Below are 57,671 nucleotides of genomic sequence, written 5' to 3'. Positions count from 1 at the left end.
AAGTTAGATCGCATTAAGCAAGAGATTGATACTCTGCCTATCGAAGCAAGGCAGGAATTGATGAGCTATTTGGAACAATCTGTAGATTCTGACATTCTTACGGCTTAAGCCGCACGAAGCCTTGAATTTATTGGCTTAAGCACTTTTTGTTAGCCAAAATTGACTGGCTAACTAGCCAGTGACATTAAGCCTATTAGGTTAAAACACAGCGGCTAATCTTCCATATTTCTTTAACCCACTAACCACAAAAATTGGTTAGTGGGTTAAAGAGAATAAACAAATCAGGCTGCAATACGAACGGAAACAGGCAAGCGGTATAGAGTAGTGTTTGACCTGCCAGCCTTAGACTCAATCGCCCCTTCCTCTTGTGCCAGTCGTTTAAGTTCTTTACCCACGATTCTATTTTTATCTACGTGCACATTGATGTGTTTACACACCTCCGAAGCCGTCACCCACTCCCAAACGTACTTTTCAGGGTCATCGATTAGGAAGCGCTCAACGATGGCTTCATAGTAAGAACTTTTGGCATTGTGCCCGTTGTTGACCTTTGCGGCTAACTCAAGCTCAGTATCCGTCAAGTGCCAAGATTCACCAGACTTGTATAGTTCATAGGCTTGAAGCCAAAATTGCTTGAGTTCTGCTGGATGACGGTGGCTTAGCCTACCGTTGTCATATCGCCAACCAAGGGTACGGTTTACCAGTTCCATGTCGATAGGCGCGGCCAGCTCGATAACGGCATATCGACTTGAGCCAGTTTCATCACGTAGAAAGCCAGTCACGTTAACAGTCGCAATAAACGACGTTTGACGAGGTTTCTTAATATCCTTCGCGCCATAAGGGGGTCGGACAGTATCCACCTCCTTAGTAATAAACGCCTTGAGGCTTCCTTGGCTGTTTCGAGAGGTACGCTCTAACTCACCGAGCTCAACAATCAGGCTGTTAATACAGCTAATAACTGAATCTTTAGAGTCAGGGTTGATCTCTTGCCCTTCCAAGAACGCCCCTTCAAACACGGAGGCAAATCGCTTGATAAACGCCGTTTTCCTGAACGACTGCCCGCCTTGAAGAACCGGAATCAATTTTGAGCTAAATGGTGTTTCAAATACCGATGCCACCACCGCGATAAAAAACTTTCGCATCACGCAGCTGGCAAGCTCTTTATCCTTCGCGTTCATGGCGTCAATCACAGGTGTCATACGGTCGATACCGTCCCAATTACTTTCATGCAGGTAATTGGCAAAAGGGTGGTAACTGTTGTTCTCAGCCAACGACATAAGGTGATCGGCTAGAATCTCTTTTTTGAAGCCACCTCGAACACAAACATCAATCAACAAGCTACGTTTTTGCTCGGCTGTTTTGTCGAGCATTTGGCCATCGACAAACAACTCAACTTCCATATTCATTTTGTTGACCACTACATCGACACCATTGCTTTTTAACAGCGCTTGTAGGTTTCTTGATGTAGGTAGCGGATTAAACCTAGCATCTAAATCAGGGTAGTTAGGTTTCACCGTGTCGTGTAACTGGCTTACTTTTTCAACAACACTATCCATAGTCACTCCTTATGCCGTTTGTGTTTGAACTCGGCTTTCAAGGAAAGCATCAAGGTCAGCCAGTGTATAAAACACCTTACGGCCCACTTTGATAAATGGCAGGCGATAGCGTCCAGTTGATGCCCAAACGGCGAGCGTCCCTTCTGTCACACCCAAATACTCTGCTGCTGATTTACGGTTCAACTTCTTGCCGTACTTTGAAATTTCTGAATTACTCATAATTAATCTTCCTCGTTTGAAATCATCCTAATTGGATAAATTCAGACTACGAATGATCAGGTTTAACGGCAATCAGAAGAGGGGAACGGTTTTTAGTGTAGAGAGTTAAGCGACAAGCCGTCAGCCCTTTGGTTTCAAGGGCTGGCAAGGGTACGGATAGCATAGACCTCAACCTCAACGGTGTTTGGAACCTAGTACTTAACTGTAAAGATTGTAATGGTGAAGAAGCATGGTCTAAATGGGCTCACACACCCGATTACTCTCTTCTACCGGCATTAAGGCGGAGAAATGATTATTACATAAGTAGCAAGCATCCATTAGGTGAAACAATTCAATTAGAGACAGGAAACACTGCATCGCAGCGTAAAAATTGCATTAAAGAGGTATTCAAAGTTGCAAAACAAACTACACCTTACGAGTGGAAACCTCGATTAATTAAGGGAGCTCCTTTTTAATCCAGCTTAGTGGTCAGCATCAGCACACCTTTGGAAAAATGTTTTAGGAGTGCTGCTCTAAACTAATTCGTTTAGATTAGAAGATATATATTGAAACCTTAAACGTTTGTATGCTTTTTATTCCTTGACGAAAACTGCTTTCCCAGAGACAGTCTGGGCTGAAACTGGGATAGTGTATATACTGCCATCTGCATTAGTTGAAATGATAGATGATGTGTTTTCACCTGTTGTGGTCAAGATAACCCCATTTGCGCCAAGCTTTGCTGCCTGTTTTTTGAGTTCTTCAACAGCGTAATCCTGACTAGCTTGTTGTGTAATTCCAGCGTCACTAGATGCTTTAACTATACCAATAGTTTCGTACTGCGCGGGTGCATCCAGATAAAGTCGAACTTGATTGAAATCCAGTGCAGGTCTTTTAACTCCCGTCACAATAGCCGAGCCGGATGCACATGCATTCAGGAATGATAAAGCAACAACAACTAAACCGACTTTTATCTTGGAACGAAACATAAACTCACCTTAAATAACGTAATAGCATCAAAACCACAAAGCCTACATTTTAAGCTTATAACCACTATATAGATATATATTTGTAGGCGCCTGTAGAAAGCTAACGCCTTTGCTAACGGGCGATAACGCTATACCACCCAACTTAAAATATGTGCCCTAAACACCGAGGCTGATTTTCATGAAAGTGGCCAAGCGTTAGGAGTCCCTGTTAAGCGATTTGTTAGCAATATTGCCTCAGTTTACCGTGGTATTGTTTAAGGCGTAATTCCATACTTTATAGAAGTAGAAGATGTAGCCAATACCAAGCGTAATAAGTGAAATAATTGCCCAAAGAATCACATGCCCCAAATCACCAAATAGGTCTATGTTGCAACTTAGCCTCCGTTCGACACCATACTCGTCAATAACTGAGGCTCTGTTGATAATGAACTTACAAAATGAATAGGGCAAAAAAAACAAAGCGATCCCAAAAGTTACAATTGAAAGAACAAGCCAGATCAGTAGATGCCCAAGAATATCTAACACCGTTATATCTGCTTTTAGTTTCATGTGTTTTTTTCCTTATTTGTATTGCTAACGCCGCGTTAAGGTGTGAGCTACGCTCGGCTATACTTGAGCGAAGTGAAAATGCCGAGCGTTGCGAATCACTCTTAAATGCTTTGTGGTGCTACTGTTTTAGAAGTGGTACCTTACACCAGCATAAGCACCTGATAGGTTTACATCGATATCATTTCCAGCTTGGCTGATTGATGTAAATGTAGCACGATAGCCCACGTTTAAATCAACGCCTTGCTTTAAACGTGTACCAACTTCCAAACCCGCTTGGTAGCCTGTTTGAGATTCTGAAATGCTGATATTGTTTCCAGAGCCATCTATTGATACATGACCGATGCCTGCCATAGGCGCTAAGTACAAATTACCGAAGTCATACAGTACAAATAGTTTTGCTTTCAGATTCACAAAGAAAGCATCACCGTCAACTTTCAAAGTCCCTGTATTATCAACTTCACCAAACGTTCTATATTCTGCTTCTACACTCGTTTTTACTAGCGAATGCGTATTGAATTCATAACCCGCTAAAAAATTGAACCCAATATCTGCAGATTCGTCAGCCGATTCACCATTGATGCTAACATCAACATTATTTGCCGCAGTTAAATCTGCGCCTACATAAAACTGATCGCCAGTCTTTTTGACAAAGTCATCAGGCTTTGCAATGGAAGGTGAGCTAAATAAAAGCAAAGAACCTACGATCAAGCCAGCTGTGTTTTTCATAATTAATACCGATACTTAAAACCGAAATTATATCAGAAACCCAAACTTATGGAACACCGTATAGACAAGGTAGCATAACGCCCGCTTAAGTGGTGAGCAACGCAATACCAATGTTTCCGCATGCCACCTAAATCACTAACGTTACCGCAAACCATTAACGCAACGCGTTGCGAATCCGTCTTAAAGCCGTTTGTATGGCTACTGATTTTCGCCTATCCGCCACAACACACCACTCGGATCTGTTAAACAAAACTCGAGCATTCCCCACGGCTGCTCAATAAGCTCTGTAACCTTTACACTAAACTCTTTGTCTAGATTGAGTTTTAAAACATGCGCATACCAACTTTGCGCATCTTCAACTAAGAGGTGCATCATAAAGTTGTTGCTGTGAGCAGGCTCGCAAAAGTCTTGAAGCAAGAAAGAACAAGAGCCTGATTTGAAATATGCGATTCCGTCAAACTCAGATGCCATTTCAAAACCCATTGTCTGATAAAAGCGCTTAGAGCATTCAAAGTCTTTAGCGGGAACGAATGACTTTATTTCTACGGCATTCAGGTTTTCCATTTCCATCTCCATTTTATAGCGACTGTTTGTAGCCTAACGCCTTGCTCGCGGGCGATAACGCTGTACTACCCAACTTAAAACCTGTGCCCTAAACACTGAAGCTGAATTGTATGAAAGTGGCCAAGCGTTAGGAGTCCCTGTTAAGCAATTTGTTATGTTTACTTAGATTTAGATAAATATTCACTTTCCTCTAGCGCGTCACGCTGTTCTTGGGATGGTAATTGATACTTATCGATAGCATCAGTGACGCATCTTACTGCTGAAAGTTCTGTTTGAATTTGATGTAGCTCTCTACAAGATTCCCGTATACCCATTAGCTCAGTCAGCATATCAGCCTGCTGTTCGTGAAGTTTACTTAGGTCTTTATCAAGACTTTTCGTTGAAGCAGAGCTATCTACTTTCGAAGCTCGAACCAATGCTCCTAGCTGAAACAGTATTATCAATAAAAACCAACAAATAACAGCTAGCAAAATCTCGTAAAGTTCCATTTAATTTCCTTATAAACATAACGCCGCGTTAAGTAGTGAGTAACGCCCCCTACCTAAACCATTGTGCAGTAAACACTAAATTCAAAGCAAACCGAAAATGCCGAGCGTTGCGAATCTGTCTTAAACGCTTTGTATGAGTAAATTAGCACCCTGCCGGACTCCCGCGAGAGCAACCACTATAACCAGAGCCTCCACCAAACATTGCATCTATAATGAAACCTAAAATGACAGCGCCGACAGTTATATACAATGAGAATTTCATTGATTCGATGAGTACAGCTGAACTTAAGTTCTTTCGCTCAAACCAGAGCATGGTTAGAAATGATGAAATAAATGCTATTGGAACCCCAAATTTTGGCTCCCAAACAGTAAGCATAATTACGAAAAATATTAGTATTGGCTTCCAGTGAGCTGCAAAAAATAGCAACCCCATGACAACTGAAAACAACAACAAGCCATTAATTAATATATCCATGTACCATATCTTCTTTTTTACTCATAACGCAAAATTAATTAGTGAGCAACGCTACCACCTAGCCTAAACTATTGTGCCGTAATCACTAAAGCCGATTCAAACCGAAAATGCCAAGCATTGCGAATCTGCTTAAATTTTGTTAGTGTGCGTTGTACTCACCTGTCCTAATTCTTCTCAAAATCTCCCGCTCGGCTGCTTCAATAGCATAATAGTGGTCGCCACCTTTAACGGTAGTGACAATCCTGTTGTGGCAATTTTCGCATATAAAATCCGTTTTACTTTCTTCATAAAAGCTACGGCAGGAACTATCGTCATACACTAACGTTGCATCGCAAGAAGGACAGAAGCACCACAAATTAGATATTTTGTTATCATGCCAAGTCCAGCGCCATTTTACGGAATATAAGAAATCTTCCTGATACTTAATATATTCCGGCTGATTTTTAGACACTTTTAATGACTGATAGATACTAGACACCTCCATTAATGTCAGGAGTATAATTGGAATCCAAAGCCATCCAGGTAAAGCATATGTGTCAATTAATGCTATCCAGCACCATAAAACAAGAGACCAACACCACTCCAAAACGACTACCCCGTAGCTTCTTAACTCAGGGATAAACGCTAAAGCGACACCTGCTAAAATAGATGCCATTGCCCCGTTTCGAATAGATTTAAATGAATTTTCGCTCATATTTCTCCTAGCGCACTAACGCATGCAATAAGGTGCCCCACACTGAACTAACAAAGCGCATCTGACTCCATACCAAAACCGCCGAGTGTAACGGGTCACCTTGATTGCTTTGTTAAGTTTTGTTTTCACCGTTCTCATTATTTTTGTTTTTGAGCCGCTTGAGCCTTACAACAGCCAACATACTTGCCATTGCAACTAATGTAGAGATTAAAACTGTCATAGTCGGAAGTAGTAAATCTAACGCCTCTTTAATTGGAGTTCGAACCGTGGCTTGGTCTAAAAAACGGTCAAAAGCAAATAGCATTGTTCCCATTGCTGCTGTTAAACCCAACACTGCACTCATTTGCTCTGTAAGTTTCTGCCTATACTCACTTTCAGCAACTTTGCGCTCGATGTTAGATTCCGCATTTCCACCGACCTCTCTCTCTTGAACAAAGTGTGACAAAGTCTCACAGTATGATTTTTTCGTTTCAGAAGAGATGAAACTAGAATCCATAATTTCTTTAATCAACTCTTCCGCCACTTGCTTAGGCTTATAAACATCATCTCGATTGACTCTGTATTTGCGGCTTGTCGAATTGATTAATGCCGTTAATACATGCTCATCAGGAATGTGACCTTCAGATATACCAGGACGCAAGGCATAAACGATTTCTCTATTTACTGACGATATTTTCTGTAGGTATTCTCTATTATCTTTTCTTGAGAATAGATAACGCGTTATCACTGTAACGATAAGACCACTTAGTACACCACCACCAATGCCCACAAACCAAGCATTATTAAAAATTTCCACATAAACTCCAAAAAAACTTGACGCTTTATATACGGCAACAAGCCGCATTTCCAACTCGCTTCCTTCCGCCTAATACTTCCACCCACTAAGACGCTGCACTAATAAATGACCGAAAATCAGAGTATTAGTAAACGGCCCATTATGACACCAGTTGGATACTACAGCAAATCCCCGTCTATCATGTATATGACGGCATTGACTGCTAATTTTGACTTTACCTATGGCCTTATACACTTGAAGATTCAATTTCACTGCATACGAGCATGAGCTCTTTTTATAAGGTTGATGCTGAATCGTATTAACAATAGGGTTTTAGGCTATGTGGCGTCTCGGCGGTACTAGATTGGATTCCTCGACGAGTGAGTTTAGCTTTTCGGTCAACTCTGAATATCTGGCGGTATAGCGAGCATGAGTCACCCAAGATCTTTGCCCAACGTTTAGTACATAGTCCATCACCAGTGATTTAAATGATTCATGTTCTTTATGGTCAAAACTATCGTAAAGGTCTTGCAAGGGCTCTAAATCAATATCCACAATTGAAACGGCACTAAAATTTTCGTTTCCCCCAATCATTGGCCTGCCATGATAACTAAAGTGGATACCGACCAAATACCCATTTATGCGACAAAGGATATCGACCTCTGAATAGTGCCCCGAAGGCTCGACTTCAAAATCATCAATCGTTAAATGATGTGCTTGAGTCACATATCCAGAGACGGTGACCTCCCTTCCGTAATCATCTCTCTTTTCTAGTTCAAGCTTCCAATCAGGCAACTGTATCTCAAACTGGTCCAGCTCCTTTAAACATTGCTTAATCACAAGCCTTGCGACTACACAGAATGAATATTGACACTCTATCGGCTCACCCGTTTCATCTTTCGACTTTTTGTCGTGGGCAAAGTGGTGGATCATTTTATCCGGATTGGGCCCTTTTTTAGCCACAAGGTTTTGTTTGCAACTTGGACAAACACAACCACATGCTCTACCCCGTTGCACCTCACTAATGTCTAGGTATTTATCATCCTTCAAGCCAAATGGTATCAGCATCCCTCTCTTCCCTTCACGTTTATGAATTGTCGGTGGCTAGCGTCGACTTTTCTTGAGTTGACGAATATCCTTGTCCAACGCATCCATTTTAGGGACTCTCATACGCGCTACCTGTTTCTGTCCGTTTTTCAGAGTAATTTCAACCTCCAAGAGATCTGATTCGTGTTCTGTGTCACCTGTCGAGATCTCCTTCGTTTTACCCCAGAAATACCTGAGGTAGTGAGTTCTAACACTAGCGACACCGTCAAAAGAAAAGCCACCTTTGAGGCAAATCGTAAGAAAGGAGAAAAATTCAGAATCTTTCGTGGTTTTCACTACTTTGCCCCATGAACGCCACAGATCTGTCAGTGCTTGATAGCGACGAAAGTCCCTGCTTTTGGGAGTCGTAACCCGCGTTACTTGTTCATTGGAATCAAAATCCACCTCTGATACGTAGACACCTTGTTGCTGGGCGTGAACCCCCTCTAATGTCTCGGCTATGGTGCTTAATAGGGAGCGTGACCAAGCTACTTTGCTTTGAAGTTGCCGCTCTATTTCGTCATAGAAATTGGGATCGGTATTTCTTATATCGTCAAAGCCTGACTGTGCTTGTTGCAACGCTTTAGATAGGCGCTTAATTGACGAAAGATCGGTGTCACTTGGAATTTGGATTAGTATGTTTTCACACTCTTTCACTTGATGAACATCAAGCCCGATACTCATCAACTCGTCTGTCTGTTTTTGGCTCAACCCTGCCACTGCAAACTCCATGCAACTTGTTACTTAATAGCTCAGTTGTAGAAGGTATCATTTTGTATAGATGAAGCAAGCGATCGGATAGACAAAAAGAGAGTGATGTTTCGAAAAAAGCGAAGAGTCGAAAATAGGTGGGGTTTAACAAAAGTTGATAAAAATAGATTTCAGCGGCACCACAGAGGCACCACAGAAAAACGAAAAGCCCGATAACTCATTGAATTATCGGGCTTTTTTCGGATATATGGCACGCCCTGTAGGATTCGAACCTACGACCACATCCTTAGAAGGGACGTGCTCTATCCAGCTGAGCTAAGGGCGCGCTACAGGGACAGGATTATACGAGTTCGAGGTCTTAACACAAGACCTTTTCGTATCATTATGATCTAAGTGACTAAAAAAGGGACATTGGCGGTTGAGGTGTTTAAAAACAACCCGAAGCAAACGTTTGCTTATGGATGTTCATTCAATTATTTGCGACAATGCGCCACAAATTATTCGCCATTGTGATTAAAGGAAAGTCATGACTGCTCAAAATATCGATGGAACACTGATTTCTCAAACCGTCCGTTCCGAAGTGGCGGCTCGTGTGAAAGCGCGCCTAGACGCTGGGTTACGTGCCCCTGGCTTGGCTGTGGTTCTCGTTGGTGAAGATCCGGCATCACAAGTGTATGTCGGCAGCAAACGCCGCGCGTGTGAAGAGGTGGGCTTTGTGTCTAAATCGTTCGACCTCCCTGCCACCGCAAGTCAAACTGAGCTGCTTGCACTGATTGACACACTGAACGCAGACGATGAGATTGACGGCATCTTGGTTCAACTTCCGCTACCAGCGGGAATCGACTCTACCGCCGTGCTTGAACACATTCATCCAGAGAAAGACGTAGATGGCTTCCACCCTTACAACGTGGGCCGCCTAGCGCAGCGCATTCCAAAACTGCGCTCTTGTACGCCGAAAGGCATCATTACCCTGCTTGATCGCTACAACATCGATCTTCGTGGCAAACACGCTGTGGTAGTAGGCGCGTCCAACATTGTCGGTCGACCAATGACATTGGAGCTCCTGCTTGCGGGCTGTACCACCACGACTTGTCACCGTTTTACTCAAGATCTAGAAGGTCATGTACGTCAAGCGGATCTGGTGGTGGTTGCGGTAGGTAAACCTAACTTTATTCCAGGTCACTGGATCAAAGAGGGAGCGGTCGTGGTCGATGTCGGTATCAACCGCTTGGAGTCAGGCAAGTTGGTCGGCGATGTGGAATACGATAAAGCCAAAGAGCGCGCCAGCTTTATTACGCCAGTCCCGGGTGGTGTTGGGCCAATGACGGTGGCGAGCTTGATTGAGAATACAATGCTAGCGTGTGAGCAATTTCATACCAAATAACTAGCGCTCTATCCTTCCTCAGAGCAGCGCTTCTTCTCGCGGCTCTGAGGCTATTTTAGCGACATTAACATTACCCGACCCGGCTTCTTTGGCGAGATACATCGCTCTGTCTGCCACTTTCAAACACTGACTTAAAGTCATCGTCTCATTGTTAAATGAGATACCCGCACTGGCGCCAATCTCGACGTGAATATTTTTCAGTGATTGCAAATGGTGACCATAAAAGAGCGCGACCACTTGCTCTGCCAACGCTACCACTTCTTGCTCCGACTCATAATCGCGCACAAAAATCGCAAACTCGTCACCGCCCAAGCGGGCAATGTCGTATTTTTGCAGTCGCTCACCCAACGCTTGCTGCGCAATGGCTTTGGTTTGCTTGGCAAAATCGTACAACACGTTGTCGCCGACATCGTGACCATAACGGTCGTTGACCGCTTTAAAGTTATCTAAGTCGAGGTAAATGATCGCGGTGTGCTTGTTTTCATCAAGGCGGGTCGCGTGAGACAGCACCGACATAAAGCTCGCTCGGTTCGCCAGTTGGGTGAGCGAGTCAATGTAAGCCAGTTCTTGAATGCCCTCTTGATCCATTTTCAAAATATAGTCGTCCATTTGACTTTGAAAATAGATCACGATGTGACACATACCTGACATCGCGACCAAGGTTAATACCAAGCGAAACCCTACATGGTATGGGTACGGAAACTGCGTCAAGCCAAAGGCGAAGATCAAGGAAGTAAGGACAATATTCAGTACCGAGAGCCCCACTCCAACACGAAAAGTATTGATAAATATGCCGATGGCAGACAGTGGGTAGACCCACATGATGCCTGTACCTTCATACCCTCCGGTAAAAATAAGATACAAACTCAAGGAGTAGATAATAAAAGAGAGCCCAGCAAGACCAAAGCGATGTTGCAGGTTAATCATTTTGATGGTGACGATGCCAACCAAGGAGTAAAAGGCCAGCGTTGTGCCCAGTTCAATATCGCTGCGATAAAAACTATAGACAGAGAAGGCCGCAAGGAAGGAGACACCTAAGAAAGCGAGCACCCGGATCATCATCATCTGGCGCTGCTGTTTCATTAAGACGACTTCGGATAATTTATCCGCTACAAAGTGGTGTACGTTCATCGCGCTCCAGTCATTGCTACAAAACCAATCACTTATTTAGATAATGCTACATTATTTATTGTTAAACAAATATAGACACCGTCAAGCTAAGCGCGACTGAACGTAGGAGGATTCGTCGTTTTTGTTTACCGCATCACATCACAATTGCATCCGCAAGGTGTGAAACAGCCAGCGCAAAGTAGTAAGACCGGTTCCATTTCATTAGTACGTTATAGTTATTGTAGACCAAATAAACACGCCCATTCGCATCATCGGGTGCGATCAACCAGGCTTGAATATCTTGGTCAAGCTTAGGTAGCGGTCGGCCATCAAAACGGGTAATCCCCATTGACGCCCACTGTTGCAAATATTTGGCTTTCTCCGGCGCTCGCCCTTGAATTGACGTATCAAACCCAGCGGGAAGCGTCACTTGACGTCCCCAGGTGTAGGTATCGTCCCAACCGGATTGACTTAAATAATTGGCCGCCGAAGCAAACACGTCCGCTTCTGTCGTCCAGATGTCTTTTTTACCATCACCGTTACCATCCGCAGCAAAGGCTAAAAACGAGCTCGGCATAAACTGGCACTGGCCCATCGCCCCTGCCCATGAGCCTTTAAAGTCATCAAAAGCAATATGGCCCTGCTCTAAGATCTGTAACGCGGCCATAGTTTCACTGCGAAAGAACGCCTCACGGCGGCCGTCGTACGCCAAGGTCGCGAGTGCATCAATGACGGGGTAATTGCCGGTAAATTTTCCGAAGTTACTCTCAACGCCCCACAGCGCAACAATAAAGCGCGGCTGCACACCATATTGCTCGCCAATGCGAGTCAACTCAGTGTGGTGCTTTTGGTAAAGAGCTTTGGCTTGATCGATTTTCCATTTTGGTACGGCACGTGGAATGTACTCATCTAAGGTCAGTTTGTTCTCTGGCTGATTCTTATCGGCCGTCACGGCGCGTGGTTTATGAGTCACATTGGCAAATGCCTCATCGATGACGGGCTGAGCAATCCCCATCGCTTTGGCTTCATCTCTGAGTGTTTGGATGTAATCATCAAATGACACCTCACTCGCAGACACTGACGTTGCCAACACAGTGCCTGAAAGTGTCAATCCTAGAACAGCTGACAGTATTGTTTTCACATTGCCCTCCTTGAGCAATTTTAGCGAGTCTTTAGAACTATGAATTATTCGACTGCTGGCGAGCTTTTTTCTGCTCTTTGTATTCATCAAGCAGGTTTTTCGGTGGGGGTGGCAGTTGCAAAAAGAAGCCCTCATCTTGCATGGATTGCTTCACTTTTTCGATGTCGACTTGTGCTAACTTGCGCCCGTCGAGCTTCACCATCATCACCATTGTAGGTTTACCGAACATCTGCATCAGTGTGTCAGGAACTTGCGAAAAATCGTCCTTTTTCGGTAAGTAGAGGTACGCGCCCTCTTTTTTTGAACTCTTATAAATTGCACAAAGCATGTCTATGTTTTTATCTCATTGTCATTAAACGTCAATGTTTCGCTATTTTTGAGAGCAAAACACCCAATTGAGCGCAAGATAACTTGCTGAGCTTAGGGAGGGAATATAACATGAGTCCCCTAGTCCCAAGCAACGCCCTTAAGAGGTTGCCACTTACCTATATGTCGAATATGACCGAGCCCAATACAAGCAGGCCACAGACCATTGGGTCAGAGAGCGTCACTGCTCAATCCAAGCCGTCCCAATCATCCAGCGCCGCTTCGCCTGACTTGAAAGGCAGCAGTTTCACCTTGTCCGTGTTGCACCTTAGCGATAACGATGTCGACAAATGCATCGACTTCTTACAACAGAAAGTGCAAACGGCACCTGCGTTTTTTGCTCACGCACCTGTGGTGATCAATATTTCAAAGGTGGCGGGCGAATTGGACTTTGTAAAGTTAAAGCAAGGCATCGCCCAAGCGGGCATGATACCTGTTGGGGTGACGGGATGCCCAGACAAACGTACACAAAACTTAGCGTCTGACGCTAAGTTCGCCGTGATGACGGCAAGCAAGTCCCCCACACAAGCGCCCGCGACCTTAGCGCCCACCAAAATTGTTCGCACCCCGGTGCGCTCTGGGCAACAGATTTACGCAAAAGACGCGGATTTAGTGGTACTCAATCATGTCAGTGAAGGTGCCGAGGTGATTGCCGATGGCTCGATTCACATCCATGGCACGTTGCGTGGTCGCGCTATTGCAGGGGCCAGTGGCAACACGGGCGCCGTCATCATCTGTAACAAACTCAATGCAGAATTGATGTCTATTGCGGGGCACTACTGGCTTACGGAACAGTTTGCCGAGGAATATTGGCAACAGAAAGTGATGTTCAGCTTGAGCGACGATTCACTCAAATTCGAGCTGTTAACAATTTAATAGTTTAAAGGAACCAACGAATGGCACGCATTATTGTTGTCACATCAGGAAAAGGCGGCGTAGGGAAAACCACCTCTAGCGCTGCGATCGCTTCAGGCCTTGCGATGAAAGGCAAAAAAACCGCTGTGATCGATTTTGATATTGGTCTGCGTAACCTTGACTTGATTATGGGTTGCGAACGTCGCGTCGTGTACGACTTTGTTAACGTCATCAATGGCGAAGCAACGCTCAATCAAGCGCTGATCAAAGACAAACGTACCGACAACCTGTTCATCTTGCCCGCCTCTCAAACTCGTGACAAAGACGCCCTCACCAAAGAAGGCGTGCGCCGAGTGCTGGATGACATGGATGAGATGGGTTTTGAATTCATTATCTGTGACTCACCAGCAGGCATCGAGCAAGGCGCTTTGATGGCGTTGTACTTTGCTGATGAAGCGATTGTCACCACCAACCCAGAAGTCTCTTCTGTACGTGACTCCGACCGTATCCTGGGCATTCTCGATTCTAAATCCCGTCGCGCAGAAGAAGGCTTAGAGCCGGTGAAACAGCACCTGCTACTCACCCGCTACAACCCTGCGCGCGTAAATCAAGGTGAAATGCTCAGCGTGGAAGATGTCGAAGAGATCTTGCACATTTCCCTGCTCGGCGTGATCCCGGAGAGCCAAGCGGTTTTGAATGCCTCTAACAAAGGGGTGCCGGTCATCTTCGACGACGAGTCTGACGCCGGTATGGCCTATAATGATACGGTTGAGCGTCTTCTCGGTGAGCAAGTGGATTTCCGCTTCCTCACTGAGCAGAAGAAAGGGATTTTTAAACGACTATTTGGAGGCTAATTAGGCATGTCATTACTTGAGTTTTTCCGCCCGCAGAAAAAGAGCTCTGCGAATTTAGCCAAAGAGAGACTGCAAATCATTGTGGCCGAGCGTCGCAGTCAAAACGACCCTGCGCCGTCTTATCTGCCTCAGCTTAAAGAAGATATTCTGAAGGTCATTGCGAAGTATGTCGACATTGACCCATCGATGGTCGACCTGTCGTTTGAGCACAAAGATGACGACATCTCCGTTCTCGAGCTCAACGTCAAACTGCCAGACGAAGAGAAATAGCCTGATTGGGTAGGCTATTTGATATGAGTAATGAGCCGATGCAATTGCATCGGCTTTTTTACGCCACCAATATGAATAGCACCAACATGGATAGCACAAAATATGAGCAGACAAACAAAAGCCCCAGCACAGGGCTAGGGCTCGATTTCAAAGCGTAGGTTTCGTGCTAGCGAAAACCTATCTCAACGTGACGGCTTACTTATGCGTCCGCTTTTTCTTTCTTCGCTTTTGGTGCTGCTTTCGCTGCTTCTTGATCCGCTTTCTTCTTGATAACCGTTGTACCTTCGAAAGTTTCACCTTCAACGAATGCTTTACCGTAGTAAGAAGCTTTTAGAACTTCTTTCAGCTCAGAGATTAGAGGGTAGCGTGGGTTCGCACCAGTACATTGGTCATCGAACGCTTCAACCGCTAGCTCATCAAGCTTCGCTAGGAAGTCAGCTTCAGCAACACCCGCCGCTTGGATTGACGCTGGGATGTCTAGGTCTTGTTTCAACTCATCCATCCACGCTAGTAGACGTTCAATCTTCTGAGCAGTACGGTCACCTTCTTGGCTTAGGCCTAGGTGGTCAGCAACCTCAGCGTAACGACGACGTGCTTGTGGACGGTCGTATTGAGAGAATGCAGTCTGCTTAGTTGGGTTGTCGTTCGCGTTGTAACGTACCACGTTAGAGATCAGTAGTGCGTTCGCCAAACCGTGTGGTAGGTGGAACTCAGCACCAATCTTGTGCGCCATAGAGTGACATACACCTAGGAATGCGTTCGCAAATGCTACACCAGCGATAGTTGCCGCGTTGTGTACTTTCTCACGAGCGATTGGGTCGTTTGCACCGTTCGCGTAGCTTGAAGGTAGGTACTCTTTAAGCATCTTAAGTGCTTGTAGAGCTTGACCATCAGAGTACTCATTGGCAAGAACTGATACGTAAGCTTCTAGAGCGTGAGTCACAGCATCGTAACCACCGAATGCGGTTAGAGACTTAGGCATGTTCATGACTAGGTTAGCATCAACGATCGCCATCTGAGGTGTTAGCTCGTAGTCAGCAAGTGGGTACTTAGCACCAGTTTCGTCATCAGTTACTACCGCGAATGGTGTCACTTCTGAACCTGTACCTGAAGTTGTGGTGATACAAACAAGCTCAGCTTTTTTACCCATTTTAGGGAACTTGTAGATACGTTTACGGATGTCCATAAAGCGCATTGCAAGCTCTTCAAAGTGCGTTTCTGGGTGCTCGTACATTACCCACATGATCTTCGCCGCATCCATTGGTGAACCACCACCAAGTGCTAGGATAACGTCAGGCTGGAAGCTTTGCATCGCTTCAGCACCTTTCTTAACCACTGATAGCGTTGGGTCAGCTTCAACGTCGAAGAACGTTTGTACTTCCATACCTTGTGCTTTCAGTAGTTGTACTACGTCATCTGCGTAACCGTTGTTGAATAGGAAACGGTCAGTAACAAGGAATGCGCGTTTCTTACCTTCTAGGTCGCTAAGCGCGATTGGAAGGCTACCACGACGGAAGTAGATAGACTTAGGTAGTTTGTGCCACAACATGTTTTCAGCTCGCTTCGCTACAGTTTTCTTGTTGATTAGGTGCTTAGGACCTACGTTCTCAGAGATAGAGTTACCACCCCATGAACCACAACCTAGAGTTAGAGAAGGTGCAACATTGAAGTTGTACAGGTCACCGATACCACCGTGAGTCGTCGGGATGTTGATTAGGATACGAGCTGTTTTTAGCTTGTCGCCAAAGTAACGGATACGGTCTGCGTTTGTGTCTTGGTTAGTGTATAGACCAGAGGTGTGACCGATACCGCCGATTTCAACCATAGTCACCGCTTGAGCAACCGCATCTTCGAAGTTGTCTGCACGGAACAAACCAAGCGTTGGAGAGAGTTTCTCGTGAGCAAATGCGTCCTCGTAAGACACTTTACCAAGACCTTCACCAACAAGCACTTTCGTGTCAGCAGGAACTTTCACGCCCGCCATCTCAGCGATTGCTGCTGCTGGCTGACCAACGATCTTCGCGTTCAATGCGCCGTCGATAAGTAGAACTTTACGTACTTTATCCGCGTCAGCTTTGCTCAGTACAACCGCTTTGTGCGTTGCGAAACGCTCTTTCACTTCGTCGTAAACTTCGTCAACAACGATTGCTGCCTGCTCAGAAGCACACACTACGCCGTTATCGAATGTTTTAGACATTAGGATAGAAGCCACTGCACGTTTAACGTCAGCCGTTTCATCGATAACGACAGGAACGTTACCTGCACCAACACCGATTGCTGGCTTACCAGAAGAGTAAGCGGCTTTAACCATGCCTGGACCACCAGTAGCAAGGATAAGTGCGATGTCATCGTGCTTCATTAGCGCGTTTGATAGCTCAACAGATGGTTGGTCAATCCAACCGATGATGTCTTTTGGCGCGCCCGCTGCTACTGCTGCTTCTAGAACCAATTTCGCTGCATCGTTGGTTGAGTTTTTCGCACGTGGGTGTGGTGAGAAGATGATGCCGTTACGAGTCTTCAGAGAGATAAGAGATTTGAAGATCGCTGTAGAAGTTGGGTTTGTGGTAGGTACGATACCGCAGATGATGCCCACAGGCTCAGCGATAGTCATAGTACCTAGGTTGTCATCCTCTTCTAGGATGCCACAGGTCTTTTCGTCTTTGTATTTATTGTAGATAAACTCAGAAGCGAAGTGGTTCTTGATTACTTTATCTTCAACAATACCCATACCAGATTCTTCAACCGCTTGTTGTGCTAGCGGGATACGAGCTTGGTTCGCAGCAAGAGAAGCCGCACGGAAGATTTGGTCAACTTGCTCTTGAGAGTAAGTTGCGAACTCTTCTTGCGCTTTCTTAACGCGTGCAATCATTGCATCTAGCTCGGCTATATTAGTAACAGGCATAGGGAAATCTCCTAAAATTAACAAATATTAAAAACTTTTTATTAAGCCAACTGCATGCTTATCTTGGGCAGTCAATCACAGCTTTCTTAGTAAATTGCTTTCAGGGCTGAGTATATTATTTCAGGTTGTGAAAAAAATTGACCCAGATCAGTTCTGAAAAACTATTTACCTAGTTAGTAGTACGCGAATCGCACAAATCACCATAAACCACTAATTTATAAAGACTTAAATCACAAATTCGAACTGAATAAAATAACAGCAATCAATCAATCGAACTCATTGAACAAGCATAAATTGTAAAAAAGTTTCATTTTTTGACCACAAACTTACATGTAATTCACAAAATTCGTGCTACTCACACTACAAGTTACGTCATTTTCAGATGAAATGGCGTCTTGAAGACGTGATTTTGTGGCAAACTTAACAACATCGTAAAACTGTAGCTCATCTTACGCCTCTTTTGGTTAACAAAACATGTCAGGCGCGATCCCTTTGTCAGGAATAATTAGAAATTCTCAGTCATGGTATAGGCGACAGATTAGCTTTTTTCATTCGTTATCTGCGTGAATTTAGACTATATTCCGCGTGACTTTTTTACCCCTTTGCCTAATGTGGACATGCTTAGATGCAAACCTTTGAATTAGCGATTTTTTTACAGTTTTTTCTCGGTTTAGTCGCCGCCGTTAACCCGGTGGGGATCATGCCGGTGTTTGTCTCGTTAACCGGTCATATGACCCTCGAAGAGAAACACAAAACCGCAACTACAGCCAACGCGGCGGTCGCGGTTATTCTGATCGTCTCTCTACTCGGCGGGCAGATGTTGCTCGATATGTTCAGCATTTCTCTAGATTCGTTTCGTGTGGCAGGCGGTTTACTGCTGCTGAGCATCGCCTTTTCGATGATGAGCGGTAAGCTCGGTGAAGATAAGCAGAACAAGCAGGAAAAATCGGAGTACGTCAGCCGAGAACAAATCGGTGTTGTGCCTTTAGCGATGCCTTTAATGGCCGGTCCCGGTGCGATCAGTTCAACCATCGTTTATGGTTCACGCTACCCGAGCATGATGGATACCACAGGTATCATCATTACCATCGCGGTGTTTTGCTTGTGCTCTTGGCTGCTGTTTCGTTCTGCGCCTTTGATCGTGAAATTCCTTGGCCAAACCGGCATCAACGTGATTACGCGTATCATGGGCTTGATTCTTGGTGCTCTGGGCATCGAGTTCATTGCCAACGGGTTACGCAATCTATTTCCAGGCCTCGCCTAACCCCTTAGAATCCCACTAAGGCGTTGATCAAGCATACATTGAGCAAGGTTGACGCCTTTCAGCTTTGCTCATACTCTGACCTTGTCGTTTGTCACTAGGCTAGGTCATGAAATCCGATCCCTTAAAACACCATCTCTATGTCATCATCTTTGGCACGCATACCAAGGCGGGTCGCCGCTTCGATTTGGCGCTGATCGTAGCCATTTTTGCCTCGCTGATCGTTCTATTGCTTGAATCACTTCCTAGCGTGCCACAGGAATGGAAAAGTACATTAAGAGTGCTGGAATACTCGTTTACTGCGCTGTTTACGCTCGAATACCTTGTGCGGCTCTACTGCTCGCCAAAGCCCCTCGCCTATGCGAAAAGTTTTTATGGGGTGATTGATTTATTGGCTATCTTGCCCACTTACTTGGCGTTTTTCTTTCCTTCGGCGACCTTTATGGGTGTGATCCGACTGCTCAGAGTGATGCGTATTTTCCGCATTCTTAAGTTGGTTCGCTATCTGCAAGACTCCAACATCTTGCTGCGCTCTCTGCTCACTTCTCGGCGCAAAATCTTTATCTTTTTCTCCAATGTTGCCATCTTGGTCACCATCTTTGGCGCCCTCATCTACGTCATTGAAGGACCAGAGAACGGCTTCACCAGCATTCCCATGAGCATCTATTGGGCCATCGTGACCATCACCACCGTGGGTTATGGCGACTTAGTGCCGCAAACCGGTCTAGGTAAAACCATCGCGGCCATTACCATGCTGCTGGGTTACTCGATCATTGCGGTGCCCACTGGCATCATCACCGCTGAAATCAACCAAGAGATGAAATCACACAAGACCTTGGTCAAATGCCCAAACTGCTCAAAATCGGGGCACGAGTCTGACGCGCTCTATTGCAAGCATTGTGGCAGTGAGCTCGCCGATCCCGATAAACGCGTGACCGCCCCAGTTCAAGAAGAAGTCTAAGCACTTTGTGAATCACCGATAAAACAATCACCAATAAAAAAAGCGCCTGCAAAGAGGCGCTTTAGGATAGGGAACAAACACTCGAGTTTGAGGGTTTATTTCTCCGCTAGAATGATACGCAGCGTACGACGCAACGGCTCTGCCGCGCCCCATAGCAGCTGGTCACCGACGGTGAATGCATTGAGGAAGTCATCACCCATTGCCATCTTACGTAGACGGCCGACAGGAATCGATAAGGTACCCGTCACTTTCGCTGGAGTCAGCTCTTTTGCCGTAATATCACGGTCATTCGGGATCACTTTCACCCAGTCATTGTGCGTGGCGATGATCTCTTCAATCTCATCCATCGGCACATTTTGTTTGAGCTTGATGGTCAACGCTTGTGAGTGACAACGCATCGCACCGATACGAACACATGTGCCATCAATAGGAACAGGTGACGCTTGGAAACCTAGGATCTTGTTCGCTTCGACACCCGCTTTCCACTCTTCTTTGCTCTGACCATTGTCGCGTTTCACATCGATCCAAGGAATCAATGAGCCCGCAAGCGGCACGCCAAACTTATCCGTTGGGAACGAATCGCTGCGCATGGTATCTGCCACTTTTTGGTCGATATCGAGAATCGAGCTTGCAGGGTTGGCCAGCTCTGAGCTCACTGAGTCGTTGATCACGCCCATTTGCGAGATAAGCTCGCGCATGTTTTGCGCACCCGCACCGGACGCCGCTTGATACGTCATCGCGCTGGTCCACTCCACCAGCCCTTTTTCGAACAAGCCACCTAGGCCCATCAACATCAAGCTTACCGTGCAGTTACCACCAACAAACGTGTTGGTGCCCGCGTGGATACCTTGTTGGATTTGCGCCAAGTTGACCGGATCCAACGTGATGATTGAATCTTGAGCCATACGCAGTGTTGAGGCTGCATCAATCCAGTAGCCTTTCCAACCTGCTTGGCGCAGTTTCGGATACACTTCTTCCGTGTAGCTGCCACCTTGACACGTAATGACGGCATCAAGCTGTTTTAGGCTCTCTAGATCGAACGCATCTTGCAGCAAACCCGCGTCTTTACCAAAGTTTGGAGCTGGGATGCCGACTTGAGAAGTGCTGTAAAAAACCGGTTCAATGAGATCAAAATCTTTCTCTTCCACCATGCGCTGCATCAGGACAGAACCCACCATGCCACGCCAACCGACTAAACCTACTCTCATTCTCAACTCTCCATGTAATCTAAAAAAGGAATCACTCATCTTTCAATGTTCAGCTCAAAATCTCAAGCAAAAAATGCCATATTTTTGTAAGTTTTGTCTCGCTAAGCGCTAGAATCGCGTTAGCTGACTGTTTTCCCACTTTTTCTCAACGACGACACTACTGATCGTTCAAACCGAACAGAAAGAAATCAAAGCATCTACGGGGAAGTAGTCGACAAGTCAGAACCAAACTTAACACGGGGCTTCTGATTGACGTATGATCTTTTCCATCGCTAAGGCCACCACTTGGAATGGCCATTTTTGTTGACTCATCGCTCTCAATTAAAGCTGATTCACTTTTAAGAACTGTTTCGCCTCGTCAATCGCCTGGCCAAGGACACGCTGTAGCTCGTTGAGTTCATCAGACAGGTCGCCTTGCATCTCTTTGATCGCTTTTTCAACGCAAGCAGCGGCTTGTTTGAGTAGCGGCGCACCTAAGTTTCCCCCCACACCTTTTAAACTGTGCGCTTTGCGCAGTGCAGTCTCGGGGGATTCAACAATCAGCCGTTCAATGGTACTGACGTCATCTTGATGATCTTCCACAAATACTTCCAGCAACATGCATACTGACGCTGTATCACCATTGAGCGAGCTCAGCATAGCTTGGGTATCGATAATCGGCTCTGGTTCCATAGGACTCTCTACTTCCTCGAGTTCATTGTCTTTTTTGTCAACCTCAACCCTGTTGTGATGATCAACCATCGGCTCATTTGACGCTAAACGCGAACGCGCCGCCGTTCGTGCGCTCATCACTAGTAAAACCAGCGCCGCGATGGCGAGGGCTGAACTGACTAATCCAAGCTGCACATGACGCTCCAAGCTTTGGTGGTACGCCTCGCCCAAGGAAGCAATTTGAATATTGACATCATGCCCGACCAGCCCTTCAACCAAGTGCAGACCTTTCGCGTACGTCCCCAACACCTGAGCCACCAACGCGAGTACACGCTGCAATTCTTGTTGCTGTGTGCCCTCTAGTTCCGTTGACCAAACATAAATACTGTCCATTTCACGCGATAGACGTGGGCTATCGTCATGCGTACCAAACACTTCCTCAAGCACTAACGCACTCAACCGGTAGTAGGTCTGCGTCAACAGTGGCGAATCGGCCTGTTTGCCCCGCGCTTGCTTGATGGTTTCAATCAGCTCTTGAATAAGGAGATCGTTGTCGAGGTAGGCTTTCGCTTGCGCAATGTATTTATCCAGAGAAAAAAGCAGTTGGCTAACATCAGGCGAGTACCAACTTTGCTCATAATTGGCTTCAATCTGCAACTGCAGCGCATAAATCAGTTGCAGATTAAGCTCTTGCTGATCTGTCGCTTCTGGCCGATACGCGGAGGAGAGGTGAAAGGTGCTACGCAGCTCTTCAACCGCGTTACGCAATTCGGTGAACCGCTGATGAGATTCGCCCAGCACTCGATAGTTGCTCACTAAAATTGCTGTTACTGCAATCCAGAGTAAGACGACCATCCCACCTAGCCTGAGCCTGCTACTATCCATCGGTATGCCCTAAACAATGTCCGTAAATACAATCATATACCGATTTTTTACATTCTGCTGAAGAAAGCGGCTTTGCACTCGCTCTTTCCTCTTGTCTGTGGCACAACGCAACAAAAAGCCCGCGACACAACGCGGGCTCATAGATAGGGGGTGAGCTAAACTCTGCTCTTTACCGGTGCATCATTTGCGATTGAGTTGATCGCGCAAGTTCGGCGGTGTGCCTTTGATGGTCAGGGTATCAGTTTCCGGATCGTAGAAAATACGCTCGCCAAGCAGCAAACTGTCGAAGTTAATACTCAAGCCACCGCCAGCGCCAACGTACTTGGTTAGCTTACGAACTGCGGTTCTATCTCCTGGGAAACTCTCCTCAAGTTGGTAGCCTTGCTCTTGGGTGTAATCCAAAAAGCTTGTGCCATCATGCGAGGGGGACAACTCACCAGACAACTCTTTCACGTAGACTTCATCGCCGGCTTTAATTTGCTCGCTGCAGTAATCCGCCACTTGCTTTTTAAAACTCAGTACTTCGTCTTTTTCTAACTTGGAGTCGGCACAGAAATCATCCACGGCCTGCATCAACACTTGGTTTTGCTGCTTGCTGTCGAGCCCGACCTCTGCCTGCAGGAAGTCCAAGAAGAAGTCTGCCACTTTGCGCCCTACTCGCCCTTTGATGTAGGCAAGATAGCGGTTGGACTCTTTATCGGTCTCATAAGCCGTCAAGTCGATACGCGCGGCAATGTCCATTTTGCCAAGATCGAGATAGTCGGTGGCGCTAATGTCCAGCCCTTCAGTGACCTTTAAGCTCTGATTAGACGGAATGATGGCGACAAACAAGTAATCGGTCGCGAGCGATTGATACTGCGCAATCACCAAGATGCCTTCATCGGCAAAGGGGTATTTCGCTAACTCGTCTTTTAAGCGCTTGGCGCTCACTTGTGAGAAGTCGTAAAAATCGCGCTCACCTTTACGCAGTTCATGCAACCAGTGCTGAAATTCGCTGTCTGATTTGAAGCAGCCAAAGCCTTTTCCCGCTTTAGAATGAAACACGCGATGCAGCTCTGCGACGAGGTTTTCTGTCGACGCATCATTGGCAAGAGAAGCACTGCGGTAATTGACGATGAGCTCGTCGGAATCATTTTTCTGAAGTTGATGTAAGATTACGTGAGAGAGGTGCAAACTCATGTGATTTTTATCGCTGGGTAGGTTTCAGTTGCATCGCATTGTAGGGTATCATAAGCCGCTTTACTATCATCATTAGAGTCTTTATGCCGATTACATCTAAATACAGCGACGAGAAAGTAGAACAGATCTTAACTGAAGTGGCTGCTATCCTAGACAAACATGCCGCGGGTCCAGAACTGGCGCTTATGATCGCAGGAAATATCGCAACCAATGTCTTAAATCAGGATGTTGCGCCTTCACAACGCAAAGCAATTGCTGAAAAATTTGCTCAGGCGTTGATTTCTTCTATCGAAGAAAAAAGCCATTAAAAATAAACGGATAATAGATAAAGATACATGGTAGATAACGGAAATACATATGGTGAGCGCGTATCGCGTCTCGTCGGCTGGGGTCACTGGTTTGCGTTTTTCAACATCATCGCTGCGATGTTGATTGGTACCCGTTATATCACTCAATCACCATGGCCTGAGACTTTGCTCGGTCAATTTTATCTGGCCGTTTCTTGGGTAGGACACTTTGGCTTCCTCGTATTTGCCCTGTATCTCCTTGTTCTCTTTCCGCTCACGTTTGTCCTTCCGTCACGCAAGCTATTCCGCCTGGCGGCGGTCTGTTTCGCAACGGTGGGACTCACCGTATTGCTGATTGACACTCAAGCGTATCAGACCATCAACTTGCATTTAACGCCCGTGGTGTGGGAAGTGCTGTTCAACGATGACAGCTCCTTTGCCCTCAGTGCCGATTTGCAACATTTGTTTGTGGTGTTACCGCTCATCTTTTTGCTCCAATTGGCGTTATCAGAATGGGTGTGGCGCAAGCAGCGTAAACTCTCTCATAAGCACGTCGGCCGCCCAATTTCGGCGCTGTTCTTTATCAGCTTCATCACTAGCCACTTAATTTATGTGTGGGCGGATGCCTATTTCTACAATCCAATCACCTCTCAACGCGCAAACTTCCCGCTCTCCTACCCGATGACCGCTAAATCCTTTATGGAGAAACACGGCTTGTTGGACCGAGAGCAATATCTCAAACGCCTAGAGAACAACCAAACCAGCAACCAACTAGTCAGCTACCCGCTTGAGCCACTGGAGTTCAATCGCCGCGCCAACCAGTTGAACGTATTGGTGGTGAGCGTCAACAACCTCAGAGCCGATGCTTTGAATGAGCAGTTGATGCCAGCGACGGCGCAATTTGCCGCGCAAAACCTGAACTTTACCAATCACTACAGCTCAAGTAATGACACCTTTGGTGTGTTTGGTCTGTTTTATGGTCTGCCGAGTAGCTACGCCAGCAGCATTAAAGCGCAAGGTTCCAAGCCGATTGTGATTGATACGTTGGTCGACAAAGAGTACCAATTTGGCCTATTCAGTAGTGATAACTTCGATGATGCGTTGTACGGCGAAACCGTTTTCCGCGGTATGAACTTCCACGGCGTTGCGTTCGATTCCGATCACTCTGCTGAAGAGCAAACCATTAACGCATGGGCAACTTGGGTACAAGAGCAGAAAAAGTCACCTTGGTTTAGCTACGTTGAGCTCACCCCTGTCGAAAACTTCAGTGCTTACAGCAGTGACAGTAACGACAAACAAACCTCGACGGAAAAGCTCATCGCCGGTTACCACAAATCCGTTCAGCACGCCGACAAACAAGTCGCGTTGCTGATTGACGCGCTCGATACCCTAGGTCTCGAGGAAGACACCATTGTGGTGATCACCTCAAACCACGGCGCGGAATTCAATGAAACCCAGACCAACAGTTGGGGCGCGAACAGTAATTACAGCCGATACCAACTTCAGGTGCCGATGGTGATCCATTGGCCAGGTAAGGTCGCGGCCACCTTTACTCACCGCACCAGCCACCTCGACTTCTCGGTGACGCTGCTGCAAGACATGTTAGGAGTATCGTCAAACCCAAGTGACTTTAGCAGTGGTCGCAATTTGTTTGATGAGCGTTCTCGCAAATGGATTTTAGCCGGTGATTCCCGTGAGTTAGCCCTGATTACCAACAAAAACACCACGGTGATCGACAAGTTCGGCAACTACAAATTGTACGATGCAAACTACCAGCGATTACAAGACGACAACCCTACACTGCCGGTGTTGATGCAAGGTTTAACCGAGTTGCAGAGATTTTATACAAAGAGCAACTAAATCATAACGTTATAATTGACGCTTACGTTGAATGTGGTAAATTAAGCGAATCGGACTGTAGCGCAGCTTGGTAGCGCACTGTCATGGGGTGTCAGGGGTCGCTGGTTCAAATCCAGTCAGTCCGACCATTTATCCCTAAAGGGCTCATCTTCGGATGAGCCCTTTCTCGTTTATACGGCGACGTATCACAGAACCTCAGTATGAAAATCCATAAAATAAACCAATGGTTTATTTTATGGATTTACTATGACTCAATACCATGCCATCGTCGATAGCGCAGGTGGCGCTGATTTTACCTCTATTCAAGCGGCGATCGAGGCTGCCCCCGCGAATGATGCTCCGTACCGGATTTTTATTCGCAAAGGTCACTATCCAGAGCGGCTGACGATTGCACGCGCCAAGGTCTCGCTAGTCGGTGAATGCGCACGTGAAACCGTCATCGACTGTAAGATCGCCAATCAAATGGTACTGGAAGATGGCTCTATAGGTGGCACCTACGGTAGCCGCGTCGTCATCGTCGATAACCAGCACTGCACATTGGCTCATCTCACGATTCGCAACTCGTTCGACTTTATTGCCAACCAAGCGAAAAATGATAGTGATCCCAGTAAACTCACCCACACCCAATCCGTCGCCCTATTGGTTGGCCATCACGCTGACTATTTCATTGGCCACGATCTGATACTCGATAGTTATCACGACACCCTGTACGTGAGCGCAGGACGCAGCTACTTCTCAACATGTCATATTTTAGGCTGCATTGATTTTATCTTTGGTGGCGGCAGCGCTTTATTTGAACAGTGCCAAATCACTTGCCGCGCCAGAAGTGACAGGCCCAAGGACGCGCTATGGGGTTACATCGCTGCACCGAGCACGCCTCATTGCGTGCCCCTGGGTTTGGTCTTCTACCGCTGCGTTATCGATGCCGAAGCTGACGTCCCCAAAGGCAGCTATGCACTCGGCCGCCCTTGGCACCCCACCACGCACTTCTCTGATGGCCATTACGCCAATCCGAACGCCATTGGGCATTGTGCCTACTTAGCGTGTGAACTTGGCGAACATGTCAGCGATTGGACATCCATGAGTGGCCGCGGCCGAGACGGCAAGCGAGTGTGGTTTACCCCAGAGCAAAGTCGATTTGAATTGGTAGGTAATCGAGGAGAAGGCGCTCACGCACTGCCGCAGCAACAGCGTGAGATTGACGAGCAGAGCGAACTTGGCTGGAAACCGCAGTAGCCCTTCAGCTAGCGAAGGGCTGCAAGATTGACGGTTATTGCGCCGTCATCGCCATCTCATTGTGACGCTCACCATAGATGACTTCTCGGTCATAGACGACACGAACCTGATCGCCGATTTGACGATCGCCATGCAAGTAGCCGCCACTTGAAACCAAAGTGGGCAGTTCATCGTAAATCCCCTGATGCGCCGCTTCAAGACAAAGCAGCACATAGGGAATCGGGTCGTCAAAACGGGCGTACTTGACCGCTTTATTGGCAACAAACAAGCCACTTTCGCTGTGCCAGTGCTGCTCAATCAGTTGCGTTGCCGCGCTGTCTGCTAACGCCAACCAACGATGATCACCGTCGATGTGGTGCATTTCTATCAGCGCCAATAGCAAGTAGCTCGAACAGAGTGACGTCTCGCTGGCTACCTCCATCAAGGCCCCCGTTGAGGACTCGAAACGGGCGAGTTCAAAGCGCGTCAGCATGCGTTTTAATAGGCGTTCAACACGCTCGTTTTGGCTGGCTCGATAGGCACGCGTCAGCGTCAATAAGTAGGCAGGATCGGCATCACGACGCGCTAATGTGGTGCCTTTGTCGCCATAATAGCCATCTCGCACAAACTGATAGCCCGTTAAGTCGGTCCCATCAGCCCAGCACGGCTTCATTTGATTGGTTGCCTCATCCCAAGCGTGAGTAAAGTAGCCCTCGATGCCATCAATGATCCAGCCAAGCCACTCTTTGTCTTCACACACTTCAGGGCAAGCTAACAGAGCCAGCGGATTATCCACCACCAGCGCCCAGCAATCTCGAAACAGCGCATTGGCTTCAAGCGCAATAGGGCCAAACTCAGGTCCAAATTGGCGCCGCGCGCGATCACCAAACCAAGAGTAGGTCAAACGATCATCCTCAGGCACAGGCTCACGCTGCAAGGGTGAAGAGAATTGATAGACCGGCATGCGGGTCTTTGGATGACGGGCGAGCACAAATTGTCGATAGAGGTGCTTAGCCCAAGTCAGTGCCGCTTGGTCGTGCGTGTAGCGATAGGCGTGACACGCGGCGTATATCAGATCGGTTGAGGCATTCACAAACGTTAGTCCAACCGTTTCCGGTAATGTAGGCCATGCGCTCGCATCAACGGCGTCTTTGGGCGTATGGCGGGAGAATATCGATTCCGGTTGCAGTCGACCATATTCGCCATGTCGAGTGAGATCGCACTTGTCCCAATCCATCACGTGTGACGCCCAAAAGCCACTCAAATAGCGCTCAGTCACCACCGGCTCGGTCTGATACATCAAGTCGTAAAATGGGAAGTGGTTTTTAAGTTCGTGGACACACTCTTTGCTTGCCGGGCCTTCAATGGCACCACTGGCCCAATCGACAAATCGATGCCCTCCCCAATGCAGTAATCCACTGGGTTTGTCGTGGTAACGGGTCAAGATGCTTTCGCTCAGTTCGCTGGCGTGCGTAAAGTAGTGATTATCACCGGTGAGCATGCTGTAGCCGATGTATCCGCGCATCAGATTTTGTTGGCTGGCAAAGTTGCTCATTGGGGCTTGGCGCCCGTCGGGGTAGGTCCACATCACAGGCTGTAAGGTGGTGACATCCAGGCCGTCAGCCATCAGGCCCGTCTGGGGGTGCTTCCCTAGCTCTATACTACGGGCATAAAACAGATCAATATAGGGGCGAAAGGTGCGACGATTGGCAGTGTCCGTCATAGAGAATCCTTAATAGACAGGTCCTTATTAACCGAAAAAGTTGACCAAAAGAAAAAAGGCGCGAAGCCATCTGACTTCGCGCCCTACTCAAGCGATTACTTCGCCATGCGTTTCAAGATGCGGTCGCCGCGACGTAGGAAGTCTTTGGCAGCACCAGACACATCGGTTTGGCCGTAATCCAGTTTTTGCATCACTTCACTAAATAGCTCCATCAACTGAGCGTTGTCTGTGTACGTGGTTGGCAGCACTTCTTTTGGCAACGATTGAGCTTGCAAGTAACCTAGGTAAGACAAGCTTTCTTGGTCGATTTCTCCTTTGGCATCCAACGTTGTAAGACCAGCGGTGCTCAATGGAATACCACGAGCGAGACCTAGCGCCTCAACACCCACAGGATCGTTTAGCAAGAAGTCGACCAATTTCGCCGCTTCTTCTGGGTGCTTAGTGTTACGACCAATCGAGAACATCATCGAAGGACGCGCCAACAGACCTGAGTCAGTTGCACCCGGCGCCATTGGGTAAGGCGCTAGCTCCAGTGTCATTGAAGGATCAAGGTTGGCGGTGTATTTCGCGATAGCTGTATCCCACATGTATAGACCACCGAAGCGACCGTCAATCCAAGGGCGCATTTCATACAAGTTGCCTTTACCGTACGAAGCGAACTCTTTGGTTGATGGGAAGACGTGATTGCTGACCTGATCCACATAAAGCTGGAAGAAGGCTTCCATCTCTTTTTGCTCGTAGTTGAGCATGTTAGTCTCAGCGCTGATGATGTCTTTACCCGTGGTTTGCAGCATGTAAGAGCGGTTCATCGCAAATACGTCGCGCGCTTCAATAACCAGTGGGTAGTGATCCGCACCAAGGTTTTTCTCAAACGCTTTACCCGCGGCCATCAACTCGTCCCAGTTAGTTGGGTAATCCACCCCAGCTTGCTCCCACTTCTGCTTGTTGTAGTAGAACACGCGGGACGTCATACTGACTGGTAAGCCGTTGATTTTTCCGTTAACTGTGGTCATGTCCATCGCAGTTTTCGGGAAGTTCGCAATGTGCAGCGCATCCGCCTTTTGGCTCATGTCGTAGAAACCACCGCCATCACGAGAGAAGATAGGCAGCCAGTTCCAGTTGGTTTGCATCACATCAGGTTCAGTGTTACCCGCGATCTGTGTGGTCAAGCGAGACAAGTGACCATCCCAACCTGTGTATTCTGCTTTGACCTTGATGTCTGGGTATTTTTGTTGGAACTTCTCAATCGCTTCCAACGTCGCTTGGTGGCGTGAGTTACCGCCCCACCAAGACATACGCAGTTCAACGTCAGCAAAAGACGGTGCAGAGGTGGCGGCAATCGCCGACGCGATAAGAGTAGTCAGTACCTTTTTGTTCATGGATGTTTCTCCAATTATTATCGTAATAAAGAAATGTTCTGTTCAGTTTCTTTGTTAAAGATGTGCGCTTTTTGCATATCAACAACGAATTTGACGTTACTGCGCGTTTCCATGCCCAGCTTGTCTTTCACATCGTCAATCGGCACACGAGCGGTAAATTCTTGATTATTCACTCTAAAGTACACAAACACCTCATGGCCCATGTTCTCCATACGCACCACATCGCCTGTGATCGTCGGTAGAGCATCATCTTCAGCCATCTGCAAGGTAATACTGTCTGGGCGAATACCGAGCACCGCTTTCTCACATTTGTGTGAGCGAATTTGCTCCGCTTTCGCTTGTGGTAGTTTCAAACGCTGGTCGCCGATCGCCACGTACAAGCCATCGTCTTCATCGTGCAGTTGAACATCACGTAAGTTCATCTCCGGTGCACCGATAAAGCCAGCCACAAACATATTGACGGGGTTGTTGTAGAGCTCATCCGGTGTATCAACTTGCATGATCTCACCGAGCTTCATCACACAGATGCGATCGCCCATGGTCATTGCTTCGGTTTGGTCGTGCGTCACGTAAACCGCCGTCGCAGAGCTGCCCTCTTTCTTAAGGTGGCGGTGCAGATCCGAGATGCGCACACGCATTGACGCGCGAAGCTTGGCATCCAAGTTTGACAATGGCTCGTCAAACAAGAATACGTCCGGCTTTTTCACGATAGCGCGGCCTACTGCCACACGCTGTGCTTGCCCCCCTGACAACTGACGCGGCAAGCGCTCGAGCAACTCTTCAATCTCCAAGATTTTGGCTGCTTCATTAACGCGCGCTTCGATTTCATCTTTCGGCAGCTTTTGCAACTTAAGACCAAAACCCAAGTTCTCTTTCACTGTCATGTGTGGGTAAAGGGCGTAGTTTTGGAACACCATCGCGATGCCACGATCTTTGGGCGCCAAGTTGTTGACCACTTTGCCGCCAATGGTCACTTCACCACCGGTGATGTTTTCCAAGCCCGCCAACATACGTAGCGTGGTTGATTTCGCGCAACCTGATGGCCCAACGATGACGAGGAACTCACCGTCTTTGATGGTCAAGTCGACACCGTGTACCGCTTTGAAACCGTTTGAATATACTTTCTCTAGCTTTTTAAATTTCACTTCAGCCATTGTTCTTACTCCAAATTAACCTTTAATACCGCTACTGGTGACGCCTTCAACAAAGTATTTTTGAGACATGAAGAACACCACGATGGATGGGATGATGGCGATAGAAGCCATTGCTAGAATTTCGTTCCACTTCGCCCCTTCAGTGACGTCAATTGACATCTTCAGAGCCAGTGCAATCGGGTATTTTTCGACACTTGAGACATAAATCAGTGGACCCAAGAAATCGTTAACCGACCACATGAACTGGAACAGCGCTACCGAGATAATCGCAGGACGAATCACCGGTACGACAACATGCCAAAGTACCTGAAGTGAATTACAGCCATCGATCATCGCCGCCTCTTCCATATCTGTTGGTACGCCGCGAAGGAACTGAACCAACATGAAAACGAAGAAGCCTTGCGTTGCAAATGCCAAAGGCAAGTACAGGGGTAAGTAGCTATCGAGCAGCCCCATCTCACGGAACATTACGTATTGAGGAATAAGCAGAACCGATTGAGGGAGTAACACGGTCGCAATCAATGTCGCAAACCAGAACTTCTTCCACGGGATGTCAAATCGAGCGAAGCCGTAGGCCACGATGGTCGAAGAGACAACCGTAAAGAATACTTTTGGTAGCACATAATAGAACGTGTTTAAGATGTAGTGACCGAAGGTAAATTCAGTCCCTGTTTTCCAGCCATTGATAAACCCTTCCAGACTCCATTCAGAGGGGATAAGGCTCATCGACGAGAAAATTTCATGGTTGGGCTTCATGGCTGCCGTGAACATCCACAGCAGTGGGTAGAGCATCAAAAAGCCCACACCAATCAACACAACATAGCGAATAAAGGCATTGATTTTTTCGCGGCGAATCGTGCGTGCATTCTCTGCACCATTGTCAACCGCTTGATTTTCAACCGTAATAACTGACATGATTATTTCCCTCCCTTATCGCCAGAGTAGAAGACCCAGTACTTCGATGAACGGAACGTAATGCCCGTAAAGATGGCCACAACAACAAACAATGACCAAGCCAAAGCACTGCCGTAACCCATGTCAAAGAACTTGAACGCGGTTTCGTAGATGTAGAGAGAGATCAAATAAGTGGACTTCATTGGTCCGCCACCGGTAATCACGTACGGAGCGGTAAACTCTTGGAACGCCTGAGTGGTTTGCATAATGAAGTTAAAGAAGATAACCGGCGTGATCAGTGGCACCGTCACTTTCAAGAACATTTGCCATTTGCTCGCACCATCAATCAACGCCGCCTCGTATTGAGACTGAGGCACGTTTTGTAGTGCCGCGAGGAAGATAACCATCGCAGAACCAAACTGCCAAGCACGTAGCAAAGTGATGGAGAAGAGTGCAAATGCCGGTTCACCTAACCAGCTGATAGGCTCCACACCAAAGAAGCCAAGCGCACCATTGAGCACACCGTCTATAGCGAACAACGCGCGCCACAGTACGGCAATAGCGATACTTGAACCTAGAATGGAAGGGATGTAGTACGCGGTTCTGAAAAAGCCAATTCCTTTGAGTTTAAAATTCAGGATAAAAGCTATAAACAACGCGAACGCCAGTTTTACTGGGATGGTCAAGAAAACGTACAAGAATGTAACGCTCATTGACTTCCAGAACACATCATCTTCAGTGAGCATGTACCGATAGTTCTCAATCCCAACGAATTCAGGCGAATTCATGAGATCGTAATCGGTGAAGCTCATCAAAAATGATGACACAAATGGAAAGGCAGTAAACACTATCAACCCGATGATATAGGGAGACAGGTACGCCAATCCAAGCTTACGATTTTCATACATTTTCTCGTCCTCTTTAGAGTTATATGCCAGCCGGTTAGACACTTCCCTTAGCAATACGCCTGCTGGCTTCACTATTCATTTAACGCAACTTTGTGAGGGTTTTCACGTCGAAAAAATGTAATTGTGATCTTAAATAACATTTTTAATGATATACACACAAAAAATGTGAAACGCAGTTCTATTTTCATTTTTTTAAAGCGATCAAACTGTAAATTTTTACAAAAAACGGCACCTGTCCGCCAATCTCACATATCAGAATAACCATCCATAGATCCACTAACCACAACGATAAAGCAGAACTAAAAGCCACATAAAATAGAAAAACTGGCTTATTAATCCAAAAAATTCATCAGCAATTGATTTGGCAAGGATAAAATTGATTCAAATCAAATAAATCAAATCACGCAAGGAAAAGGATGCATTGGGATGGTAAATGATTTTATTTTTAGAGCATAAAAATAAATAACAAAAGCAAAACATCTAATAATTTACAAAATTTAAACACCATTCCCATTAAAATAAAACATCGTTTCACAGATAACGATCTAAGTATTTTAATGTTCATTTTATTAAGAAAAATCACTACATTAGCCGCCATCAAAACTACAGCTACAAAGGCGTTTCTAGATGAAGAAGATCCTAACCACCGCCATCCTACTTGGCCTAACCGCAACAGCAGTGAATGCAACGACACTGAACCTACGTCATGAGTACATTGCTTCTGAAGGCGATATGGACGCAAGACATCGTGACCGACTCGCCATTTCGCATGGATTCGACAACGGCATTAGCTTGAGCGCAGAAGTAAAATGGGGTTACGGCGATGACAGCTTCGACCTGTCTAAACTGAAAGACGTGGGCCATGAGACCAAAGTCAGCTACAACTACAAAGTCACCGATAGCTTTACTTTGCAGCCTGCCTACGCCATTGACGCAAGCTCTTCTGCCGCAACACATAAATTCGATCTACGCGGTACACAAAAGATTACCAGTGATTGGAACGTGGCACTTCGCTACCGTTACGGTTACAAAAATAATGCTGCAAACAGTGAATCGAGCCACTACAACCAGTTGAACCTGACGTCTGGTTATAGGATGGGCGACTTTGGCTTTGGTATCGATATCGAAGGTAAATTCGAACAATCGGACAGCAAAGGCTACAAAGGTGACAACAACTACCTAAACCTAGTCAACTTCTCAGGTGAGTACTCAGGTTTTGAACACGGCTGGCGCCCATTTGGTGAGATTGGTATGGTCGCTCAAAACACCGATGACGCAAGAGACGGTAAAGACTCTTACGAGCCTCGTTTCCGTGTCGGTGTGAAATACTCGTTCTAACCGCTCACAAATAAAGCAAACAGTTTTTATAGGGGTTTACAAGCCCAACCAACCCCTATACTATGCGCCCACACGGAGAGATGGCTGAGTGGTTGAAAGCACCGGTCTTGAAAACCGGCATACGTTAATAGCGTATCTAGGGTTCAAATCCCTATCTCTCCGCCACATTCGAGCCCTTGATTTATCAAGGGCTTTTCTCGTTTTTAAGCAATCAAATGTCACCTAATACACACAGGTGATACATATGTATCTGATAAAGCTAAGCAATAACGTGTTTTATACGCGTATTTCCACTCCAGCTCCCCTGCAAGCTTCTTTGGATTATCCAAGAGAAATTCGTCTCTCTCTTTTCACTAAATATCGTCGATTAGCGACCAAAAAAATGCTCAGCTCGATAGCGCGATTTACAAGCAAGATAGGAAAAGTTGTGCGACTACGTGATGTCGTCGCGACCTTCTCCTTCACCGACATTCCCGCGTTGACCATCAGTATCGGTGTCGCCAGATATCACGATGGCGATGACATCAATACCCTTCTCTCACGCGCTGACCATGCGCTCTATCAAGCCAAAGACCAAGGACGTAACCGCGTCGTACTCGCCTCTGACTGATGGCTTCGCGCCACGATCCCCCTAGAGTCGATAAACAGCGATGAGAATGTGGACTTAATCCACTTGATTGCAAATACGTTATAACATAACATTTGCGACCGATTATCATTAACCAACTTGGAAAACTCCCATGACACAACCCGTGGTCGTCGCCAACGCTCTGTGCGTCGAGTTCGCACACAACCCGGTTCTCAATGATGTTCACTTTAGCGTCCAGCAAGGGGAAGTCTTTGCTTTGCTCGGTGGCAATGGCGCCGGCAAATCGACAACGCTCAAAACCTTTTTGGGCACCGTGACGCCATCATCAGGCCATGCCGAGGTACTCGGTCTCTCAACCACCACTCATATTGATGAGATTCGTAGTAAAGTCGCTTACTTGCCTGAATCCGTCATGCTGTATGGGCATCTAAGCGGCCTTGAAAACATCGACTACTTTTTGTCTCTCTCGGGCGTTACTCGCTCACGTCCTGAGGTGGAACAAGCTCTTGCGCAAGTGGCACTCCAGCCCAATGCCTGGCATCAACGTCTCTCCAGCTATTCCAAAGGAATGCGACAAAAAACCGCGATCGCCCTCGCGCTACTGCGTGAAGCGCCCGTGCTGTGTCTTGATGAGCCAACATCAGGCCTGGATCCAAGAGCCATTGACGAGTTCAACCAGTTGATCAGTGCGCTTGCTAAACAAGGCACGACCGTGTTTATGGTTACCCACGATGTCTACGGCGCATGCCAAGTGGCCGACCGAATCGGCCTATTAGACAAAGGACGCATTGTCGGTCTGTTTGAGCGTTCAGAACAAGGCAGCATCGACACCGAGCAAGTCCACGCCGCGTTCGCGCAAAGGGGCTAAGCATGAAAACTCTCTCCCTTATTTTGTTCGATGAGTGGCGTTTTTGGCGTCGCAGCAAAGTTGCCGCTACGGTGCTGGTGATCGGCGTATTACTCACTCTGGCTGCTGTGGTGGTCAATCATGTTGAGACACAACACGCCGATGCTGAGCGTCGCCAACTTCAGCAGTACTCTGAATCCCAATTTATGGCCCAACCTGACCGTCACCCACATCGAATGGTCCATTACGGTCACTACGTGTTTCGCAATCCCACGCCATTGAGTGCACTGGATCCTGGCGTTGATGCGTACACGGGTCATGCGATTTTTCTTGAGGGCCATCGCCAAAACACCGCGATGTTCGCTGAGCAAAACCAGTCTAGCGGCATGACGCGCTTTAGCTCTCTGTCTCCTGCCTTTTTGGTCCAGGTGCTATTGCCACTGCTAATTGTTTTGGTCGGTTACAGTTGCGTCACGCGGGAAAAAGAGGCCGGTACCTTGACAGTACTCATCACGCAAGGGGTGAACGCTCGTCAACTGCTGAGTGGTAAGTTCCTGGCATTGGTCTTGGCCGGAGTCGTCATGTTATTACCCTTGATGGTTGCGAGCCTGCTCGCCATTGGCGAGGGTGAAAGTGTCTTGACCAGCAGCGCCTTTATCGCCGGTTACCTTGGCTACATCGTCATTTGGAGTGCGTTGGTGCTGTGGGTCTCGAGCATGAGTCAGCGCAGTCACGCCAGCTTCGCCATATTGATTAGCCTATGGGTGGTATTTGCTGTGTTGATGCCGCGTATTGCCAGTTCAAGTGCCGCCACACTGGCGCCGGCGATGGGCAAATTGGAGACAGATTTTGGCGTGATTGAGGAGCTGCGTCAGCTTGGCGACGGACACAACGCCGCTGACCCTGCCTTTGAAAAGCTCAAACGCGATCTCCTTGAGCAATACCAAGTGGATGACATCGCCGAGTTGCCAGTCAACTTTCGTGGTGCCGTCGCCGCGTATTCAGAAGAGAAACTGACTAAAGTGCTCAACCGATACGCCGAAGACAACATGGACAAAGAGCAAAACCAAGCGAACATTGCGCGCCAATTTGGTTGGTTATCGCCGACGGTCTCCATGGCCAATCTCTCGATGATGCTGGCCGGTACCAACTTGGAAACGCACCATCGCTTTTTACGCCAAGCCGAAAATCTGCGTTTTGAGTTCGTTCAAGCGCTAAATCACGTCCACCTGCACGATCTTGATTACCAAACTGACGTGAATCGCTATAAAGACGACGCGACAGCCAAAGCCGCGCGCGTCAACGCTCACCACTGGCAAGTGCTCTCCTCTTTTACTTTTACGCCACAAGCGCCCAACGCCCGCGTCGCCCAAAGTCTGCGATATGCGTTGCAAATGGGACTTTGGTTACTGATTCTGGCGGGCCTTATCCGTTTCGCGACTAGGAGATTGATGTCATGATGTCTTTAACGGATCTCATCCGTGAAACCCGTTTTCTCGCTAAACAAGGTTACGTTGTCGGCTTTTTGCTGGTTGTGTTTGCCCTGACGAGCTTTGCCATCGTTAGTGGCGTAAATGAAATTCGTGAGCAGCAAGAGACCTTGGTTCGCTTGCAGGCAAAGGATGCCACAGAGCGCGAACACATTCTTGCCGAGCAGCACGACTACGGCAGCGCCGCTTACTACAGCTTCCACCTCACCTACTCTGAGCCTCAGCCGCTTGCTTTTGCTGCCATGGGCCAGCGTGATGTGACTTCTTGGAAGCACCGCATCCGCATGCTAGCGCTCGAAGGGCAGATCTACGAAACCGACGCACAAAACCCGGAACTCTCCTTGGCAGGCTTTTTCGATTTTGCGTTTATTGTCAGCATACTACTGCCTCTGTTTGTGATTCTGTTGCTCCATGATTTACGGGCGGGAGAGCGCGAAGCGGGTCGCTACGATCTGCTGTTAGTAAGCGCTAAACGTCAAGGCTCGCTATGGGCGGCGCGTGCGTTGATTCTCTGTACGGGACTCGCGCTGGCACTGTTGCTCCCCTTTGGTCTTGGTGCATGGACGATGGCAGTGCCCATCACCCAATTCCTCGCGGTGATGGCCATCGTGCTTGTCCATCTCGCCTTTTGGGCATGGTTGACCTTACTTATCGGAAAAACACTCACCCAGAAAGGTCAGCGCTCGGCGCGCATTGCCTCAGCTTTGCTTGGTATTTGGTTAGCCTCGACGGTGGTGGTGCCCGTGGTCAGTGATAGCGTGATTAACCACACCATCACAGGTCCAAGTGGCGGCGACATCGTACTGCTGCAACGCGAAGAGGTAAACGGTGCGTGGGATAAACCCTTTTCTGATACTTGGGCGTCATTCTTAACGACCCACCCAGAATGGGCGCAAGCAACCGATATGCAATCACTGTTCGAATGGAAATGGTACTACGCGTTTCAGCAAGTGGGCGATCAAAAAGCCGCGCCACTGTCACAAGCGTATCGCCAAACACTACGCGAACGTGATGCCGCCGCTGGCTATGCAGCGTGGCTTTCGCCTTCAACACTCACCCAACGTTGGATGACATCGCTGGCGAATACCGATGTTAAAGCGAGCATGCGCTACGAGCAACGTGTGCGTGATTTCCACCAATCGCTGAGACACTTCTACTACCCGCTGCTGTTTGGTGACGCGCCATTTAGCCATGATGAACTGGAGACCATGCCGGTTTTCTCTGACGAGGGCTAAGGCTCGCTCACTCAACCAATGAGCGACAAAAAAGGCGCAGAGCAATCACTTGCCTGCGCCTTTTTCATAAATCTGCTCAGCTAAAGCTGATTAATGTCTTCAAACGATCCTTGAATGTAAGAGCCGAGATGAGTGGCGTAGTGTTCACTTTCAATCAGCGCCAACAACTTGTGTTTAAGCTCCACTGGATAGAGACGCTTCTCTGCCAACTGTTCAATCGGCACCCACTCGACACTTTGAATAAACTGCTCGTCATTCAGCCCTTTAAGATTCTCTAAGTTTGGTGTGCCTTGATAATGGGTGATGTGATAAAAGAACTCGGCATGGTAGCGATGGTTTTCCGTTTCAAGAAACTCACGCACGCACACGAGCTCACCCACTTTCACGCTCAGCCCTGTCTCTTCAACGAATTCACGTTCAACACACGCCTTAGTGCTGCGATCAACCGATTCCATGCCGCCCCCCGGCGGTATCCAGTATTCACCGGTAAAATCGTTGACTCTGAGCAACAACACGGCGCCTTGATCGACCAGTATGCCCGCGGCACGTATCCTGTGTTCCATGACTAATCCTTGTAAACATCCATTGCAGCTTGAATCAGCTGCATGTGTATCGGCACTAAATCCTCATGACGAGTGCGATAACCACCACCGACAACGCAGGCAATCGGCACACCTCGCCTCGTCGCTACTTCAAACATAGCTCTATCTCGTTGATATATCGCCTGTGTTGAGACATTAAAATACCCCAGTTCATCCTCTTGGTGAATATCCACACCGGCATCATAGAGAATAAAATCAGGCTGATGCAGATTCACGGCCATCTCGACCACGCTAGTAAAGTGACTTAAAAATGTCGCATCGTCTGTGCCCTTTGAAAGCGCCACATCGAGATTAGAATCCGGTTTGCGCGCCGGAAAGTTCTTATCGCAATGAAACGATAGGGTAATGATCTCCGCCTTATCTCGACACAAGGTCGCCGTGCCATCGCCGTGATGCACATCGCTATCAACGATAAGCACAGTATCCACATGCTCATTGGTCAAGGCTCTTTTGGCCGCGATCACCAAATCGTTGATCAGACAAAACCCACTACCAAAATCATAATGCGCGTGATGGTAGCCACCGCTCAAATGAATCGCCACGCCTCGCTCTAGCGCCGCGTCCACCGTTGCACAGGTACCCCCTGCCGAAGTGAGGGTGCGAGTGATCAGTTGCTCACTCCAAGGAAAACCAATACGGCGCATTTTGGCAGCAGGCAGTGCGCCGCGACACAAGAGATCAAGATATTGGCCGCAATGGGTACGCGCGGCTTCCTCCATCGTGATGGCACTGGGCGTCACCCAATCGATACGGTGTTGCCAAAGCGTTTGCTTGCGTATCGCCTCATACAGATAGCGATATTTGTTGATCGGGTAGCGATGCCCGTCAGGCAAGGGTAAATCGGAGTAGATCGGGTGGTATATCAGGGGGATCATGAGGACAACAAACACGTAACCATAACGCCCATGCTAGCAGCTCATGGGCGCAGGGAAAACGGCTATCGATAGATGGACTTGGTGGATTGTCGAATCATCAAGTCTATCGGTGGTAAACGAGCCTCATGTCGTTCGCCTGACAACAAGTTCAACATCGAACGCGCAGAGACGGCGCCTATCTCTTCAATCGGCTGACGCAATGTAGTTAAAGCGGGCGTAAAGTATTGAGAGGTGGGCAAATCATCAAAACCGACGATGGAGACATCCTCTGGCACTCTAAAACCGTGGTCAGTCAGGGCTTTCATTGCGCCATAGGCCGTTTGATCATTAGCGGCAAACAACGCAGAGAAATGCACTTTAGATTCAATCAGTTCAACCGTTTTCTCATACCCTGTTTCAGAGCTGAAATCGCCCTGTTTGATCAATTTTGGATTGGGTTTGATTTGCGCTTCAGTTAACGCTTTCTTGTACCCGGTAAAGCGTGCCCCCGAATCTGGTTGACTGGAGAGCCCTTTAATGTGGGCAATATTTACATGGCCAAGTTGCAACAGGTGCAGCGTTGCAATATATCCGCCCAGTACATTATCTAGATTCAAGGAGCGAACATTCTCCCCTTGAATGTCATAGCCTACCGCGACAACCGGAATGGATTTCGCCGTGGTGAGAATCGACTGCTCACTCAAGTTGCCCGTCACAACGATGATGCCATCGACGTTGCTTTTCATCAGGTACTCAAGCGCATGAATCTCCAGCTTATTTTGCCAATGTCCAGTCGCTAAAACCAAGGAGTAACCTTGCGCCAGCAATACATTCTCCATGTCATTGAGAATACGACTGGTGTAAGGACTGTCTGGATGCTGAATCAGCACACCAATCGTCATCGAGCGACGAGTGGTGCTTTGCTGCATATGAAAATTGGGCTTGTAACCCAACGTGGTGATCGCCTGCTCGATCTTGTGGCTCTTGTCATCAGACACATAGGTGGTGCGGTTTAAAAAACGCGACACCGTACTAGGCGAGACGCCAGCCAACGTCGCGACATCGTACACCGTGGGGGATTTTTTCTTCTTGTTTGTCATAAGGTTGCTCGGCTCATCATGAGTCACTCACCGTTAGTGGCTGAACTATAATGGGACTGAGTCGTGTACTCAATCCCAACGATTGCGGCTTTGTGAGGTTCAGGCAAAACTCAATGGCAACCAGATATGACATCGCTCTGCCTGCGCCCCCGTATGCGCGTCCCTCATTATTGGTACAGATAAGCGAAAATCATTCCCGGTCTGAAGTATCGCCCTGCGGTGTACTTTAACCCCGTGCTGAGTAACCACTTATGCAGCTCAGCGTGATCCGGCCAATTATCCTTAGCAGCAAACTCGTTAGACGCGAGAGAGCGAATAAACGCATCGGCATCATCCGTCAGATTTGGATTAACACGCCCATCGCTAAGTAGATGACCTAAGTGTTGCAAATACGATACCCACTGCTGAGCGCGAGTCTTATCGATGTCAAATCGCTGCGCCATCGACTCTGGCGTCACCACGACCGAGCAATTGAAACCCTCCGGCGCGGCGAAAGGAATCTTCGCCATTTGGTACAGCGCCTGATAGACGGTATCCATCAAGGTTTCCGCTTGCGTTTGCTTACCCGCCAAACGTAGCGCGGTGGCAACACTGAATTGCACGCCAATCCAGACATCTTGCGCTTGGAATGCCTCGTGAGGACGCCCGTCCGCTAGGGTCATATTCGCCACCCCCAGCTTAGGACTGTTAGAAACAAAGTTAGTTTGGTAGATAAAATCCAAAGTTCGCTCAGTCCGCTGCGGCGCAAACAAGCGAGGTAGCCCCACCAATTGCAGGTAGCTGTCCGCCAGTAAAGCATCACCAAAACTGTTATCTGAATCCTCCACCAGCTCAGCAAACTGAGGGGTAAAGGCGGCGGGTGCGCGGCTCAATAACTGCTGCTTCTTCACTTTACGCTGCGCCCTTTGGCCATCGTCACTCGCCTCGTCGACCTCATCAAGATACGCGTTCAACACCGCGGCATCGCTCACTGCGTCACCACTCACCGCTAACCCCAATCCTTGTAGATCAGCCAAACCTTCTCCTGTCAGATGCTTGGTTTGGACCGGCGTAACGAAAAAGTGGTAATAGCCTTGCTTCTCATCCCATAAGGCACGTTCGAGGGTTGCCAAAGCGCGCTCGCTACGTTCATTGTAACCCTCGCTCAGCGCCATCTCACCAACACATTGAGCTAACTCAGCTGCCGCGCGCAACCCTGCGGCCCATAAGCTACCACAGTAGATAGAGATGCCATGAGACGACAGGTTATCAAACGTATCGTCCGTGCCACGTGTCAAAGGTAGATCCTCACCAGGGCCAATCAGTTGACTGAGGTACTCGATGCTCTCTTTCACCGCCGGCCAGCACTGTTCCACCACCGCCTGATCGCCGGTTTTCTGCCAGTGGCGGTAGACCATCAGGATGTATTTAGGTGCGAGATCCTTCCACTCTTTGACGTTATGCCAACTGTAGGCATCTGGCTGAATATCGTAAGGGCTGCCAAGATCGTGTATCACCGCACCACGCTCGGCACGTGTCCCTTGGTATTTTTCGTCAACCAGCTCAGCGTAAGGTTTGTCTTCATACTCCCAATAGCGACGCAGAGTCGCGTCACTGGCTAAAATCGCCCGCGCAAAATGCTTCATCACCGCCCCATCGAGTTGCGGCAACAAATACAGCAGTGAGAACGAACCGTAAAAATAGACATCCAGTGAGTTAAAGAAGGGATAATCGACACACTCTTTGACCAGCAAGGTATCTTCGACGTCCCACACGGTTGATTCCGCTAAAAACGATAGGCTGTTCATCGCCATCGTCGCGTAACGCTGGGCACTCTCTTGGCCACTAAACTTGGCCACCGCCTGGTCATAAAAGCGTTGTTGCTGGGTGACTATACGCTGCTCTATCTCTGAAAGCTTAGGCAAGGTTTGCGTTAATATCGTTTCAGCGCGTGATGGCTCAGGGAAGTAGCGAGCGTACGCTTTGTGACTTTGCCAACCGTCGAGAAGGATTTTGCTGTGATCCATCACTTGCGCGAAACGCAGCGATTGCGTTTCACCCGGCTCAAGCTTCACCTGAACACAAACTAGAGCACTGAGTGGCTCACGGCCACTGTAGATACCGCGGTCAAAATGATCATTGGTTCGCCCTGTATGCAATGCACGCCACACTTGTTGCTGCGCCTTGCTGGCGTAAACCTGTGATTTAAGCGACACGGTTATCTTGCCCGCTTGAACTGTGCTCGCTGACGCTTGAACGCCGTAGATCACCTCGCCTTCAATATCACTGGCATACGGTGAGTTGGACGCCAAGCGCACACCACTGAACTGCGTCTCACCTTGGTCAAGCACAATCGGTTGATGCTGATGCCCAATCGGGTTTTGCACCAAGTGACAACACGAGTCTTGTACACCATCTCGCGCCTTTTGGTAGGTCGCTCCCATCAAGTTATTCAGCGGCTGAACCACGGTGACCCACTGGGCTTTATTGCTGCGGTTGGTGAGCTGAAATTGGTTCCAGTGCACAGGTAGACTGCAAAGTTCTGGGGCATCTTTGACCACAGGCGAGACCACTTGGCGAGTTAACTCAATATCACCGAGTCCATGATAGTCATACTCCGCCAACGGATACAGCGCCCGATAATGCACTCGACTGGCCTCAACAGAGGGCACCACTGCACCACGCTGCGGTGTCAATGACCACGCGTGGGTCGACCCATTGACTAACAGACCATTAAAAAAGTCGATCGCGACCAGTAACTGAGTCTCAACGCTTGTCTCGTCAGCCTGAATTGCCTGGTGCGTTGCGGCGCTAAATTCAATATTCCAACGTAGAAAATGCTCTTTGTTGATCAAGTAGAACTGACCAGAAAAAATGGTTTCCCTAATTAACGACAATAGCTCATCTTTATTTTTACATTGTGATGTTTCACGTAAAAATATCGCCGGATAGTAATTTAAATACAGTTTCGCTTCAGAAAAATCCGGTATATCCAGATTCTCAACGTGATGTTCATCCATCACAGAAATATAGAAATCGTTGAAGTAGACATCATCCTCTTGGCAATCAATAAATATACCAGGAATGAAACTAAAATTTGGCGTTTTACCTTGCGGCGTTAAGGTGAACGTGTTGCCAATACCACCCACCGCCATCCCTGTATTTTCAGGGGTGGTTGAGATAGGCGTATACCAAGGCTGGATAAATTCAACGGCGTTGCCTTTACTGCACAGAACATCCGATGTACCAAAATATGAAGTGTATGGAATTTTATTTATCATAATGTGAAAACCAACATTGAATATTTATATTCATCAATTAATATCATCTTCAAAGGAGATATTAATATGTTTAAAATCGTTAAAGGGAAATTTGGAGATTTTCACTCCACAACACTCTTAAATTCAAAACTCGGCATCTGCGTCGAAATTATTCAAGACTTTGGTGCCATTATTAACCAATATCGGGTCAATCATAGTCCTTTCTCATTTATTGTTGGCTACAAAGACAGTCAAAATGTGATTCAATCTCACCCTTTTTTCTCTCGTAGTGCCAAACTGTTTCCCTTCCCTAACCGCCTAAAAAACGGTCAATATCACTACCGAGGGCATGACTACAGATTACCGGCAAACTTTCCTTGGTCTGAACATGCCGTACATGGCCTACTTTACAATCAACCGTTTCAAGTCGTTGAGACCGATGCACAAGAGCACTTTGCCACGGCGCGTTTTCGCTATGAGACCGACCATCTTGCCGACGGTTTTCCGTTCGCTTTCCGGCTCGACGTCTGCTATCACATTGATGAGACTGGCCGCCTTCGCTGTTATACCGAGATCACCAATACCGGCGAATCCCCTTTCCCCTATGGCGATGCTTGGCATCCTTATTTTTCGCTCGGTGATTCACTGGCGCAGTGCCAACTGAGCCTAAGCCCTCATCAAGAGGTCGTACACCGCAATGATTTACCCACCGGCGAATACACGAGTAACACCGCCCTCAGTAGCCCAACGACGCTCGCCGATGTCACACTCAATCATTGCTATCGATTTCATCACAGCAGTGATCAATCGCTCACCCTAACCCGAGCGGATCAACAAGCCCGTCTCGACTACCAGCAAGGGGCAAATTACCCTTTTATTCAGCTCTACACGCCAGCGTCGGAGGCGAGTATTGCAATTGAACCTATGTCATGCCCTGCTGATGCGTTTAACAATCACATCGGTTTATTGGAACTTAACCCCGAGCAAACCGCGCAGTTTGAGTGGCAATGCCACGCGCACTATCAGCCACGGCGCTGATGCACCATCGTCGGGGAGGCTAACCTCCCCGAGCATTGGTTAGCCTAGCGTCACCTCAATGCGGTGGTCACCCGCCGCCAATACGGGCACTTTATTGCCCTCGATACGTTCACCATTGACACGTAACTCAGCCACACCCTTATTCACCCGGTTAGGGTTGTCGACATGGATGTGGTACGTGGCACCGCGAAATTGTCGAGTCACACGAAATTCTGGCCACGCTTTGGGAATGCAGGGGTCGATGATCAATCCATCGATGTCCGGTCTTACGCCCAAAATCCACTGTGTGCCCGCGACGTAAGTCCAAGACGAGGTGCCCGATAGCCAAGCATTGCGTCCCAATCCAAACTGCGGATGCTCATCACCCAGAATGTTTTGTGGGTAACAGTATGGCTCCGATTCGAATGTCTCAATCACATCATTTTTCGAGGCAGGATTGATTTGACGATAGTACTGATACGCTCGATCACCATTACCCATCTTCGCTTCGGCAATCATCACCCAAGGGTTGGCGTGCAGGAAGATACCACCATTTTCTTTCGCACCAGGTGGATACGTCGAGACGCCACCTAGGTTAGGATCAAAGCCATTGTAGCCCGGCGTTGACAGCTTAATCCCATTGGCGGTATTGAGTTTCGAGTAGACAGAATTCAGCGCCGTGGTGGCACGCTCGCCATCAGCAAACCCAGAGATCACTGGCCAGCTTTGACCATTGGTGTAGATTTGCCCTTGCGCGTTGATGTGTGACCCAATCGGCTGACCTTGCTCATCAAAATAACGGATAAACCATTCGCCATCCCATCCACATTCATTGACGGTGGATTTCATCTGCTCGTACTGCGCTTGGTATTGCTGCGCACGTTGCTCGTCACCCCGTAAGCGACATAAATCAAGCATATCCAACAGCGCTTTACCGTACATGTTGGCGACCATCATCGACTCGGCGCCAGTGGGTAAGTTAACCGTGTCATTCCAATCCGCAAAACCCAGTAGCGGCAATCCGTGTTGACCGGTGTTGCTGCGCGTAAACTCTATCGCTCGGCATAAATGCTCCCACACTGAGGCAGATTCAAGCGGTTGACCCTGTTTATCTTTTTGATAAAACGGAATCGATTTGTCGAGAAACGCACCGTTGCCAGTCTCTTTGACGTATTGGGTGACGGCATAAATGATCCACAAGTGATCATCGCCATAGTAATCCGGTCGGTCTTCTTCTTCTCGCGAGTCACCAGCATTGGCTTCCATCGTAGAGGGAAAGAACTGGTGCATCGCGGAGCCATCTTGGTTTTGAACCGATAAAAGACGCTCAATAAACTCACGCGCCTCTTCCGGCATATGGGTAATCACGCCCAAGGTATCTTGTGATGAGTCTCGAAAACCAATACCACGCGCACCGTAGCCAAGCTGATACAGAGACAAGTAACGTGACCAGTTCTTAGTAGTATGACACTGACGCGGGTTGTGAATGTTCAGCATCGAGTTCATCGCCGGATCGGGCGTTTCTACCTGTACGGTCGCGAGGTAAGCTTGCCAATGATCGGCTAGCTCAGCAAAGGCTTTGTCCACTTGGGCGTGATCGCGGTATTTCTCCAGCATGGGCGCGGCCTCTGCCAAACTCGACATTTGCGTCAGTTGCACGACGGTGCGCTCACTTGCTTGGGGCTCAATCCAACCCAAACGCAAATTGAGCGCGCCGATGTTGTCGCCACGTAAACACTCGCTGTTGCCAAGTTCATCTGCAAACAGCTTTTCTGGCGCAGCCCAACTGCCATAACCGTGATTTCCGAGAAACACTTGGCGGTCGCCATCGAATGAGGTCGCCACTCGGTCGGCGGTCATCAAGTTGACGGCATAATCGCGCTTCATAAAGGCGTATTGCTCTAAGACGGTATGACCGCTCGCCTGTTGATGCGCGTTGAGCGTCATCGTTTGCGGCACCCAGTCCGCGTTGACGAGCTGCTTAAGGGCATCAAAATGGGTAAATTCGAACACTGGCACGACGTCTACGTGCAACGCCTCGTCACTGATGTTGGTGATTCGGATGTCTTCGAGCAAGACGGGCGCATCTTTGGGTACAAAGAAGGTCGCCTCACAGCGCACCCCATACCCTTCGGCGATGATGGTGGTGTATGACAGCCCGGTATGGTTCTCAAACTTATCGAGAGGTTTGAGCGTCGGCGTATAGAAGGGTGAAAACACCTGAACATCGCCTTGGCGGTTTTTCACCTTTAGGTATAAGGTCGACCCTTTAAACTCTGAGTTAGGCAACTGAGCGATGTATTTGGTGATGCGGTTGAGGGCAGGGTCACCTTTACACAATACCACGCCGCCATTGCTGTCGACCAAGCCGCCAAACTCGAGTGTGCCCACGTAGTTACACCACTTGATTGGCGTACATGGTGTGGTGGCGACGTATTCTTTGTTGTTGTCGTCAAAATATCCGAAATTCATGTCACTATCCCTGGCTCCCCCAAACCGAGGGAGCAAATCATTAAATCGTGTAATAAAGCGAATTAGATTCGCCGTGAGTAGCAGCCTTAACTTGCGAGCGAGTTTTCGCTCAGCGCGTCAAACAGATGAATCGCGTCGAGATCGAGGTATAAAGTCAAATCCTTCACATCGACTTCTGCCGCTTGGGTTTCAACCATCAACGGCTGACCACTGACCTCGGTTTTCAGCAAAATGCTGGCGCCGAGCAGCTCTTTGTCTTTAATGGTGACAGGAATCGGCAGCACGCGGTCATGGTCCACTTGCTCTGCACGCAAATGGATGTCAGTTGGGCGTACACCAAAGTGCAGTGCGAGGTTTTTCGACGCGTGCGCTTTAAAACGCTCTGGCAATGGGATCTCGACGTCGCCAAGGGCAACAAAGAACGCCCCTTGCTTTTCAATCAACTTCGCATCCAACATGTTCATCGACGGGTTACCGATGAACTGCGCAACAAATTTGTTGGCAGGGCGTTTAAAGACTTCGGTTGGCGTACCAACCTGCGCCACATAGCCATCTTTGAGAATGACGATGCGATCGGCGAGCGTCATCGCCTCAATCTGATCGTGGGTCACGTAAATCGTGGTGGTTTTCAGCTCACGATGCAGTTGCTTGATTTCTTCACGCATCACACCGCGCAGCTTCGCATCAAGGTTCGATAGCGGTTCATCAAACAAGAACACCTTAGGTGTACGAACCATAGCGCGCCCCATGGCCACACGCTGGCGCTGTCCCCCCGATAACTCTTTCGGTTTACGATCAAGCAAGGGTTCGAGCTCAAGCATTTTGGCCGCTTTGCGCACTTCAACGTCGATGTCTGGCTTTTTCATCCCTTTCAGTTTGAGGGCAAACGCGATGTTCTCGTACACCGTCATGTGCGGGTAGAGCGCGTAGCTTTGAAACACCATCGCCAAATCACGATCTTTGGCGTCGATTTTGTTCATCAGCTTATCGCCGACAAAAATATCGCCAGAGGAGATGCTCTCCAACCCCGCGAGCATGCGCAGCGTGGTCGATTTACCGCAGCCAGAAGGGCCAAGGAACACCACAAACTCACCATCATTGACGGTAAAATCGAAGTGCTTTACCACGTCCACATCACCAAACGATTTTTTAATGTTACGAAATTCTACTTTAGCCATTAGTTGTTCTCCTCAGCGCGCTCTAGCAACATATTGCGATAAGCAATGGCGCTCTGTTTCAAGGTTCTTTGTTGAGTTTGGTAATCGACATGGACGATGCCGAAACGTTGGTGGTAGCCAAATGACCATTCGAAGTTATCCATCAAGCTCCACGCAAAATAACCATCGACGCGAACGCCCGCTTTGATAGCGTTGTCGACCGCTTCTAAATGCGATTGGAAGTACGCCACACGTTGTGTGTCGTCAACATGGCCCGCGCAGACGTCATCATCACCGGCAGCGCCGTTTTCTGTGATATAGACAGGCGGTAGATTGGCGTAGCGCTCTTTAAAGCGAACCAAGAGATCCGTCAGACCTTGCGGATAAATTTCCCAGCCAATGTGGGTGTACTCCGACTCTTGCGGTTTGATGGTCTCAATCTCACCTTGCTCGTTGTAACGGGCAACGCTGCGGCTGTAGTAGTTCAGGCCAACGTAGTCCACCGGCGCTGAAATCACTGCCAAATCACCATCGAGGATCATCGGCATATTGGCGGCATGTTTTTCCATCACCACCGCTGGGTACTCCCCTTTGAGTACCGGATCCATAAACCAGTGATAACTCTCCGCTTCACAGTAATCCGCCGCGCCTTGGTCTTCTGGCGTGAGTGGGTAAGACGGTGTCGCGTTAAATACAATGCCATGCAAAGAGGCCGGTGCATTGGCGCGCAGGATTGGCATCGCTAATCCGTGGCCAAGCATCAAGTGATGAGACGCTAAAAAGCCCTCTTTGTCCCCTTCGATACCCGGTGCATGAATGCCCCAGCGGTAGCCGAGAAAAGCGGCAACAAACGGTTCGTTAAGGGTGGTGTAAACATCAATTTTGTTGCCAAAATACTCGCTGACAACTTGGGCATACTCAGCAAACTTGTAAGCGGTTTCACGATTTAACCAGCCGCCCTTGTCTTCAAGGTATTGAGGCAGATCCCAATGATAGAGCGTGACATAGACCTTTAAACCACGAGCATGACACTCATCGATGATCTGCTCGTAGAACGCCAATCCTTGCTCATTGACCACGCCGTCTTGTGGCAAAATACGTGGCCACGCCATAGATAAGCGGTAAGCATCCACACCGAGACTTTGAATCATCTCAATGTCTTGTTTCCATAAATGGTAGTGATCGCAGGCGACAGCCCCGGTGTCACCATTGTCGACTTTGCCTGGCACGGCGCAAAAGGTATCCCAAATAGAGGGCGTACGACCGCCTTCATGGATGCCACCTTCGATTTGGTAAGACGAGGTCGCCACACCAAAGACAAATTCCTTACTGCGTAATTTTGAGTCACTTGGAAGTTGATATTTATTCATTTTCTTACCTTATCTAACCTTTTACTGCACCCGACGTTAAGCCGCTGATCATCTGTTTTGACGCGAAGAGATACGTCACTACCAAAGGCAAAATGGAAATGGTGGTCCCCAGCATCACCGCGCCCCATGGCGTATTAGGAATCCCTTGCACACTGCGCAGGGCTTGAGTAATCACGTAGTTTTCTGGCGTCGTCAGTACAACTAAAGGCTGCATGAACATATTCCAGAAGAAGACGAATTGAACGATAGCCAATGTCGCCAACGCCGGTTTCATCAATGGCAAAACCACGCTCCAGTAAGTTCTAAACTCCCCCGCTCCATCCAGTTTAGCCGCTTCAAGCAACTCTTTCGGGATCGAGGCCACAACGTGTTGACGCATCAAGAAAATACCAAACGGCGTCGTAGTAAACGGCAGCCAAACCGCCATGTGGTTGTCAAGCAAGCCAAGGAACTTGACGATCATAAAGTAGGGAATCAAGCTCAGTACGGGCGGGATCATCATGGATCCAACCAACATGCCAAACAGGATATTTTTGCCGCGGAACTTGAACACAGCGAAGGCATAGCCCCCCATGCTACAAAACAGCAGCGAAATCGTGGTGCCTAGAAAGGCGACATAAATCGAGTTAAACATCGCTTGCCAAAAAGGCATGATCTCTTGCAGTTTGGCGTAGTTGATCGCCAAGCTGTCACCGATGGCAAAACTGATACCCGAACCAAAGATCTCGGTGCGGTCGCGTGTGGATAACAGCGCTGACCAAACAAACGGAAACACCGTCACAATCGCAGAGACAATCAGAATGATGCCCAATACGACCATCAGCACCTTAGTGAAAATTTCAATCGCTCGGTCGCTGGGCTTGATGGCTGCCCAAATCGACACTGGCGAAGTCGCAGAGTGAGTCGTCATGGTTATTGCTCCCCTAAGCCTTTTTTACCGAAGAAGAAGAATTGAATCGTGGTACACGCAGCGATCAAGGCAAACAGCAACCAAGAAATCGCCGAAGCGGTGCCCATCTCTAGCCATTCCCAACCCACTTTGTAGAGGTACATAGAGATGGTGAGGCCCGATTGACCCGTACCGCCAGTACCACGTGTCAGAACGAACGGTTCTTCAAATAGCTGTAGGTTACCGATGATGGTCATGGTGACCGCGAAGAAGACAAACGGACGAATCATCGGCAGTGAGATGTTCCAAAAACGGCGCAGCGCGTTGGCGCCATCCATACGGGCAGCTTCTAGGATGTCTTTGGGTATGGTCATCAAGCCTGTGGTGTAGAGCACGATGTTGAAACCGGTGTATTTCCAAAACACCATGATGGCAATCGATGGTTTCACCATAGTCGCATCATCTAACCAACGAATCGGCTGGTACTCATTGACCCAACTGAACGCCCAGCCAAACAGAGAACTGTCAGCCAACGCCATCAAGGTTTGGTTGATGATGCCGGAGTTTGGCGAGTACATGTTGAAGAAGATCAGCGATGCCGCAACGGTTGAGGTAATAAACGGCAGAAAATACGCTGACGTTAACCAATGACGAAGACGGTCACCCATTGACACCAAAATGTACGCCACAGGAATGGCGACAAGGTGCTGAGCCACACCGGATGTGATGGCTAACCACAACGTATTTTTCAATGAGCGCCAAAGCCACGGGTCGGTCAATGCAATGTAGTAGTTCTCATACCCCACATATTGCATCGCGCCGAGTCCTTCGACTGGGTTCCACTCATGAAACGAGAGATAAACAGAAAAAAGTAACGGGAAAATCCCAAATACAGAAAAAATAATCAAAAACGGCAATAGGAATCCGTACGGTGTAAGCGCTTTCAAATTTAGGCGAGAAAAAAGACTCTGACCGGTTGAAGTTTCCATGGCGCTGCTCGCTGCTTGATTCATAGTAACGACCTCTTACCTAGGGAGACGCAGAGTGCGTCTCCCAAACTTAAAACAAACGTTGACTTACAGGTTGCGCGTACGACGCTTGATCAAACGCTCTGCTTCTTGCAGTGCGGTTTTGATGTCTTTGCCTTCATCCAGCACTTCCATCAACGCGTTTTCTAAGATAATAGAGCGCGCGACGTGGTCACCTTTTGCTGGCGCCACTGGCTTGATGTTCTTCGCCACTTCAGCAAACAACAAACGCGCTTTTTGTCCACCGAGGAAGGCCACTTCTTCTTGGAACAGATCGTCATCGTAGGTTGTCACGTTCGCTGGGAACGCAGCAATAGTTTCAAAGTGTTTGAGCTGCACATCACGGTTAGTCGTCATGTATTCAATCAACTTCCACGCTTCGTCTTGCTTAGTCGATTGTGTCGGAATAGAGAGGAATGAACCGCCCCAGCTGCCGTAGATGCCATCTGGTAGGTTCGATACACCCCACTTACCGGCGGTGTCTGGTGCGATCCAGTTATTTAGGTGACCCAATAGCCAAGCACCTGACAACTGCGTGGCGAATGTGCCATTACGGAAACCTTCGTACCACTCGTTTGACCATGCCAAGATACGACCATCTAAGCCTTTGTCACGGATCTGCTTCGCCACTTCGAACGCATGAACAAAGCGCTCAGACGTCACCACAGGCTCGCCTTTGGCATCAAAGTACAGACCTTCGCCTTCCGGCACAGTTGTAAAGATAATCGCTTGCGCAACGTCCGCTGCAGAGGCAATCAACTGGACATTTTGTGCTTTAAGTTTTTCACCCGCCGCGATGTAAGAATCCCAATCTTTAATGGCTTCATTGACATCAATACCAGCGTTTTCAAAAATGTCCGTACGGTAGTACATCACACCTGGGCCTAGGTCGACGGGGACACCGTAGACATCACCATCACCGCCCTTGCCTTGTGTCCATGCATAAGGCGCAAAGCGATCGGCGTATTTGTCTGCCCCATATTGCTCAGATAAGTTCACCAAACCGCCAGAGGCAACAAACGGACCGATTTTTTCGACATCGACTACGATCACATCACCTGCGCCCGACCCTGTTGCCAAGTTGGTGGTCAACTTGGTGTGGTGGTCACCATGGTTGTTCATCAGGTAGTCGACCTTGATGCCAGACTCTTTTTCAAATTCAGGCAGAAGCACTTTTAAGCTGCTGTCAAAATCTGGAAATCCATCAAAACGAATTTGACTGTCTGCTGCTGTCGCTGTGGCAGCAAGCCCGAGTGCAACCGCGCTCGAAAGCGCTAAGGTCTTAAATTTCATGTCTTATCCTTAATCTTGTTATTGGTGTTTAAACGAGTGCTATAGGGTACTGTTTAGGTCCTTGACTGAATCTCGCACTACCAACGCGGGGTTGAGTTTGAAATTCACATCACGCTTGTTTTTGTTCAGTTTTTGCAAGGTGAGCTGTACGGCCTCAATGCTCATTTGCTCAATGGGGAAGTTGATTGTGGTTAACGATGGGGTGAGGTAACGAGCGAAAATGTTATCGTCAAATCCCACCAGCGACACCTCCTCCGGGATAGAGAAACCTGCGCTGCGTAGCACCTCAAATGCACCAAACGCCATGTGATCGTTCGACGCAAAAATCGCGCTGAATCGGCACCGACGCTTGAGCAGTTTTTTGGTGGCGATAACACCGGTCTCTTCGGTAAACCCTGCCTCCGAGACCAGCGCTTCGTTGTACTCCAAGCCTGCTTCCTCCAGTGCACTTCGGTAACCCTGCAAACGCCCCCGTGCGTCTGACTTATCCAAAGGCCCTGTGATACAAGCAATCTCGGAGTGCCCCTGCTGCAAAAGATATTGAGTCGCCAGTTTGCCCCCCAACTCGTTGTCAATATCGATGCAGCTCTGATACATCTCTGGAATAAAACGGTTCACTAACACAACAGGAATCCCTTGTTCTTCCAGAGCGATCAGATAGTCATCACACAGGTGTTGAACATGAAGAATTAATGCATCGACCCTACGTCCTAGCAAGAATTCCACTGACTCACGTTGCCCCTGCTCCGTGTTTGAGCCAGCTGTCACCACTGCGTGATAACCAAAGCGGCGCAGGTTTTCCTCTAGACAATGGAGAATGCCCGAGAAGAAAGGCCCACCTAGCTCCGGTACAACAATCCCAACGCTACCGGTACGACTCGACGCTAAGGCTTGAGCAATCGAATTGGGACGATAGCCCAGTTCTTTGATCGCTTTTTCCACCTTGAGCTTCTTGTCGTGACTCACGCGACTGGTACCGTTAATGACTCGAGATACCGTCGCCTGAGAAACCCCCGCATGCTCGGAAACGTGTTTAATTGTTGCCACTGAAACCTCAATACTGCTTTGACTTGAAACCGCTTACAGGCTGAGTATTCCGTAGTTGAAGGGAGGAATGAGTGAGTGTCATCACACTAATTTTTGGAAAAAAATGGCGGTTTTGGAAAAATAGAGAGCCGCTACAGTTTCAATCGTCGCCATGAAACAGTTTCATGAAATAACCACACATATTTTATCTATCAGGCCGGAAAATAGCCTAATGGCATGTGTTTTTATGGGACATAAAATAGAAAAAGAGAGGTGAATACCTCTCTAATATAATACTTAATAGTGAAATTAATGGCGCAATATAAAGCTGGCCGTTAATTCAAATTGCACTTGCGCCAGTTGTTCCAATTCTTTTCCTTGAGTCGCGAGTTGGTGTGAGCGATCTAAATTCTGCTCTGCTAAGGAGTGAATGTGACTGACGTTCTTAGTGACATCACTGGCCACCGACTGGTGCTCTGTTGTCGCACACGCGATTTGATGGCTACGCTGAGAAACCTGATCCAATCGGCTATGCACTTCATGCAGTCGCGCATTGACTCGCTCGGTTTGCTGCATGCTTTGCCCCATCCCATTCAAACAACTGGCAATTTGTTGGCTAGCGAGATCCGAGCGCTGCTGCAATCGCTCAATTTTGTTTTGAATCTCTTTCGCACTGCTGGTGGTCTGCGCTGCTAAGATTCGCACTTCATCGGCCACTACAGAGAATCCTCGGCCATGCTCACCGGCGCGCGCGGCTTCAATCGCCGCATTCAGTGCAAGTAAATTGGTCTGCTCTGAAATACCGGAAATGGCCTCCAATATCGACTCAATGCTGGCACTTTCAGCCTCCAGTACTCCGATGGTTTCAGTGACTTGGTTAAGCTCTTCAGAGAGCGATTCCAACATTTCCACATTGCTATTCATCTCTGTCTGCGCCTGCTGGGAGTGCTCAACGGCGCCTGTGACTAGGGAGAGCGTCTGCTCTGCTGAGCTCGCGATGTCTGTCACCGAGCACTCGATTTGCTCCATCGCCGTCGCTACCAGCAGCGTTTGCTCCGTCTGTTGACTGATCGCTTGATTGAGCTCTGCGCTAATGGTTTGGTTGGACAGTGACGCCTCATTGACCTGCGCACTGGATTGACGAATACGCTCAATCATCTCCGACAGATGACGCACCACGACATTGACCTTTTGCGCCACCTGGCCAAACTCGTTGCGGGCTGAATAATCGACATCAGACGTAAGATCTTTCTGCGCGATGGCATCGAGTGCCCCCAGTAAGAGCCGTGTTGGCCTGCGCACCATACTGGCAAAACTCAAACCCAACACAAGCGCAACAACAATAGAGCCAAACGAGATGCCGATAAACAAGGTTTGTGTTGCCTCGGTGGCCGATTTTGCCTCTTCATACAAGTCATTGGCGACCTGATTGGCAAAGCGTGACAAGCCATCGATATGCTCGAGCTGACGATCAATGGCTTGTTCCAATTCCTGACGTAGTTGTCGCAATTGTTCTGCCTGCTCTACGGTTTGCAGGTGCCAATGCACTGCACCCTCTTGAGAAAACGCATGTAGCTTTAGGCGCTGTAAGGTACCTTCTAACGTTTGATAGACCTTTGGCGCTACCGCGGTTAAGGCTTGTTCGCTCTCCTCCAAATAACGCTGACGCGTGGTAAAACGTCGCGCCACTGAGCGCAGCTCTGTCATGTCTTTCTGCTTGTAGACCTCATTCGCTTCATTGCCCAGCAACGACACTTGACTGGTCAACCCATCCAACGCTCGCTGAGCTGACTCTGATTGTGCATTTGTACGCGCACGTTGAAGCGAGTTACTCAACTGCGTCATCAGTTGTTGGAATTGAGATTGAAGATAGTCACTGCGATCTTGCGCATCAAGCACATCGGTATAGGCGCCCATCACCGCTTCCAAACCACTGAGCGCCAATTGCCCTTGTTCTTTGACGGGTGTGAGGAATGGCATGAGCTGAGGTTGATGCTGCGCTGCCGATTCAAACCACTCCAACTGACTCAGATAGACATCTCGATTGACGGCTATCCGCTCTTCAAAAGGGGGCAACTCATCCAAATATTGAGCCGATAAAAAGGGCGTAAGACTACGATTGATATTAAGAAAATCTATGGTCAACTGCGCAGAGCGCAACATCAATGGCGTCGTATCACGAGTAATCGACTCCATCTTATCTGTGACATCTTGGCTACTGTGTACAGAGAGCCACGCCGATCCGACCATAATCGCAATCAAGCAGATAAAGCCCAAATAGAGGCGTGACACAAGGGTTTGAAATGGCATAGGTTCACCCGTTCTTGACCGAATCTAGAACACTTCGGTGTTTGACAAGGATAAAAAATGGGCACAAAACTGTGCCCAAACTGGAGTTAAATTGGCTGGTCGACCCGGTCCCACCAATCTGCCTTGTGGGACCAATAAGTTGGACAGTAAATTACCCTAGGCTTACCACCACGCTTCGAACATGGCGCCGACAGCCACGGTGTCTGCGGTTGTTTTATCACCCGCTGAGCCAGTCGTTTCTACATCGCCAACTGTTGTATAGAAACGCAGCATCGGACGGCTCCAAGGCAAGCCTCCCAGTGACACGTTTTGAGATAATGTCACTTTCCAACCGGTTTTCTCACTGCCATCGTCCCAATCTTCCATCGCATAACCAGCTTCTAGCCATGTTGAATGAACGTCATCCCATTGATACTGTGGACGAACGATACCGGCGTATTCGCTTTTCTCATCGGTATCAGCACCTGAAATATCTTTGTACGACACTAAGTAATCGATAATAAATTGCTCAGACGCTTTGTAGCCCCCTTCGACACTTGCGTAGAAGACCTGCTTATCACCTG

The 57,671-nt window shown here is 48.1% G+C and carries 53 protein-coding genes and 3 tRNA genes (2 of these 56 running past the window's edge); 18 read left to right on the top strand and 38 right to left on the bottom strand.

Annotated features, from left to right (window positions below; genetic code table 11):
• Positions 1 to 108 carry the 3' portion of a tyrosine-type recombinase/integrase gene (locus AC6R0R_RS06100; protein ID WP_500626069.1) on the top strand. The gene continues 1,218 nt to the left of window position 1, outside the view, so only the last 108 of its 1,326 coding nucleotides appear in the window; its start codon lies beyond the left edge, outside the window; it ends in the stop codon at positions 106 to 108.
• Positions 109 to 281: 173 nt separating this feature from the next.
• Here the strand turns inward: AC6R0R_RS06100 and AC6R0R_RS06095 are convergent, their stop codons facing one another.
• The 13 genes from AC6R0R_RS06095 to AC6R0R_RS06035 all read right to left on the bottom strand — a co-directional run bounded on the left by AC6R0R_RS06095 (position 282) and on the right by AC6R0R_RS06035 (position 9,130).
• Positions 282 to 1,553 carry a VapE domain-containing protein gene (locus AC6R0R_RS06095; RefSeq protein WP_500626068.1) on the bottom strand — a complete coding sequence of 424 codons (1,272 nt, stop codon included), beginning with the start codon at positions 1,551 to 1,553 and terminating at the stop codon, positions 282 to 284.
• A gap of 9 nt (positions 1,554 to 1,562) precedes the next feature.
• The gene (locus tag AC6R0R_RS06090; RefSeq protein WP_500626067.1) at positions 1,563 to 1,772 is read right to left on the bottom strand and encodes a helix-turn-helix domain-containing protein; all 210 of its coding nucleotides are present in this window, start codon (positions 1,770 to 1,772) and stop codon (positions 1,563 to 1,565) included.
• Positions 1,773 to 2,344: 572 nt separating this feature from the next.
• Complete coding sequence (locus AC6R0R_RS06085; protein WP_500626066.1) at positions 2,345 to 2,737, bottom strand: hypothetical protein; 393 nt, start codon at positions 2,735 to 2,737, stop codon at positions 2,345 to 2,347.
• 234 nt (positions 2,738 to 2,971) lie between these two features.
• The gene (locus tag AC6R0R_RS06080) at positions 2,972 to 3,286 is read right to left on the bottom strand and encodes a DUF6693 family protein (RefSeq protein ID WP_500626065.1); all 315 of its coding nucleotides are present in this window, start codon (positions 3,284 to 3,286) and stop codon (positions 2,972 to 2,974) included.
• Positions 3,287 to 3,412: 126 nt separating this feature from the next.
• Positions 3,413 to 4,012, bottom strand: a complete 600-nt coding sequence (locus AC6R0R_RS06075; protein WP_500626064.1) for an outer membrane beta-barrel protein — start codon at positions 4,010 to 4,012, stop codon at positions 3,413 to 3,415.
• Positions 4,013 to 4,210: 198 nt separating this feature from the next.
• A complete protein-coding gene (locus AC6R0R_RS06070; RefSeq protein ID WP_500626063.1) occupies positions 4,211 to 4,576 on the bottom strand; it encodes a VOC family protein in 366 nt (121 codons plus the stop codon).
• Between the two features lie 158 nt (positions 4,577 to 4,734).
• The gene (locus AC6R0R_RS06065; RefSeq protein ID WP_500626062.1) at positions 4,735 to 5,064 is read right to left on the bottom strand and encodes a hypothetical protein; all 330 of its coding nucleotides are present in this window, start codon (positions 5,062 to 5,064) and stop codon (positions 4,735 to 4,737) included.
• 142 nt (positions 5,065 to 5,206) lie between these two features.
• A complete protein-coding gene (locus AC6R0R_RS06060) occupies positions 5,207 to 5,539 on the bottom strand; it encodes a hypothetical protein (RefSeq protein ID WP_500626061.1) in 333 nt (110 codons plus the stop codon).
• A gap of 139 nt (positions 5,540 to 5,678) precedes the next feature.
• Positions 5,679 to 6,233, bottom strand: coding sequence for a hypothetical protein (locus AC6R0R_RS06055; RefSeq protein WP_500626060.1), 555 nt, complete (start codon positions 6,231 to 6,233; stop codon positions 5,679 to 5,681).
• 112 nt (positions 6,234 to 6,345) lie between these two features.
• Positions 6,346 to 7,077, bottom strand: coding sequence for a hypothetical protein (locus AC6R0R_RS06050; RefSeq protein ID WP_500626161.1), 732 nt, complete (start codon positions 7,075 to 7,077; stop codon positions 6,346 to 6,348).
• Positions 7,078 to 7,341: 264 nt separating this feature from the next.
• Entirely contained in the window at positions 7,342 to 8,076 is a 735-nt protein-coding gene (locus AC6R0R_RS06045) for a competence protein CoiA family protein (protein WP_500626059.1), read from the bottom strand.
• A 36-nt stretch (positions 8,077 to 8,112) separates the two neighbouring features.
• A complete protein-coding gene (locus tag AC6R0R_RS06040; RefSeq protein WP_500626058.1) occupies positions 8,113 to 8,814 on the bottom strand; it encodes a hypothetical protein in 702 nt (233 codons plus the stop codon).
• A 239-nt stretch (positions 8,815 to 9,053) separates the two neighbouring features.
• Positions 9,054 to 9,130 (bottom strand) — tRNA-Arg (locus AC6R0R_RS06035).
• 201 nt (positions 9,131 to 9,331) lie between these two features.
• Here AC6R0R_RS06035 and folD point away from each other — a divergent pair.
• Complete coding sequence (gene folD, locus AC6R0R_RS06030) at positions 9,332 to 10,189, top strand: bifunctional methylenetetrahydrofolate dehydrogenase/methenyltetrahydrofolate cyclohydrolase FolD (protein ID WP_487901080.1); 858 nt, start codon at positions 9,332 to 9,334, stop codon at positions 10,187 to 10,189.
• Positions 10,190 to 10,207: 18 nt separating this feature from the next.
• Here the strand turns inward: folD and AC6R0R_RS06025 are convergent, their stop codons facing one another.
• The 3 genes from AC6R0R_RS06025 to AC6R0R_RS06015 form a co-directional block, all read right to left on the bottom strand.
• A complete protein-coding gene (locus tag AC6R0R_RS06025) occupies positions 10,208 to 11,320 on the bottom strand; it encodes a GGDEF domain-containing protein (protein ID WP_500626057.1) in 1,113 nt (370 codons plus the stop codon).
• 133 nt (positions 11,321 to 11,453) lie between these two features.
• Positions 11,454 to 12,440, bottom strand: a complete 987-nt coding sequence (locus AC6R0R_RS06020) for a lytic murein transglycosylase (RefSeq protein WP_500626056.1) — start codon at positions 12,438 to 12,440, stop codon at positions 11,454 to 11,456.
• Between the two features lie 37 nt (positions 12,441 to 12,477).
• Positions 12,478 to 12,768 (bottom strand): YcgL domain-containing protein, encoded by a 291-nt coding sequence (locus AC6R0R_RS06015; protein WP_487901077.1) that lies wholly within the window; start codon positions 12,766 to 12,768, stop codon positions 12,478 to 12,480.
• A 110-nt stretch (positions 12,769 to 12,878) separates the two neighbouring features.
• Between AC6R0R_RS06015 and minC the strand changes: the two genes are divergently transcribed.
• The 3 genes from minC to minE are packed head-to-tail and all read left to right on the top strand — an operon-like array spanning position 12,879 to position 14,785.
• Entirely contained in the window at positions 12,879 to 13,682 is an 804-nt protein-coding gene (gene minC / locus AC6R0R_RS06010; RefSeq protein WP_500626055.1) for a septum site-determining protein MinC, read from the top strand.
• Positions 13,683 to 13,702: 20 nt separating this feature from the next.
• Entirely contained in the window at positions 13,703 to 14,515 is an 813-nt protein-coding gene (minD, locus tag AC6R0R_RS06005) for a septum site-determining protein MinD (protein ID WP_334552629.1), read from the top strand.
• Positions 14,516 to 14,521: 6 nt separating this feature from the next.
• Complete coding sequence (gene minE / locus AC6R0R_RS06000; protein WP_334552630.1) at positions 14,522 to 14,785, top strand: cell division topological specificity factor MinE; 264 nt, start codon at positions 14,522 to 14,524, stop codon at positions 14,783 to 14,785.
• Positions 14,786 to 14,984: 199 nt separating this feature from the next.
• On the opposite strand, the gene adhE is transcribed toward minE, so the two are convergent.
• Complete coding sequence (gene adhE / locus AC6R0R_RS05995; RefSeq protein WP_500626054.1) at positions 14,985 to 17,687, bottom strand: bifunctional acetaldehyde-CoA/alcohol dehydrogenase; 2,703 nt, start codon at positions 17,685 to 17,687, stop codon at positions 14,985 to 14,987.
• Positions 17,688 to 18,312: 625 nt separating this feature from the next.
• Between adhE and AC6R0R_RS05990 the strand changes: the two genes are divergently transcribed.
• Together AC6R0R_RS05990 and AC6R0R_RS05985 are read left to right on the top strand one after the other, a co-directional pair.
• On the top strand, positions 18,313 to 18,951 hold the full coding sequence (locus tag AC6R0R_RS05990) for a YchE family NAAT transporter (protein ID WP_334552634.1): 639 nt from the start codon (positions 18,313 to 18,315) through the stop codon (positions 18,949 to 18,951).
• Positions 18,952 to 19,057: 106 nt separating this feature from the next.
• Positions 19,058 to 19,909: an ion transporter gene (locus AC6R0R_RS05985; protein WP_334552636.1), complete on the top strand. Its 852-nt coding sequence runs from the start codon at positions 19,058 to 19,060 to the stop codon at positions 19,907 to 19,909.
• A 95-nt stretch (positions 19,910 to 20,004) separates the two neighbouring features.
• On the opposite strand, the gene asd is transcribed toward AC6R0R_RS05985, so the two are convergent.
• From asd to yejK, 3 genes are all read right to left on the bottom strand, one after another.
• Positions 20,005 to 21,117, bottom strand: a complete 1,113-nt coding sequence (asd, locus tag AC6R0R_RS05980; RefSeq protein ID WP_334552638.1) for an aspartate-semialdehyde dehydrogenase — start codon at positions 21,115 to 21,117, stop codon at positions 20,005 to 20,007.
• Between the two features lie 321 nt (positions 21,118 to 21,438).
• Complete coding sequence (locus AC6R0R_RS05975; protein ID WP_500626053.1) at positions 21,439 to 22,653, bottom strand: Hpt domain-containing protein; 1,215 nt, start codon at positions 22,651 to 22,653, stop codon at positions 21,439 to 21,441.
• Between the two features lie 180 nt (positions 22,654 to 22,833).
• Positions 22,834 to 23,832, bottom strand: a complete 999-nt coding sequence (yejK, locus tag AC6R0R_RS05970) for a nucleoid-associated protein YejK (protein ID WP_500626052.1) — start codon at positions 23,830 to 23,832, stop codon at positions 22,834 to 22,836.
• Between the two features lie 83 nt (positions 23,833 to 23,915).
• Between yejK and AC6R0R_RS05965 the strand changes: the two genes are divergently transcribed.
• The 4 genes from AC6R0R_RS05965 to AC6R0R_RS05950 all read left to right on the top strand — a co-directional run bounded on the left by AC6R0R_RS05965 (position 23,916) and on the right by AC6R0R_RS05950 (position 27,215).
• Positions 23,916 to 24,140 (top strand): YejL family protein, encoded by a 225-nt coding sequence (locus AC6R0R_RS05965; RefSeq protein ID WP_334552646.1) that lies wholly within the window; start codon positions 23,916 to 23,918, stop codon positions 24,138 to 24,140.
• Positions 24,141 to 24,167: 27 nt separating this feature from the next.
• Positions 24,168 to 25,979 carry a DUF3413 domain-containing protein gene (locus tag AC6R0R_RS05960; RefSeq protein ID WP_500626051.1) on the top strand — a complete coding sequence of 604 codons (1,812 nt, stop codon included), beginning with the start codon at positions 24,168 to 24,170 and terminating at the stop codon, positions 25,977 to 25,979.
• Between the two features lie 51 nt (positions 25,980 to 26,030).
• Positions 26,031 to 26,107, top strand: a tRNA-Pro gene (locus tag AC6R0R_RS05955).
• Positions 26,108 to 26,225: 118 nt separating this feature from the next.
• On the top strand, positions 26,226 to 27,215 hold the full coding sequence (locus AC6R0R_RS05950) for a pectinesterase family protein (protein WP_500626050.1): 990 nt from the start codon (positions 26,226 to 26,228) through the stop codon (positions 27,213 to 27,215).
• A 34-nt stretch (positions 27,216 to 27,249) separates the two neighbouring features.
• Here the strand turns inward: AC6R0R_RS05950 and AC6R0R_RS05945 are convergent, their stop codons facing one another.
• The 5 genes from AC6R0R_RS05945 to AC6R0R_RS05925 form a co-directional block, all read right to left on the bottom strand.
• Entirely contained in the window at positions 27,250 to 28,917 is a 1,668-nt protein-coding gene (locus tag AC6R0R_RS05945) for a pectate lyase (protein ID WP_500626049.1), read from the bottom strand.
• Between the two features lie 95 nt (positions 28,918 to 29,012).
• Positions 29,013 to 30,296 carry an ABC transporter substrate-binding protein gene (locus AC6R0R_RS05940; RefSeq protein ID WP_500626048.1) on the bottom strand — a complete coding sequence of 428 codons (1,284 nt, stop codon included), beginning with the start codon at positions 30,294 to 30,296 and terminating at the stop codon, positions 29,013 to 29,015.
• A gap of 17 nt (positions 30,297 to 30,313) precedes the next feature.
• Entirely contained in the window at positions 30,314 to 31,450 is a 1,137-nt protein-coding gene (locus AC6R0R_RS05935; protein ID WP_500626047.1) for an ABC transporter ATP-binding protein, read from the bottom strand.
• 15 nt (positions 31,451 to 31,465) lie between these two features.
• The gene (locus AC6R0R_RS05930) at positions 31,466 to 32,365 is read right to left on the bottom strand and encodes a carbohydrate ABC transporter permease (protein ID WP_334552655.1); all 900 of its coding nucleotides are present in this window, start codon (positions 32,363 to 32,365) and stop codon (positions 31,466 to 31,468) included.
• A gap of 2 nt (positions 32,366 to 32,367) precedes the next feature.
• Positions 32,368 to 33,252 (bottom strand): carbohydrate ABC transporter permease, encoded by an 885-nt coding sequence (locus AC6R0R_RS05925; RefSeq protein WP_334552657.1) that lies wholly within the window; start codon positions 33,250 to 33,252, stop codon positions 32,368 to 32,370.
• 627 nt (positions 33,253 to 33,879) lie between these two features.
• On the opposite strand from AC6R0R_RS05925, the gene AC6R0R_RS05920 reads away from it, so the two are divergent.
• The 6 genes from AC6R0R_RS05920 to AC6R0R_RS05895 all read left to right on the top strand — a co-directional run bounded on the left by AC6R0R_RS05920 (position 33,880) and on the right by AC6R0R_RS05895 (position 38,751).
• On the top strand, positions 33,880 to 34,590 hold the full coding sequence (locus AC6R0R_RS05920; RefSeq protein WP_500626046.1) for an oligogalacturonate-specific porin KdgM family protein: 711 nt from the start codon (positions 33,880 to 33,882) through the stop codon (positions 34,588 to 34,590).
• 74 nt (positions 34,591 to 34,664) lie between these two features.
• Positions 34,665 to 34,755, top strand: a tRNA-Ser gene (locus AC6R0R_RS05915).
• Positions 34,756 to 35,017: 262 nt separating this feature from the next.
• Positions 35,018 to 35,200 carry a diguanylate cyclase domain-containing protein gene (locus AC6R0R_RS05910; RefSeq protein WP_500626045.1) on the top strand — a complete coding sequence of 61 codons (183 nt, stop codon included), beginning with the start codon at positions 35,018 to 35,020 and terminating at the stop codon, positions 35,198 to 35,200.
• 130 nt (positions 35,201 to 35,330) lie between these two features.
• Positions 35,331 to 36,047, top strand: coding sequence for an ABC transporter ATP-binding protein (locus tag AC6R0R_RS05905; protein ID WP_500626044.1), 717 nt, complete (start codon positions 35,331 to 35,333; stop codon positions 36,045 to 36,047).
• Positions 36,048 to 36,049: 2 nt separating this feature from the next.
• Positions 36,050 to 37,486: an ABC transporter permease gene (locus tag AC6R0R_RS05900; protein WP_500626043.1), complete on the top strand. Its 1,437-nt coding sequence runs from the start codon at positions 36,050 to 36,052 to the stop codon at positions 37,484 to 37,486.
• Entirely contained in the window at positions 37,483 to 38,751 is a 1,269-nt protein-coding gene (locus AC6R0R_RS05895) for a DUF3526 domain-containing protein (protein WP_500626042.1), read from the top strand. Before AC6R0R_RS05900 ends, AC6R0R_RS05895 begins: the two co-directional genes overlap by 4 nt.
• A gap of 80 nt (positions 38,752 to 38,831) precedes the next feature.
• Here AC6R0R_RS05895 and AC6R0R_RS05890 read toward each other — a convergent pair whose 3' ends face one another.
• The 4 genes from AC6R0R_RS05890 to AC6R0R_RS05875 form a co-directional block, all read right to left on the bottom strand.
• Positions 38,832 to 39,314: an NUDIX domain-containing protein gene (locus AC6R0R_RS05890; RefSeq protein ID WP_487903499.1), complete on the bottom strand. Its 483-nt coding sequence runs from the start codon at positions 39,312 to 39,314 to the stop codon at positions 38,832 to 38,834.
• A gap of 2 nt (positions 39,315 to 39,316) precedes the next feature.
• Entirely contained in the window at positions 39,317 to 40,228 is a 912-nt protein-coding gene (locus tag AC6R0R_RS05885; RefSeq protein WP_500626041.1) for a histone deacetylase family protein, read from the bottom strand.
• Positions 40,229 to 40,290: 62 nt separating this feature from the next.
• The gene (locus AC6R0R_RS05880; RefSeq protein ID WP_500626040.1) at positions 40,291 to 41,307 is read right to left on the bottom strand and encodes a LacI family DNA-binding transcriptional regulator; all 1,017 of its coding nucleotides are present in this window, start codon (positions 41,305 to 41,307) and stop codon (positions 40,291 to 40,293) included.
• A 167-nt stretch (positions 41,308 to 41,474) separates the two neighbouring features.
• Positions 41,475 to 44,567 carry a GH116 family glycosyl hydrolase gene (locus AC6R0R_RS05875; protein ID WP_500626039.1) on the bottom strand — a complete coding sequence of 1,031 codons (3,093 nt, stop codon included), beginning with the start codon at positions 44,565 to 44,567 and terminating at the stop codon, positions 41,475 to 41,477.
• 66 nt (positions 44,568 to 44,633) lie between these two features.
• On the opposite strand from AC6R0R_RS05875, the gene AC6R0R_RS05870 reads away from it, so the two are divergent.
• Complete coding sequence (locus AC6R0R_RS05870; RefSeq protein WP_500626038.1) at positions 44,634 to 45,584, top strand: aldose 1-epimerase; 951 nt, start codon at positions 44,634 to 44,636, stop codon at positions 45,582 to 45,584.
• A 39-nt stretch (positions 45,585 to 45,623) separates the two neighbouring features.
• On the opposite strand, the gene AC6R0R_RS05865 is transcribed toward AC6R0R_RS05870, so the two are convergent.
• The 9 genes from AC6R0R_RS05865 to AC6R0R_RS05825 all read right to left on the bottom strand — a co-directional run.
• Positions 45,624 to 48,035, bottom strand: coding sequence for a glycoside hydrolase family 94 protein (locus AC6R0R_RS05865; RefSeq protein WP_500626037.1), 2,412 nt, complete (start codon positions 48,033 to 48,035; stop codon positions 45,624 to 45,626).
• 86 nt (positions 48,036 to 48,121) lie between these two features.
• On the bottom strand, positions 48,122 to 49,213 hold the full coding sequence (locus AC6R0R_RS05860; protein ID WP_487903504.1) for an ABC transporter ATP-binding protein: 1,092 nt from the start codon (positions 49,211 to 49,213) through the stop codon (positions 48,122 to 48,124).
• A complete protein-coding gene (locus AC6R0R_RS05855; RefSeq protein WP_500626036.1) occupies positions 49,213 to 50,562 on the bottom strand; it encodes a GH1 family beta-glucosidase in 1,350 nt (449 codons plus the stop codon). Before AC6R0R_RS05855 ends, AC6R0R_RS05860 begins: the two co-directional genes overlap by 1 nt.
• Before the next feature lie 13 nt (positions 50,563 to 50,575).
• Positions 50,576 to 51,472, bottom strand: coding sequence for a carbohydrate ABC transporter permease (locus AC6R0R_RS05850; protein ID WP_334552683.1), 897 nt, complete (start codon positions 51,470 to 51,472; stop codon positions 50,576 to 50,578).
• Between the two features lie 2 nt (positions 51,473 to 51,474).
• Positions 51,475 to 52,440, bottom strand: coding sequence for a carbohydrate ABC transporter permease (locus AC6R0R_RS05845; protein WP_420378211.1), 966 nt, complete (start codon positions 52,438 to 52,440; stop codon positions 51,475 to 51,477).
• Between the two features lie 87 nt (positions 52,441 to 52,527).
• Complete coding sequence (locus tag AC6R0R_RS05840; RefSeq protein WP_500626035.1) at positions 52,528 to 53,772, bottom strand: extracellular solute-binding protein; 1,245 nt, start codon at positions 53,770 to 53,772, stop codon at positions 52,528 to 52,530.
• A 39-nt stretch (positions 53,773 to 53,811) separates the two neighbouring features.
• On the bottom strand, positions 53,812 to 54,819 hold the full coding sequence (locus AC6R0R_RS05835; RefSeq protein ID WP_500626034.1) for a LacI family DNA-binding transcriptional regulator: 1,008 nt from the start codon (positions 54,817 to 54,819) through the stop codon (positions 53,812 to 53,814).
• Between the two features lie 288 nt (positions 54,820 to 55,107).
• Positions 55,108 to 57,108, bottom strand: coding sequence for a methyl-accepting chemotaxis protein (locus AC6R0R_RS05830; protein WP_500626033.1), 2,001 nt, complete (start codon positions 57,106 to 57,108; stop codon positions 55,108 to 55,110).
• 162 nt (positions 57,109 to 57,270) lie between these two features.
• A protein-coding gene (locus tag AC6R0R_RS05825; RefSeq protein WP_500626032.1) for a carbohydrate porin crosses the window boundary here: on the bottom strand, positions 57,271 to 57,671 show its 3' end. The gene runs 943 nt beyond the window's last position; only the last 401 of its 1,344 coding nucleotides appear in the window; its start codon lies off the right edge, out of view — the gene reads right to left on this strand; its stop codon occupies positions 57,271 to 57,273.

The organism is Vibrio sp. R12-SW3-ISO1 (assembly GCF_059834005.1).
The sequence above is the reverse complement of the archived record's forward strand: the minus strand, read 5'-3'. Positions and strand labels throughout refer to the sequence as shown.

Coding starts and splice junctions, on each gene's coding strand:
- AC6R0R_RS06095 (WP_500626068.1), bottom strand. CDS start 1,553: ATGGATAGTGTTGTTGAAAAAGTAAGCCAGTTACACGACACGGTGAAA.
- AC6R0R_RS06090 (WP_500626067.1), bottom strand. CDS start 1,772: ATGAGTAATTCAGAAATTTCAAAGTACGGCAAGAAGTTGAACCGTAAA.
- AC6R0R_RS06085 (WP_500626066.1), bottom strand. CDS start 2,737: ATGTTTCGTTCCAAGATAAAAGTCGGTTTAGTTGTTGTTGCTTTATCA.
- AC6R0R_RS06080 (WP_500626065.1), bottom strand. CDS start 3,286: ATGAAACTAAAAGCAGATATAACGGTGTTAGATATTCTTGGGCATCTA.
- AC6R0R_RS06075 (WP_500626064.1), bottom strand. CDS start 4,012: ATGAAAAACACAGCTGGCTTGATCGTAGGTTCTTTGCTTTTATTTAGC.
- AC6R0R_RS06070 (WP_500626063.1), bottom strand. CDS start 4,576: ATGGAAAACCTGAATGCCGTAGAAATAAAGTCATTCGTTCCCGCTAAA.
- AC6R0R_RS06065 (WP_500626062.1), bottom strand. CDS start 5,064: ATGGAACTTTACGAGATTTTGCTAGCTGTTATTTGTTGGTTTTTATTG.
- AC6R0R_RS06060 (WP_500626061.1), bottom strand. CDS start 5,539: ATGGATATATTAATTAATGGCTTGTTGTTGTTTTCAGTTGTCATGGGG.
- AC6R0R_RS06055 (WP_500626060.1), bottom strand. CDS start 6,233: ATGAGCGAAAATTCATTTAAATCTATTCGAAACGGGGCAATGGCATCT.
- AC6R0R_RS06050 (WP_500626161.1), bottom strand. CDS start 7,077: ATGCGGCTTGTTGCCGTATATAAAGCGTCAAGTTTTTTTGGAGTTTAT.
- AC6R0R_RS06045 (WP_500626059.1), bottom strand. CDS start 8,076: ATGCTGATACCATTTGGCTTGAAGGATGATAAATACCTAGACATTAGT.
- folD (WP_487901080.1), top strand. CDS start 9,332: ATGACTGCTCAAAATATCGATGGAACACTGATTTCTCAAACCGTCCGT.
- AC6R0R_RS06025 (WP_500626057.1), bottom strand. CDS start 11,320: ATGAACGTACACCACTTTGTAGCGGATAAATTATCCGAAGTCGTCTTA.
- AC6R0R_RS06015 (WP_487901077.1), bottom strand. CDS start 12,768: ATGCTTTGTGCAATTTATAAGAGTTCAAAAAAAGAGGGCGCGTACCTC.
- minC (WP_500626055.1), top strand. CDS start 12,879: ATGAGTCCCCTAGTCCCAAGCAACGCCCTTAAGAGGTTGCCACTTACC.
- minD (WP_334552629.1), top strand. CDS start 13,703: ATGGCACGCATTATTGTTGTCACATCAGGAAAAGGCGGCGTAGGGAAA.
- minE (WP_334552630.1), top strand. CDS start 14,522: ATGTCATTACTTGAGTTTTTCCGCCCGCAGAAAAAGAGCTCTGCGAAT.
- adhE (WP_500626054.1), bottom strand. CDS start 17,687: ATGCCTGTTACTAATATAGCCGAGCTAGATGCAATGATTGCACGCGTT.
- AC6R0R_RS05990 (WP_334552634.1), top strand. CDS start 18,313: ATGCAAACCTTTGAATTAGCGATTTTTTTACAGTTTTTTCTCGGTTTA.
- AC6R0R_RS05985 (WP_334552636.1), top strand. CDS start 19,058: ATGAAATCCGATCCCTTAAAACACCATCTCTATGTCATCATCTTTGGC.
- asd (WP_334552638.1), bottom strand. CDS start 21,117: ATGAGAGTAGGTTTAGTCGGTTGGCGTGGCATGGTGGGTTCTGTCCTG.
- AC6R0R_RS05975 (WP_500626053.1), bottom strand. CDS start 22,653: ATGGATAGTAGCAGGCTCAGGCTAGGTGGGATGGTCGTCTTACTCTGG.
- yejK (WP_500626052.1), bottom strand. CDS start 23,832: ATGAGTTTGCACCTCTCTCACGTAATCTTACATCAACTTCAGAAAAAT.
- AC6R0R_RS05965 (WP_334552646.1), top strand. CDS start 23,916: ATGCCGATTACATCTAAATACAGCGACGAGAAAGTAGAACAGATCTTA.
- AC6R0R_RS05960 (WP_500626051.1), top strand. CDS start 24,168: ATGGTAGATAACGGAAATACATATGGTGAGCGCGTATCGCGTCTCGTC.
- AC6R0R_RS05950 (WP_500626050.1), top strand. CDS start 26,226: ATGACTCAATACCATGCCATCGTCGATAGCGCAGGTGGCGCTGATTTT.
- AC6R0R_RS05945 (WP_500626049.1), bottom strand. CDS start 28,917: ATGACGGACACTGCCAATCGTCGCACCTTTCGCCCCTATATTGATCTG.
- AC6R0R_RS05940 (WP_500626048.1), bottom strand. CDS start 30,296: ATGAACAAAAAGGTACTGACTACTCTTATCGCGTCGGCGATTGCCGCC.
- AC6R0R_RS05935 (WP_500626047.1), bottom strand. CDS start 31,450: ATGGCTGAAGTGAAATTTAAAAAGCTAGAGAAAGTATATTCAAACGGT.
- AC6R0R_RS05930 (WP_334552655.1), bottom strand. CDS start 32,365: ATGTCAGTTATTACGGTTGAAAATCAAGCGGTTGACAATGGTGCAGAG.
- AC6R0R_RS05925 (WP_334552657.1), bottom strand. CDS start 33,252: ATGTATGAAAATCGTAAGCTTGGATTGGCGTACCTGTCTCCCTATATC.
- AC6R0R_RS05920 (WP_500626046.1), top strand. CDS start 33,880: ATGAAGAAGATCCTAACCACCGCCATCCTACTTGGCCTAACCGCAACA.
- AC6R0R_RS05905 (WP_500626044.1), top strand. CDS start 35,331: ATGACACAACCCGTGGTCGTCGCCAACGCTCTGTGCGTCGAGTTCGCA.
- AC6R0R_RS05900 (WP_500626043.1), top strand. CDS start 36,050: ATGAAAACTCTCTCCCTTATTTTGTTCGATGAGTGGCGTTTTTGGCGT.
- AC6R0R_RS05895 (WP_500626042.1), top strand. CDS start 37,483: ATGATGTCTTTAACGGATCTCATCCGTGAAACCCGTTTTCTCGCTAAA.
- AC6R0R_RS05890 (WP_487903499.1), bottom strand. CDS start 39,314: ATGGAACACAGGATACGTGCCGCGGGCATACTGGTCGATCAAGGCGCC.
- AC6R0R_RS05885 (WP_500626041.1), bottom strand. CDS start 40,228: ATGATCCCCCTGATATACCACCCGATCTACTCCGATTTACCCTTGCCT.
- AC6R0R_RS05880 (WP_500626040.1), bottom strand. CDS start 41,307: ATGACAAACAAGAAGAAAAAATCCCCCACGGTGTACGATGTCGCGACG.
- AC6R0R_RS05875 (WP_500626039.1), bottom strand. CDS start 44,567: ATGATAAATAAAATTCCATACACTTCATATTTTGGTACATCGGATGTT.
- AC6R0R_RS05870 (WP_500626038.1), top strand. CDS start 44,634: ATGTTTAAAATCGTTAAAGGGAAATTTGGAGATTTTCACTCCACAACA.
- AC6R0R_RS05865 (WP_500626037.1), bottom strand. CDS start 48,035: ATGAATTTCGGATATTTTGACGACAACAACAAAGAATACGTCGCCACC.
- AC6R0R_RS05860 (WP_487903504.1), bottom strand. CDS start 49,213: ATGGCTAAAGTAGAATTTCGTAACATTAAAAAATCGTTTGGTGATGTG.
- AC6R0R_RS05855 (WP_500626036.1), bottom strand. CDS start 50,562: ATGAATAAATATCAACTTCCAAGTGACTCAAAATTACGCAGTAAGGAA.
- AC6R0R_RS05850 (WP_334552683.1), bottom strand. CDS start 51,472: ATGACGACTCACTCTGCGACTTCGCCAGTGTCGATTTGGGCAGCCATC.
- AC6R0R_RS05845 (WP_420378211.1), bottom strand. CDS start 52,440: ATGGAAACTTCAACCGGTCAGAGTCTTTTTTCTCGCCTAAATTTGAAA.
- AC6R0R_RS05840 (WP_500626035.1), bottom strand. CDS start 53,772: ATGAAATTTAAGACCTTAGCGCTTTCGAGCGCGGTTGCACTCGGGCTT.
- AC6R0R_RS05830 (WP_500626033.1), bottom strand. CDS start 57,108: ATGCCATTTCAAACCCTTGTGTCACGCCTCTATTTGGGCTTTATCTGC.